Annotated in this window: 45 protein-coding genes (2 of these 45 cut by a window edge); 28 read left to right on the forward strand and 17 right to left on the reverse strand. The window is 69.4% G+C overall.

What is annotated here, in order from left to right; genetic code table 11:
• Both QHF85_RS14380 and QHF85_RS14385 read left to right on the forward strand, forming a co-directional pair.
• On the forward strand, positions 1-538 hold the 3' portion of the coding sequence (locus tag QHF85_RS14380; protein ID WP_281327733.1) for a hypothetical protein. Its footprint begins 494 nt before the window's first position; the window shows 538 of its 1,032 coding nt (coding positions 495-1,032); the start codon falls outside the window, past its left edge; the stop codon is at positions 536-538.
• 13 nt (positions 539-551) lie between these two features.
• Positions 552-1,760, forward strand: a complete 1,209-nt coding sequence (locus tag QHF85_RS14385) for an alanyl-tRNA editing protein (RefSeq protein WP_281327734.1) — start codon at positions 552-554, stop codon at positions 1,758-1,760.
• Between the two features lie 133 nt (positions 1,761-1,893).
• Here the strand turns inward: QHF85_RS14385 and QHF85_RS14390 are convergent, their stop codons facing one another.
• Positions 1,894-3,000 carry a hypothetical protein gene (locus tag QHF85_RS14390; RefSeq protein ID WP_281327735.1) on the reverse strand — a complete coding sequence of 369 codons (1,107 nt, stop codon included), beginning with the start codon at positions 2,998-3,000 and terminating at the stop codon, positions 1,894-1,896.
• Positions 3,001-3,185: 185 nt separating this feature from the next.
• Between QHF85_RS14390 and QHF85_RS14395 the strand changes: the two genes are divergently transcribed.
• The 3 genes from QHF85_RS14395 to QHF85_RS14405 all read left to right on the forward strand — a co-directional run bounded on the left by QHF85_RS14395 (position 3,186) and on the right by QHF85_RS14405 (position 8,764).
• Positions 3,186-4,355, forward strand: a complete 1,170-nt coding sequence (locus QHF85_RS14395; RefSeq protein ID WP_281327736.1) for a hypothetical protein — start codon at positions 3,186-3,188, stop codon at positions 4,353-4,355.
• Positions 4,356-4,543: 188 nt separating this feature from the next.
• Positions 4,544-7,171 (forward strand): DNA gyrase subunit A, encoded by a 2,628-nt coding sequence (gene gyrA, locus QHF85_RS14400; RefSeq protein WP_281327737.1) that lies wholly within the window; start codon positions 4,544-4,546, stop codon positions 7,169-7,171.
• Between the two features lie 222 nt (positions 7,172-7,393).
• Positions 7,394-8,764, forward strand: coding sequence for a TIGR03013 family XrtA/PEP-CTERM system glycosyltransferase (locus QHF85_RS14405; protein WP_281327738.1), 1,371 nt, complete (start codon positions 7,394-7,396; stop codon positions 8,762-8,764).
• Between the two features lie 69 nt (positions 8,765-8,833).
• Here the strand turns inward: QHF85_RS14405 and QHF85_RS14410 are convergent, their stop codons facing one another.
• Together QHF85_RS14410 and QHF85_RS14415 are read right to left on the reverse strand one after the other, a co-directional pair.
• On the reverse strand, positions 8,834-10,213 hold the full coding sequence (locus QHF85_RS14410) for a hypothetical protein (RefSeq protein WP_281327739.1): 1,380 nt from the start codon (positions 10,211-10,213) through the stop codon (positions 8,834-8,836).
• 32 nt (positions 10,214-10,245) lie between these two features.
• Positions 10,246-11,322: a glycosyltransferase family 2 protein gene (locus tag QHF85_RS14415; protein WP_281327740.1), complete on the reverse strand. Its 1,077-nt coding sequence runs from the start codon at positions 11,320-11,322 to the stop codon at positions 10,246-10,248.
• 264 nt (positions 11,323-11,586) lie between these two features.
• On the opposite strand from QHF85_RS14415, the gene QHF85_RS14420 reads away from it, so the two are divergent.
• The 4 genes from QHF85_RS14420 to QHF85_RS14435 are packed head-to-tail and all read left to right on the forward strand — an operon-like array spanning position 11,587 to position 16,358.
• Positions 11,587-12,756, forward strand: coding sequence for a glycosyltransferase (locus tag QHF85_RS14420; protein WP_281327741.1), 1,170 nt, complete (start codon positions 11,587-11,589; stop codon positions 12,754-12,756).
• Positions 12,753-14,642, forward strand: a complete 1,890-nt coding sequence (locus QHF85_RS14425) for a DUF4091 domain-containing protein (RefSeq protein ID WP_281327742.1) — start codon at positions 12,753-12,755, stop codon at positions 14,640-14,642. Before QHF85_RS14420 ends, QHF85_RS14425 begins: the two co-directional genes overlap by 4 nt.
• A gap of 39 nt (positions 14,643-14,681) precedes the next feature.
• Complete coding sequence (locus tag QHF85_RS14430) at positions 14,682-15,500, forward strand: ABC transporter permease (RefSeq protein ID WP_281327743.1); 819 nt, start codon at positions 14,682-14,684, stop codon at positions 15,498-15,500.
• Between the two features lie 6 nt (positions 15,501-15,506).
• Positions 15,507-16,358, forward strand: coding sequence for an ABC transporter permease (locus QHF85_RS14435; RefSeq protein WP_281327744.1), 852 nt, complete (start codon positions 15,507-15,509; stop codon positions 16,356-16,358).
• Positions 16,359-16,469: 111 nt separating this feature from the next.
• On the opposite strand, the gene QHF85_RS14440 is transcribed toward QHF85_RS14435, so the two are convergent.
• On the reverse strand, positions 16,470-17,210 hold the full coding sequence (locus tag QHF85_RS14440; protein WP_281327745.1) for an ATP-binding cassette domain-containing protein: 741 nt from the start codon (positions 17,208-17,210) through the stop codon (positions 16,470-16,472).
• 71 nt (positions 17,211-17,281) lie between these two features.
• Between QHF85_RS14440 and QHF85_RS14445 the strand changes: the two genes are divergently transcribed.
• Positions 17,282-18,307: an MlaD family protein gene (locus tag QHF85_RS14445; RefSeq protein WP_281327746.1), complete on the forward strand. Its 1,026-nt coding sequence runs from the start codon at positions 17,282-17,284 to the stop codon at positions 18,305-18,307.
• Positions 18,308-18,319: 12 nt separating this feature from the next.
• On the opposite strand, the gene QHF85_RS14450 is transcribed toward QHF85_RS14445, so the two are convergent.
• Positions 18,320-18,535: a biotin/lipoyl-binding carrier protein gene (locus tag QHF85_RS14450; RefSeq protein WP_281327747.1), complete on the reverse strand. Its 216-nt coding sequence runs from the start codon at positions 18,533-18,535 to the stop codon at positions 18,320-18,322.
• A gap of 371 nt (positions 18,536-18,906) precedes the next feature.
• Between QHF85_RS14450 and QHF85_RS14455 the strand changes: the two genes are divergently transcribed.
• The 4 genes from QHF85_RS14455 (at position 18,907) to QHF85_RS14470 (ending at position 22,744) form a co-directional block, all read left to right on the forward strand.
• Positions 18,907-19,659: a hypothetical protein gene (locus QHF85_RS14455; protein ID WP_281327748.1), complete on the forward strand. Its 753-nt coding sequence runs from the start codon at positions 18,907-18,909 to the stop codon at positions 19,657-19,659.
• 64 nt (positions 19,660-19,723) lie between these two features.
• On the forward strand, positions 19,724-20,530 hold the full coding sequence (gene pyrF / locus QHF85_RS14460; protein ID WP_281327749.1) for an orotidine-5'-phosphate decarboxylase: 807 nt from the start codon (positions 19,724-19,726) through the stop codon (positions 20,528-20,530).
• Positions 20,527-21,252 (forward strand): 23S rRNA (guanosine(2251)-2'-O)-methyltransferase RlmB, encoded by a 726-nt coding sequence (rlmB, locus tag QHF85_RS14465; protein WP_281327750.1) that lies wholly within the window; start codon positions 20,527-20,529, stop codon positions 21,250-21,252. The genes pyrF and rlmB overlap by 4 nt, the downstream gene beginning before the upstream one ends.
• A 316-nt stretch (positions 21,253-21,568) precedes the next feature.
• Complete coding sequence (locus QHF85_RS14470) at positions 21,569-22,744, forward strand: hypothetical protein (RefSeq protein ID WP_281327751.1); 1,176 nt, start codon at positions 21,569-21,571, stop codon at positions 22,742-22,744.
• Between the two features lie 332 nt (positions 22,745-23,076).
• On the opposite strand, the gene QHF85_RS14475 is transcribed toward QHF85_RS14470, so the two are convergent.
• Positions 23,077-24,246 carry a cysteine desulfurase family protein gene (locus QHF85_RS14475; protein WP_281327752.1) on the reverse strand — a complete coding sequence of 390 codons (1,170 nt, stop codon included), beginning with the start codon at positions 24,244-24,246 and terminating at the stop codon, positions 23,077-23,079.
• Complete coding sequence (locus QHF85_RS14480; protein ID WP_281327753.1) at positions 24,243-25,484, reverse strand: hybrid sensor histidine kinase/response regulator; 1,242 nt, start codon at positions 25,482-25,484, stop codon at positions 24,243-24,245. The genes QHF85_RS14475 and QHF85_RS14480 overlap by 4 nt, the downstream gene beginning before the upstream one ends.
• 90 nt (positions 25,485-25,574) lie before the next feature.
• Between QHF85_RS14480 and QHF85_RS14485 the strand changes: the two genes are divergently transcribed.
• Positions 25,575-26,105 (forward strand): peptidylprolyl isomerase, encoded by a 531-nt coding sequence (locus QHF85_RS14485; protein ID WP_281327754.1) that lies wholly within the window; start codon positions 25,575-25,577, stop codon positions 26,103-26,105.
• Between the two features lie 3 nt (positions 26,106-26,108).
• Entirely contained in the window at positions 26,109-27,821 is a 1,713-nt protein-coding gene (gene lnt, locus QHF85_RS14490; protein WP_281327755.1) for an apolipoprotein N-acyltransferase, read from the forward strand.
• A gap of 408 nt (positions 27,822-28,229) precedes the next feature.
• Here the strand turns inward: lnt and QHF85_RS14495 are convergent, their stop codons facing one another.
• Both QHF85_RS14495 and proS read right to left on the reverse strand, forming a co-directional pair.
• Complete coding sequence (locus QHF85_RS14495; RefSeq protein ID WP_281327756.1) at positions 28,230-28,880, reverse strand: hypothetical protein; 651 nt, start codon at positions 28,878-28,880, stop codon at positions 28,230-28,232.
• Positions 28,881-28,925: 45 nt separating this feature from the next.
• Positions 28,926-30,488 carry a proline--tRNA ligase gene (gene proS / locus QHF85_RS14500; RefSeq protein ID WP_281327757.1) on the reverse strand — a complete coding sequence of 521 codons (1,563 nt, stop codon included), beginning with the start codon at positions 30,486-30,488 and terminating at the stop codon, positions 28,926-28,928.
• 127 nt (positions 30,489-30,615) lie between these two features.
• Between proS and QHF85_RS14505 the strand changes: the two genes are divergently transcribed.
• The 4 genes from QHF85_RS14505 to QHF85_RS14520 are packed head-to-tail and all read left to right on the forward strand — an operon-like array spanning position 30,616 to position 35,945.
• The gene (locus tag QHF85_RS14505; protein ID WP_281327758.1) at positions 30,616-31,491 is read left to right on the forward strand and encodes a cyanophycinase; all 876 of its coding nucleotides are present in this window, start codon (positions 30,616-30,618) and stop codon (positions 31,489-31,491) included.
• Positions 31,488-34,157, forward strand: a complete 2,670-nt coding sequence (cphA, locus tag QHF85_RS14510; RefSeq protein ID WP_281327759.1) for a cyanophycin synthetase — start codon at positions 31,488-31,490, stop codon at positions 34,155-34,157. The genes QHF85_RS14505 and cphA overlap by 4 nt, the downstream gene beginning before the upstream one ends.
• 2 nt (positions 34,158-34,159) lie before the next feature.
• Positions 34,160-35,050 (forward strand): isoaspartyl peptidase/L-asparaginase, encoded by an 891-nt coding sequence (locus QHF85_RS14515; RefSeq protein WP_281327760.1) that lies wholly within the window; start codon positions 34,160-34,162, stop codon positions 35,048-35,050.
• A gap of 4 nt (positions 35,051-35,054) precedes the next feature.
• Positions 35,055-35,945 carry a hypothetical protein gene (locus tag QHF85_RS14520; protein ID WP_281327761.1) on the forward strand — a complete coding sequence of 297 codons (891 nt, stop codon included), beginning with the start codon at positions 35,055-35,057 and terminating at the stop codon, positions 35,943-35,945.
• 94 nt (positions 35,946-36,039) lie between these two features.
• On the opposite strand, the gene QHF85_RS14525 is transcribed toward QHF85_RS14520, so the two are convergent.
• Positions 36,040-36,243, reverse strand: coding sequence for a hypothetical protein (locus QHF85_RS14525; RefSeq protein WP_281327762.1), 204 nt, complete (start codon positions 36,241-36,243; stop codon positions 36,040-36,042).
• Positions 36,244-36,362: 119 nt separating this feature from the next.
• On the opposite strand from QHF85_RS14525, the gene QHF85_RS14530 reads away from it, so the two are divergent.
• The 3 genes from QHF85_RS14530 to QHF85_RS14540 all read left to right on the forward strand — a co-directional run bounded on the left by QHF85_RS14530 (position 36,363) and on the right by QHF85_RS14540 (position 38,414).
• On the forward strand, positions 36,363-37,097 hold the full coding sequence (locus QHF85_RS14530; RefSeq protein ID WP_281327763.1) for a hypothetical protein: 735 nt from the start codon (positions 36,363-36,365) through the stop codon (positions 37,095-37,097).
• 391 nt (positions 37,098-37,488) lie between these two features.
• The gene (locus QHF85_RS14535; RefSeq protein ID WP_281327764.1) at positions 37,489-37,908 is read left to right on the forward strand and encodes a hypothetical protein; all 420 of its coding nucleotides are present in this window, start codon (positions 37,489-37,491) and stop codon (positions 37,906-37,908) included.
• 62 nt (positions 37,909-37,970) lie between these two features.
• On the forward strand, positions 37,971-38,414 hold the full coding sequence (locus tag QHF85_RS14540) for a TfoX/Sxy family protein (protein ID WP_281327765.1): 444 nt from the start codon (positions 37,971-37,973) through the stop codon (positions 38,412-38,414).
• A 3-nt stretch (positions 38,415-38,417) separates the two neighbouring features.
• Here QHF85_RS14540 and QHF85_RS14545 read toward each other — a convergent pair whose 3' ends face one another.
• Together QHF85_RS14545 and QHF85_RS14550 are read right to left on the reverse strand one after the other, a co-directional pair.
• Positions 38,418-39,563, reverse strand: a complete 1,146-nt coding sequence (locus QHF85_RS14545; RefSeq protein ID WP_281327766.1) for a ferritin-like domain-containing protein — start codon at positions 39,561-39,563, stop codon at positions 38,418-38,420.
• 138 nt (positions 39,564-39,701) lie between these two features.
• Positions 39,702-41,003 (reverse strand): hypothetical protein, encoded by a 1,302-nt coding sequence (locus QHF85_RS14550; RefSeq protein ID WP_281327767.1) that lies wholly within the window; start codon positions 41,001-41,003, stop codon positions 39,702-39,704.
• Between the two features lie 172 nt (positions 41,004-41,175).
• Here QHF85_RS14550 and QHF85_RS14555 point away from each other — a divergent pair, with 172 nt between their 5' ends.
• Both QHF85_RS14555 and QHF85_RS14560 read left to right on the forward strand, forming a co-directional pair.
• The gene (locus QHF85_RS14555; RefSeq protein ID WP_281327768.1) at positions 41,176-42,648 is read left to right on the forward strand and encodes a VWA domain-containing protein; all 1,473 of its coding nucleotides are present in this window, start codon (positions 41,176-41,178) and stop codon (positions 42,646-42,648) included.
• Positions 42,645-42,908 (forward strand): hypothetical protein, encoded by a 264-nt coding sequence (locus tag QHF85_RS14560; RefSeq protein WP_281327769.1) that lies wholly within the window; start codon positions 42,645-42,647, stop codon positions 42,906-42,908. Before QHF85_RS14555 ends, QHF85_RS14560 begins: the two co-directional genes overlap by 4 nt.
• Before the next feature lies 1 nt (position 42,909).
• On the opposite strand, the gene QHF85_RS14565 is transcribed toward QHF85_RS14560, so the two are convergent.
• Positions 42,910-44,220 (reverse strand): MFS transporter, encoded by a 1,311-nt coding sequence (locus QHF85_RS14565; protein WP_281327770.1) that lies wholly within the window; start codon positions 44,218-44,220, stop codon positions 42,910-42,912.
• A gap of 91 nt (positions 44,221-44,311) precedes the next feature.
• Between QHF85_RS14565 and QHF85_RS14570 the strand changes: the two genes are divergently transcribed.
• Positions 44,312-45,820: an NAD(P)/FAD-dependent oxidoreductase gene (locus tag QHF85_RS14570; protein WP_281327771.1), complete on the forward strand. Its 1,509-nt coding sequence runs from the start codon at positions 44,312-44,314 to the stop codon at positions 45,818-45,820.
• Between the two features lie 439 nt (positions 45,821-46,259).
• On the opposite strand, the gene QHF85_RS14575 is transcribed toward QHF85_RS14570, so the two are convergent.
• From QHF85_RS14575 to QHF85_RS14590, 4 genes are all read right to left on the reverse strand, one after another.
• Entirely contained in the window at positions 46,260-47,312 is a 1,053-nt protein-coding gene (locus QHF85_RS14575; protein WP_281327772.1) for a hypothetical protein, read from the reverse strand.
• Entirely contained in the window at positions 47,281-48,534 is a 1,254-nt protein-coding gene (locus QHF85_RS14580; protein WP_281327773.1) for a protein phosphatase 2C domain-containing protein, read from the reverse strand. The genes QHF85_RS14575 and QHF85_RS14580 overlap by 32 nt, the downstream gene beginning before the upstream one ends.
• A 579-nt stretch (positions 48,535-49,113) precedes the next feature.
• Positions 49,114-53,190 (reverse strand): protein kinase, encoded by a 4,077-nt coding sequence (locus QHF85_RS14585; RefSeq protein WP_281327774.1) that lies wholly within the window; start codon positions 53,188-53,190, stop codon positions 49,114-49,116.
• A 95-nt stretch (positions 53,191-53,285) separates the two neighbouring features.
• Positions 53,286-54,116 carry a hypothetical protein gene (locus QHF85_RS14590; RefSeq protein WP_281327775.1) on the reverse strand — a complete coding sequence of 277 codons (831 nt, stop codon included), beginning with the start codon at positions 54,114-54,116 and terminating at the stop codon, positions 53,286-53,288.
• 352 nt (positions 54,117-54,468) lie between these two features.
• Between QHF85_RS14590 and QHF85_RS14595 the strand changes: the two genes are divergently transcribed.
• Both QHF85_RS14595 and QHF85_RS14600 read left to right on the forward strand, forming a co-directional pair.
• Positions 54,469-55,866, forward strand: a complete 1,398-nt coding sequence (locus QHF85_RS14595) for a protein kinase (RefSeq protein WP_281327776.1) — start codon at positions 54,469-54,471, stop codon at positions 55,864-55,866.
• A 682-nt stretch (positions 55,867-56,548) separates the two neighbouring features.
• Positions 56,549-57,671 carry the 5' portion of a metallophosphoesterase gene (locus tag QHF85_RS14600; protein ID WP_281327777.1) on the forward strand. Its footprint extends 3,881 nt past the window's final position, so 1,123 of the gene's 5,004 nt are visible here — the first part of the coding sequence; its start codon is at positions 56,549-56,551; its stop codon lies beyond the right edge, outside the window.

Here is a 57,671-nt window from a genome sequence, read left to right on the forward strand (position 1 = left end):
AGGCACGTTCGACGCGATGCTCTCGGCGATCAGCCGCGAAGTCGCGCTCGCCACGAAGAACCCCGCGGCCCGCCCGCGCAGCATCGTCCTGTCGTCGTGGAGCGCAGGCTACGGCGCGATCGCGCGGATCCTCGCCGGAGGCCGCGACGACGTCGACGCCGTCGTCCTGCTCGACTCGCTCTACGCGAGCTACGCGCCCGGCGGGAAGATGCCCGATCCCACGGAGCTCTTGCCCTTCACGTCCTTCGCGCGCGCCGCGGCGAACGGCGGGCCCCTGCTCTTCGTCACGCACACGGCCGTCCCCACGCCCGACTACGCCTCCACGCTGGAGACCGGGACGTACCTCCTGCGCGAGATCGGCGCCGACGTGCCGGCCACGCCGCCCGCGCAGGATCCATTCGGCCTCTCGCGCGCCCACGATCAGAACCACTTCTTCCTGCGCGGATACGCGGGCTCGGACGGCGACGCGCACTGCGGCCAGCTCCGGCTCCTGCCCGACATCCTGCGCGATCACGTCCTCTCCGCGTCACGCCCGTAGGAGCCCATCGGCCTTGGCCACACCTCGCTCTTCGCCGCTCTACCACGACGACCCGAAGCTCTTCTCGTTCCGCGGCGTCGTCGTCGCCCACGAGACCCACGCAGGCCGCCCGAGCGTGCGGCTCGATCAGACCGCGTTTTACCCCGAGTCCGGCGGGCAAATGGCCGATCGCGGCCGCCTCGGCGAGGTCGTCGTCGTCGACGTGCAGGTCGACGACGAAGGCCAGATCCACCACGTGCTCGAAGGCCCGCAGCCCGCCATCGGCGCCGAGGTCGAAGGCGCAATCGACAAGCCGCGCCGCCTCGTCCACATGGCGCAGCACACCGGCCAGCACATGCTCTCGCGCGCGCTCGCCGACGTCGCTCGCGCCGAGACCGTCTCCTCGCGCCTCGGCGAGAGCGCATGCACGATCGACCTCGACATCGCCACCCTCGACGAGCGCGCCGCAGCCGAGGCCGAGGCCCTCGTCAACGCCGTCATCGACGACGACGTCCCGATCCGCGCATTTTTCCCCTCGGAGGACGAGCTCCGCGCCCTGCCGCTGCGCAGGCAGCCGAAGGTGCACGAGAACGTGCGCGTCGTCGCGATCGGCGACTTCGACGTCTCGCCCTGCGGTGGCACGCACTGCACGAACACAGCGCAGGTCGGCTTCGTCCGCATCGACGGGCTCGAGCGATACAAGGGCAAGATGCGCGTCACCTTCTCGGCCGGCGTGCGGGCCCGGACGAAGCTCTCCCGCGAAGCGGACGTCGTACGCGCGCTCGCCCGCGAGCTCACCTGCGGCCCCGAGGACGTACCCGCGGGCATCGAGAAGCTGCGCCGCGAGCTCGACGAGGCGCGTCAGGCACTCGGGCGCGTGCGCGGGCGCGTAGCCGCAGCGATCGCCGAGGCACTCGTGAACGACGCGCGGGCGCGGGGCGAACGGGCGGTGATCGGCGTCCTCGACGACGCCTCCCTCGACCTCGTACGCGCAGTCGCCGGCCGCATCACGGCCGAGGGGGATCTCGTCGCACTGCTCGCAGGCGAGGCCGACGGCGGAACGATCGTGCTCGCAGCGCGCGGGCCGTCGAGCGACTTCGACTGCGGCGCATTCCTCAAGCGCGCAGCCAACGCGGCGGGCGGGCGCGGCGGCGGCAGGCCCGAGCGCGCCGAAGGTCGCCTGCCCGCAGGGATCGACTGGCGGGCGATCGCAGCCGCGACGATCGCCACGCCCGGGCGCTGAGCGCGTGGTCGTTGTGAGGGCGTAGCGCCGGGGTTTCACCCCGGACCCGACCAGGGGTTGTCCACCCCTGGACCCGGACCAGGGCCAGCCCTGGACCTCGGGTGCATCGACCGCGGTGCGGTCGATGCAGTTCTCAGAGGTTGCTGCAATCGTCGAGCGCGGGATCGGTCTCCGTCGGGCATCCGGCCGACGGCATGGGAGAAACCGTCACCGCCCCGAGCATGGCCGGGTCCGCCTCGAAGTTCATGCCGAACGAGAGCGCCTCGCAAGTCGCGTTCTTGTCGGTCGCGTCGCTCAGCAGCACGTCAGCCGCGCGGCAGAAGATCTTCCGCGTCGCCGGGTAAAGCGGCGCATCCTTGCAGAACGGGGCTCCCTTCGTGTCGCGGAAGCCCGCGAGCGTGGGGAAGAGCTCGGGCACCGGCAGCTTCGCGCCGATCCGGCCCTCGCGCAGCCGGTAGAGGCCGCTCGCGGTCCGATCGACGCGCGCCACGAGCACCAGGTTCGACAGCGCGGCCTGCAGCGACAGGAACGCGCCGTCCGAGAGCACGAGCGGCGCCGCGGGGAGCCGAGCCACGAGCTTGCCGCCCCTCACGTACGCCGCAGCGTCGACGAACATCGGCGCGTAGGGGTCGGCCTGGCCCTGCACGACGAACTCCTGCCGGATCGACCACGCATCCGCGCCTTGCCACGCCGGCGACGCCGGCAGCCCCAGGCTCCCGTACCAGCCGACCTCCACCTGATCGTCATCACTCGCGCCGTTATAGCCCTGGACGCGCAGCAGCACGGTCCAGTGACCGGACTCGGCCAGGTCGCGCAGGTAGCTCGACATGTCGCCCACGTCGAGGAGGTACGCGAGGCCGCCGAAGAACGCGAAGCTCGCAGCGTCGTGGCCGCTGTCGTCGTCGCAGAACCCTTTGTCGTCCGACGGATCGACCGACTCGCACCCGCGCTTGTCCTCGGTGCACGAGCAAAGCCCGTCGAGGTTCAACCCGGGGAGCGCGTCGTTCACGGCTTTTTCCATGTCGATCGTGCGCAGCGCCACGACGAACCCCTCGGCGCCGCCCGCGTCGTCCACCGGAGGCGGCGCGGGGACCTCGTCGCGCACACACATCGCCACCGCCGCGCCACCCGCCCCGCCGCCGAGCGAGAGCTCGTCCGGGATCCCCGACACGAGCTGGCAACCGGCCGCCCACGAAAGCCCGACGTAGAGCCCTCTCGTTGCGCTCGTCCGAACCGCCATCGCTCCTCCTGAAAGGCAAGCGCCCGCGCGACGAATTCAGCGCGCGGGACCGCGATCGAGCAGATCACGATCGGGGCGGGCCGTCCACCCGCACCCCGAACGCCTCGCCGGACGCCCGGGGCGCGCGCGCGAGGGCGCGTGTGTTTTGCCTGGCATCGAGCCGGGCCATCGGCTACGCCGGCCCCATGCGCCGCCGGACCCTCGCACTCGTGCCGCTCGTCGCCCTCGCCCTCGCGAGCACGGCGTGCGACGAGACGTCCGACACCGACACCGAAACCGACACCGACGCCACGGCGACCGTGACCAGCATCCTGGTCGAGCCGAGCCTCTTCATGGGCGACGTGCCTTGCTCTGCCGCGAGCGGCGCCATGCAGAGTTACGTGGCCACCGTCCTCGACGTCACCGACCCGTCCGCGCCCTTCCCGCTCCCCTCGTCGCCGCCCGTCACCTGCACGGCGAGCGTCATCTTCCGGCAGATCCTCGTCAGCCACGTCTACCGCGTCCACATCGACGGCTACGACGTCCCCGCCGCCGAGCTCACGCCCGTCGGCGGCACCTCCTCCGGCAGCCGCAGCATGGTCCGCCGCGCCGCGCCTGCCGCGGGCAACGTCACGCCGCTCTGGTCCACCTTCTGCGAGGACGTCACCGCGCTGCAGAGCATCCGCGTGGCGCCGAAGACGTGCGAAGAGCTCGCGCCGCTCCCGACCGAGACCGGCGTGCTCATCGATCCTCGCGCCACGCTCGCCGGCACGAGCGCCATCCCCGGCCTCGAGCTCGCTTGCACGCGGAGCACGGTCGATCCGCAGGGCAACCCCGTGGTCACGGGGGACGTCGCGAGCTTCGACGTACGCCCGACCGATCCGGCGCTGGCCCCGCTCGTGAACCTCCCCTGCGAGAGCCCCGCGCCCGCGCCGTACACGCAGAACATCAAGCCCGACCAGTCCTACACGTTCCGTATCGAGGCGCGCGCCGCGGCCGGCGGGCCCGTCACGTGGGGCGCCTCCTGCACGGCGCTCGCCGTGGAGGGCCTCGTGGTCCATGCGCTCTGCGATCCGCTGAGCAAGGACGGCGCGCTCGACCTCTCCCTCGCGGACGTCCTCGCGGCCGCGGGCACCTCGTGCGCGAAGGAGAACGTCGCGACGTACGACGCCCTGCTCGGCGCGCCCGGCAACCTCGAGGCCGACGCCGTCGCTTGCGGCAAGCCCATCCGCTTCGCGCCGCTCGAGCCCGCCTCCTACGCGCAGATCAAGCTCGTCGGCCGCGACGCGGCCGGCGCGGCCGTCGTGACGGCCAGCTGCATCGCTGAAATCGCCCCTGGCGCGGTCAGCACGGCCACCTGCGTGCTCGGGCCTTGAGCCTCTCCGCGGACGGCCCAGACGGACCGACCGAGCCAGCGCCGCGACGCACACAAACCTGCGTACAAAACCCTCGAACCTGATTGCAGGTTCACGGGTCGTATACTACCTGAGAGCGTCCTTTGGCCGGCGTGGACGAGGCTTTTTCCGGGCCTCCTCGCGCCAAAGGCCCAGGCCCGAGCGGCGGTATGGAAGATACCTCGAACATCCAGCAGAAGATCCCCGTCAGCATCCAGGACGAGCTCAGGAACAGCTACCTCGATTACGCGATGAGCGTGATCATCGGTCGCGCCATCCCCGACGTGCGCGACGGGCTCAAGCCGGTGCACCGCCGGATCCTCTACTCGATGCACGAGCAGAAGATCGGCCCGAGCGGGTCGCACAAGAAATGCGCGCGCGTCGTCGGCGACGTGCTCGGCAAGTATCACCCGCACGGGGATACGGCCGTGTACGACGCGCTCGTCCGCATGGCACAGCCGTTCAGCCTCCGCTACCCGCTCATCGACGGACAGGGCAACTTCGGCTCCATCGACGGCGACTCGGCCGCGGCCATGCGTTACACGGAGTCGCGCCTTGCCCGCGTCGCGACCGAGCTGCTCACCGACATCGAAAAAGAGACCGTCGATTTCGCCCCGAACTACGACGACTCCGAGCTCGAGCCCACGGTCCTGCCGGCGAAGTTCCCGCAGCTGCTCGTCAATGGCTCCGGCGGCATCGCCGTCGGCATGGCGACGAACATCCCGCCGCACAACCTCGGCGAGATCATCGACGCGACGATCCTGCTCATCCGGAGCCCCGACGCGACCATCGACGACCTGATGCAGCACGTCAACGGCCCCGATTTCCCCACGGGCGGCCTCATCTACGGCAAGAGCGGCATCGATCAGGCGTACCGCACGGGCCGCGGCACCATCGTCATGCGCGGCAGGTGCATCGTCGAGAAGACCTTGAAGGGCGATCGCGAGCAGATCGTGATCACCGAGATCCCCTACCAGGTCAACAAGGCCAAGCTCGTCGCCAAGATCGCCGAGTGCATCAAGGAAAAGCGCATCGAGGGCATCTCCGAGGTCCGCGACGAGAGCGACCGCGAGGGCATGCGCGTCGTCGTCGAGCTCAAGAAGGACGTCTTCCCCCAGGTCGTCCAGAACCAGCTCTACCGGCTCACGGACCTGCAATCGACGTTCGGCATCATCAACCTCTCGATCGCGAACGGCCGCCCCGCCGTCCTGAGCCTCAAGGAGACGCTCGCGCACTTCATCGAGCATCGCCGTGAGGTCGTCACGCGGCGCACGCGCTACGAGCTCCGCCAGGCCGAAGCGCAGCGCGAGCTCGTCGAGGGCCTCGGCATGGCGACGACCGACGTCGACGTCATCGTCTCCACGATCCGCTCCTCGCAGGATCCCGAAGAGGCGCGTGATCGCCTGCAGAAGCTCCCCCTCCGCGGCTTCGGCGACTTCCTGCGCCGCGCCGGCCGCCCCGAGCCCGAGTGCGTCGAGGGTGACACGCGCGGCGACTACTTCCTCTCCGAGCGCCAGGCCAAGGCCATCCTCGAGATGCGCCTCTCGCGCCTGACGGGCCTCGAGCGCGAAAAACTCGCCCGTGAGTATGGCGAGCTCGCCGAGGAGATCACCCGCCTCACGGGCATCCTCGCGGACGAGCACAAGCTCATGGACGTCATCGTGGGCGAGCTCGAGGACGTCAAGAGCCGCTACAACGACGTGCGCCGCACCGAGATCGTCCCGACCGAGGCCGAGATCCAGGTCGAGGACCTCATCCAGGAGGAGGACATGGTCGTCACCATTTCCCACCTGGGGTACGTCAAGCGCACGCCTGTCACGACGTACCGGGCCCAGCGCCGCGGCGGCAAGGGCATGGTCGGCATGGAGGCGCGGGACGAGGACTGGGTGAGCCAGCTCTTCGTCGCCTCCACGCACAGCTACGTCTTCTTCTTCAGCGACAAGGGCAAGGTCTACGTCAAGAAGGTCTACGAGATCCCGAGCGCGGCGCGAAACGCGAAGGGCCGGGCGATCGTGAACTTCGTCGGGATGGAGCAGGGCGAGAAGATCGCCGCCATCACCCCGGTCCCGCGCATCGAGACCGGCTGGTTCGTCGTCACGCTCACGCGGCGCGGCCAGATCAAGAAGACCGCGCTCGAGGAGTACGAGAACTTCCGCGACAAGGGCATCATCGGCGTGCGCATCGAGGAGGACGATCAGCTCCTCTCCGCGGCGATCACCGACGGCAGCCGCGAGTTCCTCATCGCCACGCACAAGGGCATGTCGATCCGCTTCGCCGAGGAGGAGGTCCGCCCCACGGGCCGCGCCACCATGGGCGTGAAGGGCGTCGAGCTCAACGAGGGCGATTTCGTCGTCGGTCTGTGCGTCACGGACGGCGGGCGAGATCGTGTCCTCGCGGTCTGCGAGCGCGGGTATGGCAAGCGCACGCCGCTCGACGAGTTCCGCCTCCAGAGCCGCGGCGGCAAGGGCGTCATCCTCATCGACGCGAGCGAGCGCAACGGCCCGGTCGTCGGCGTCGCCATGGTGTCGCCGGCGGATCAGATCATGCTCGTGACGGATCGCGGACAAACCCTGCGCACCAAGGCCAGCGAGATCCGCGAGACCGGCCGCAACGCGCAGGGCGTGCGCCTCATGAACGTCGACGGGGACGAGCGAATCGTCGCGATCGAGGCGTTCGCCGAGGCCGAGGAAGGCACGGTCCCGCCCCCGCCGCTCGAGACGAACGGCACGGATGGCACGAACGGCACGGATGGCACGAACGGCGCGAGTCACGACGGGACGAACGGCGTCGCCGAGTGACCCCCCTCCCCTGGCACCTCGCGTGACCAGGAGCTAACGTAAGCTCTGTCACACAGCATCGCCGGGGAGGATCCCGGGAGTATGGAGGCCTCGTTCGGCGTGTCCGGGCGTGGCCTCCATGCATCAGCGGGGGTTTGGGGGCGTAGCCCCCAAGCGTCGACGGGGGGGCGCGACGCGCAGGCGTCGGATGCGTGTGCGCCCTGCCGTTGCTGGGGGGGCAGCATGCTCGAGCTATTTCGGTCGCGTCGTCGTGCCATTGTATGGTTCGTCGAGGCTGGCCTGCTCGTATCGCTCGTCTGCGCGGGGGCGGCGGCGATCGAGGGGTATCGCGGCGTCGTCACGCTCTCGCGCGTGCTCGACGCCGCGGCGATCACGCTCGTGGCGCAGGCGTCGCTTTATTATCACGGCCTTTACGGACCTTCGCCCGTTCGCGACCTCGGCCCCCTGACCTGGAAAGTCGCGCGTGCCCTCAGCGTCGCGGCGCTCCTGCTCTGGCTGCTCTTCCAGGGTTTTTCGGTCGACGCGGACGAGCGCTTCGGCGCCGTCGCCCTTGGGCTTGTGGCCGGCGGGCTCGTCTTGCCCGTCTTTCGCACCGGACTCGCGCGGGTCGCGGCGAGTGATCGCCTCTGCAAGCGGACGCTGGTCCTCGGCTCCGGGCCGCTCGCCGACGCCGTGATCACCGGCGCCCGGACCCACGACACCGGCGGCATGCGTTTCGTCGGCCGCCTCGTGCAGGAGGGCGATCCGGGCCGCGCCGCCCCCGACGTGCTCGGCACCTACGACGAATTGCCGCGCATCACCGCGGAGCACGGCGTCCGGCACATCATCGTCTGCGCCGCGGATCGCCGGGGCAAATTGCCCATCGATGCCCTGCTCGAGCTCAAATTCCGGGGCGTCGAGGTCGAGGAAGGCGTGGAGTTTTACGAGCGCATCACGGGCAAAATCTTCGTCCGTGAGCTGCGCCCGAGCCAGCTCGTCTTCGCGCACGGCTTCCACGTCGCGAAGCGCACGCTCGTCGGAAAACGCCTGCTCGACGTCGTCTGCGCCTCCATCGGCCTCGTGCTCGCGGCGCCGCTGATGCTGCTCACGGCGATCGCGATCAAGCTCGATTCTGCGGGCCCGATCCTTTATTCGCAGGTGCGGAGCGGCGTGTTCGGCCAGCCCTTCACCATTTACAAGTTTCGCTCGATGCGCACGGACGCGGAGGCCGACGGAAAGGCGCGCTGGGCGTCGGAGGACGACCCGCGCGTGACGCGCGTGGGCCGCTTCATTCGCAGGAGCCGGCTCGACGAGCTCCCGCAGCTCTGGAACGTGCTCGCCGGCGACATGAGCCTCGTCGGCCCGCGCCCCGAGCGCCCGAGCTTCACCGAGGAGCTCGAAAAGGCGATTCCCTTCTTCCGGCAGCGCCTCTTCGTCAAGCCCGGCCTCACCGGATACGCGCAGGTCCGCTACCATTACGGCGCCACGACCGAGGACCAGCTCGAAAAGCTCCAGCACGACCTCTTCTACATCAAGACGCTCTCCGTCTGGTTCGACCTGTCGATCCTGCTCGACACGATCAAGGTCGTGCTGCTCCGGATTGGATCGCGCTGATTTCACAAAAACGAACGGGGAGGCGGGCACCTCGCCCCGCCTCCCCGGTTTCACTTGCGAAGACGCTCGTCAATCCTCGTAAAAGCTATCCTCGTCCTCCTCCTTCGTCGCCTTTTGCCCCGCCGCGCGCGCCTCTTCGTCGTCGAGGACCGCGGGCCGCGCGTCCTGGTCCTGCAGATCCGGATCGCGCGGCACCCGACGCATCGGATCCGTCGAGCCGATCGCCGAGACCGCCACGGTCACCATCGTCCGGAACGTCGGCGCCGACGCGCCCGTCGGGTCCGGCTCGAAGCGCATCGAAATGAGCTCCAGATCGACCCCGCCCGTCAGCAGAATCCCCGTCGCGAGCGGCAATCCGAGCGATCCGCCCGCGGCCACCGCCGTCGTCACGAACTTTCCCGTGGGCAGCGGCGTCCCTGCCGGCAACCCGAGCCGCGGCTGCGTCGCGAGCGGCGCTTCTCCGTGGCGAAAACGCAGGATCCCGCGGGCGATCACGCTCCGAAAATCCCGCCCCCCGCGCGGCCGGGTCCAGAGCTCGAGCCCCGCGCCGTGTTGCGCCCCGAACCCGATCCGCGGGCCGAGCGACGAGTACGAAAAACTGTACGTCCCGACAACCCCGTATCCACGCCCGGCATAACGAGCGTCGATCCGCGCGTCCGGCGCGATCACCCCGGACGACTCGTCCTTCAGGAACGTCGGCGGGCTCGCAACGGTCATTCCGAACGCCGCAGAGCCGCGGATCTGCCTGGAAATCTCGAATGTCGCGGAGGCGAGGCCCGAGACGGTGGAGATGTCCGCGGGCCCCCGCGTGAGGTCGACGTCGAGCAGCGCGTGCTCGAAATGGGTGTAGCTCCCACGCACGATGGGCCCGAGACGGAAGCGACGGCCCGCGAGCCACGAAAACGTCGCGCTCCCCTGCACCGCGTGGCTATCGAGACCCACCGCGTCGGGGTGATCCGCGGCGACGGCGCCCGCTTGCGTGTATCCGGCCTCGAAACGCGCAGACGACCGCGGCGACAGGGTCGCGGAAAACCCGAGACGGCTGCCGATCGTGTAAATGACCCTCCCCTGGAGAAAAGGATCCCGCGCCGTCAGATCGTTCGTGGCGCGGAGCCCGAGCCGCGAGGCGAGGAGCCCGTCCGCGGAGAACGAGAATGCCGTGCGGGGTGAAATCACGAAATCGAGCCGCGTCACGGCCGTACCCGCGATGTCCTCGGGGGACATCGCGCCCTCCGTCGCCGCGAGCGCTCGCCCGTAACGCCCGGAAAGATCGAGCAAAAACCCCGAGCGTGCGGCACGGGAGACGACACGCACGGCCCCGTCCACGCTCGTCAGCGCGAGGCCATATCCGCCGCCGGGCGTGATGCCCGTGACCGCGCTTTGCTCGACCGTGACCGCCGCCGTCGTGTCGGTGACGGCGAGCCCTCCCGCGGGGAAAACGCCCAGCATGCGCCTCCTCTTTTTTCGGGCCGTACGACGCTTTATCGGGCCGTCAGCCGCTCCGGATCCGCGTCCCGCAGCGGCGACTGCGCATGTCGCGCGAGGCCGACCGCGAAGCCGAGCCCGTGCGCGAGGTGCATCACGGGAAACATCGCCGCCACGAGAAACACCGGTCGCCCCTCCACGCGACGCGACGCCCACGCCGCCGCGGCGAGAAGGGCCAGCGCATACACGGACGCGGCCGCGCCGAGCGCGGGCTTCGCCGGCGGATAAAACGTCGTGAGGACCGCGAGCACGGTGAACGTGACCAGCGTCGTGAAGGGGATCAGGGGCCGGACCGAAGGCGGCATCCCTCGCCGCAAGATCGTCCGCGCGCGCCCCATGCCGTAATTGAAATATTGCTGGAACAAGCCGCGGAACGTCGAGCGGGGATAATAATGCCCCACGATGTCGCGCGATTGATAAATGCGCCCGCCGCGCTCGAGGATCCGCTGGTTCAGCTCCGCGTCCTCGTTCGTCCGCGCGTCCGGGTCGAAGAGGCCCGCGAGCTCGAAGGCCTCGCGGCGGAAGGCCCCGCACCACACGCTCTCCACGTATCCCTCGCGCTCGGGATCACGCGACGCCGATCCGCCCACGCCGAGCGGGCTCCGGAGCGCCGCGCAGAGCGCCTTCTGAAACCTGGTTTTTCCTCGGGGCCGCATGGCGCCGCCCACGTTGAGCGCCCCCGTCCGCCGGAGCGCCACGACGGACGCGGCGACGTATCCGGGATCGTAATCGGCGTGGGCGTCCATGCGGACGATCACGTCCCCGCGCGACCGCTTGATCGCCATGTTCAGGGCCGCGGCCTGGAGGCGCTGGGGGTTGTCGAGCAGGATGATCCGGGGATCCTCGGCCGCGAGCGCGAGCACGATTTCGCGCGTCCGATCGAGGGAGCGACCGTCGACGACGAAGATCTCCAGGCGATCGGCCGGATATCGTTGTTCCGCCGCCGCCCGTACGACCCGCTCGACGTGCTCCTCTTCATTGTAACAAGGAATCACGATCGAACAGAAGGGACGTTCGGCGAGCGTCCGAAGGATCACGCCGCCGCGCCCCGACTCGGGTCCCCAATCATCCATCCAAAGCCCCCGAAAAGCCACGGGACGCCCGCCTCGCCGAGCGTCCGCCCCAGACCACGACGCGGCCAGCATCCCACATCGCGACCCTTTTTCAATCGGGCGAAATCCGAGTCCGATTGCAGGGTGCCCCGGGCGGGCCCATGCAGCGAATCCGTGTTCACGAACATGCGCGTTGCGAACCCGAATGAGCATGCAATGCTGGGTGCGTTGCTCCCGACAACCCATTTTTCTTCCGTTGGAGGCGAGCGACTGCGTGTCCTCGCCGTGACGCGGATCTTCCCGAATCGGGTGGAGCCGCTCGCGTGCCCCTTCCAGCGCAGGCAGCTCGCCGCGCTCGCGCGCCTCGCGGACGTCGAGGTGCTCGGCGTCGTGCCGTGGGTGCCGGGCGCCTCGCTCCTCGGCGAGCGCGCCCGGGTCGGAAGGCTCTGCCGCGTGCCCACGGAGGACACGATCGACGGCCTCCCCGTGGTGCACCCGCGCGCGCCGTACCTGCCGCTCGCCGGTCCATGGCTCTCCGCCGTGAACGGCCCGCTCTACCTCGCGGGCCTCGTGCCGCACCTCGCCGCGCTGCGACGCCGCTTCGACGTCGTGCTCGGCGCGTTCCTCTTCCCCGACGCGTGGGCCGCGCAGCACCTCGCCCGCGCCCTCGACCTGCCGTACGCCGTGAAGGCGCACGGCACCGACGTGGACGTGATCGCGCGCTGGCCCTCGGTACGCGCCCTCGTGCACGGGACGCTGCGCCGCGCGGGCGCGGTGATCGGCGTGAGCCGCCCGATGCTTGGCGCCCTCGAAGAGCTCGGCGCGCCGCGCGATCGCGTGACGTTCGTACCGAACGGCGTCGATCGCGCGCTCTTCCAGCCGCGGAGCCGCGCCGAGGCGCGCGCCGCGCTCGGGCTCGATGCGCGTTCGAAGGTGCTCGTCTACGTCGGGAGGCTCGAACCGGAGAAGGGACTGCACGAGCTCTGCGACGCGCTCGCGTCGCTCGAAGCGCGCGCGCCGGGTCGGTTCACCGTCACGCTCGTCGGGGATGGCTCGCTTCGCAAGACGCTCGAAGAGAAGCGCGACGCGGGCTTGCCGCTCCTCGTCGCCGGCGCGTGTCCCGCGGAGCTCGTTGCGCGTCATCTCGCCGCCTCCGACGCGCTCGTGCTCCCGAGCTTTCACGAGGGCACGCCCAACGTGGTGCTCGAAGCGCTCGCCGCGGGACGCCCTGTCGTCGCGACGCGCGTGGGCGGCATCCCGGACGTCGTCGCGCACGAGCGCACGGGCTTGCTCGTGCCTGCGCGCGACGCGGCTGCGCTCGCGGCGGCGATCGAGCGCGCGACGAGCCGCGCGTGGGACGAGGACGAGCTCACGCGCGCGGCACCGCCGGGCTGGGATCGAAGCGCCGAGGCCCTGCTCGCGGCGCTCGTGCGCGCGAGGTCGGTGCACGCATGAAGCGCGCGAGCACGCTGGGCGCTGCGTCGGCCTTCGCGCTCCTGCTCCTCGCGGACGTGGCGGCGGCCGAAGGACCACGCGTCGTCGTGGTGGACGACGGCGCGCGCGTGCGGCGCGAAGGTCCCGATCTCGATCGAGCGATCACGCGGGGACATGCGCTCGGCGGCGGGGATCGCGCGATCGAGCTCGCGGCGCTTCGCGGCGAGGTGATCGCGCTCCAGGTGATCCTCGAGGCCGGCGACGCGCCGCTCGACGGCGTCACCGTGGACATCGCGCCGCCGCGCGCGCCGATCCGTGTCGATCGTTTCGTCGAGTCCTACGTCGAGATCACCGCGCGATCGCGCAACGATCGACAAGCGGGCGAGTCGCTCGGCTGGACCCCTTCGTCACGACCTCCGGACGAGGACGTGCTCGGCGCCGTGCCCGACGCCCTCGTCCCCGTGGAGCGCGCGCCATCGTGGCTCCCCTACCCGCTGCGGATCCAGCCCCGATCGCGCGGCGCGATCTGGATCGACGTCGAGGTCCCCACGAGCACACCGCCCGGCCGCGTCACGACCGAGATCGTCATCGCGCATGCGGGCGGCGCGCTCTCGCGTTTGCCCGTGGTCCTCGACGTCGCCAGCGCCGAGCTCCCCTACCGCGCCACGAGCTTCCTCGCGTTCTACGATGTGAAAAACCTCGTCGAGCGCATCGGCGCCCTCGAACCTGCCGAGGAGCAGCTCTTCCAGCTCCTCCACCGGCACCACGTCGACGCGCTCGGCTCGATCCGCAGCGAGGCCGACCTCGAGCGCCTCCGCCCCGCGCTCACGGGTGCTTGGTACACAAAAGAACATGGCTACGAGGGCCCCGGAGAAGGTGTCCCGCAGGCCGCGGTCACCCTCGGCGCCTACGGCACGCTCGGGGATCCGCACCCCGACAAACTCCGCGCGATCGAGGCGATCGTCCCGAAGATCCCGGAGGCGGTCGAGGACGTCTTCCTCTACGCGATCGACGAGCAGTGCGAGAGCCCGCGTGGCCCCACGTGGCGCTCGCTCCTCGCGCGATCGCCCGTGCAGAAGCGGCTCCGCGTGGCGCACTCCTGCGGCGAGGATCCGCGCCATCAGAACGTCGACCTCGTCCTTCAGCCTTCGCAGACCTTCCAGCAAGACGCCGCGCGCGGCGCCCGAGATCGAGGCCGCGACGTGTGGGTCTACAACGGAAGGCTCCCGCACTCGGGCCCGCTCATGCTCGACGCGCCGGCCACGAGCTTGCTCGTGGACGCCTGGATCGCGGCCACGCGGCCCACGGGCCGCTGGTTCCTCTGGGAGACGACGTTCTGGAACGACGGCAATCGCGGCGGCCGTGGCCCGATCGATCCCTTCGTCGTCGCCGAGACCTTCCACAACGACGACGGCGACAGCGCGCTCGGCGACGGCGTCCTCGTCTACCCGGGCAAACAGACCCGCCGCTTCACGCACCACTCGGCTGGCTTCGACGGCGTCTTCCCCTCGATCCGGCTGAAGCTCCTCCGCCGCGGCATCCAGGACGCGGGCTACCTTGCGCTCGCGCGGAGCGCACATCCGGCCGAGGCCGACGCGATCACCGCGCGCCTCCTGCCCCGCGCGCTCGACGAGGTCGACCTCGATGAAGCCACGCCGTTTCCCACGGACGCGGCTGCGTACACGGCCGCGCGCGAGGCCCTCCGCGCGCTCCTACCGGAGGGCGGGCGCCTCGATCCTCGCCAGACCGCGGTCGTCCTCGACGCGGGTCGCGCAGCGCGTCAAACGTCGCGATGTCCCATGTTTCGCGGCAAAAACGGCCTCCTCGTGGCCATCGCCACCCTGCTCGTCGTCGCCGCGCCCCTCGCCGGGTGGCTCGTCGGGCGCGCGCGACGCCGTGCTTCGTGATCCGCAGCCGTGCGGCCTGGGGTAAGCTCGCCCTCGCGAATGCCCCCGAAGAAACCACCGTCCGCGACTGCGCCTCCGCCTTCCGACGTGGGGCTCCTCGAGGAGATCGGCGGCGGTTTTCTCGGCGCGGCGGCCACCGTCGGCGGCATGGGCCTGCTCGGCTACCAGATCCTGCGGAGGATCGTCACCTTCCGCATCGATCGCGCCGAGACCCTCCGGAACCTCTACCGGATGGGCGTGAAATCGATCCCCATCGTGATCGTCACGGCGCTCTTCACGGGCGCGATCATGGTCATCCAGGCAGCTCCGCTCGTCGTGCGCCTCGGCGCGCAGGGCCTGCTCGGCTGGGGCGCGGGCTTCGGCATCCTGCGCGAGATCGCGCCGCTGCTCACGGCGCTCATGATCAACGGCCGCGTCGGCGCGAACAACACCGCCGAGCTCGGCACCATGGTCGTCACCGAGCAGATCGACGCCCTGCGCGTGCTCGCGATCGATCCCATCGCGTTCCTGATCGCGCCGCGCTTCATCGCGATGGTGACCACGCTCTTCCTGTCCACGATCTTCGCCGACACGCTCGCGCTGCTCGGCGCCGCGTACGGGGGCCTCGGCCTGCTCGGCGTCGATCCGAAGACGTTTTACAACGGCCTCACGAGCGGCCTGCTCGGCCTGAGCGACGTCACGAGTGGTCTCGTGAAAAGCATCGTCTTCGGCGTCGTGATCGCGCTGTCGAGCTGCCAGTACGGGCTCGGCGTGAAGGGCGGCGCGCCGGGCGTCGGCCGGGCCGTGAACGCGACCGTCGTGGCCTCGGCCGCGGGCATCTTCGTCCTCGACTACTTCGTCTCCTTCACGCTGGACTGAGGGCACGTGAGCGCGGCGAACACCCAGGACGAGCCCGCGCCGCCGAGTGGCATCGATCAGGCCGCGGAGGCGCCGGACACGTCGATCGCCGCCGTGATCGGCGCGCAGGCGATCCACTTCGTGGGCATGGGCCTCGAGATCGCCTCGGTGTTCATCCGGACGCTCTACTACTGCGTCCGCGGCCGTCCGGACTTCGGCGCGGTCGTGCGGCAGATGTTCGAGATCGGCAACCGCTCGGTCGTCTTCTTGACCGTGGTGATGGGCTTCATCGGGATGATCCTGGTCCTCCAGGGTGGCCTTCAGGTGAAGCGCATCCTGCCCGAGTTCAGCATGGTCGGCGCCTCGTACCTGGAGCTGCTCGTCCGTGATCTCGCGGCCACGATCAGCGCGCTCATGCTCGCCACGCGCGTCGGCGCGGGCATCGCGGCCGAGATCGGCTCGATGGTCGTCACCGAGCAGGTCGACGCGCTGCGCATGTGCGCGGCCGACCCGATCGACTACCTCATCAAACCGCGGTTCCTCGCGAGCCTCGCCATGACGATCTGCCTCGTCATCTGGGCGGCGGGCGTCGCGATGCTGACGGGCATGCTCACCGCGTACATGATGTTCGATGTCAACCCGCGGACGTTCTTCAACCTGCACCTCGTCGACACGGGCGACCTCGTGGTGGGCCTGGCGAAGTGCCTGGCCTACGGCGCCGCGATCCCGGTCGTCGCGGGCCACTCGGGGCTCACCACGCACGGCGGCAGCGAGGGCGTCGGCTGGGCGACCACGCGTGCCGTCGTGAACGCCTCGCTCGCGGTGATCGTGCTCGATCTGATCCTCTCCGCGGCTGGCTACGTGCTCCTGGGTCCCTAGCTCGCGCTGTCAGAACAAGCCAGCAGCCCAGACGCCGGGTAGGTCCGAACGAAGCAACGCGGAGTGAGGGCCGTAGGGGGAGCCCCATCGAGGGCTCCCCCTGCCCTAAAATCATTCTATGGGGCCCTCGGCGCGGCCGTTGATGAACTGCTGGATGATCGCGTCGCTCGAGGCCTTGAAGTCGTCCGGGCTTCCGATGAGACGGACAAACCCCTTGTAGAGCATCACGATCCGATCGGCGATCGAGAAGATGCTCACGAGGTCGTGGCTCACGACGATGCTCGTCACGCCGAGCGTGTCGCTGAGCTCGCGGATGAGTTTGTCCACGCGCCGCGCGCTCACGGGATCGAGGCTCGTCGTCGGCTCGTCGAAGAGCACGTAGCGCGGGTCGAGCGTGAGCGCGCGTGCGATGGCCACGCGCTTGCGCATGCCGTCGCCGAGTTCGGGAGGGAAGCGATCGGCGAACTCGCGCATGTGCACCTGATCGAGCCGCTCTCGCGCCTCGGCGAGCGCTTCCTTTGGCTTCAAACCTTTGTGCTTGCGCAGCGGCAGCGCGACGTTCTCGGCGCAGGTCATCGAGTCGAAGAGCGTCGAGTGCTGGAAGACCATCGCGCACTTCATGCGCACGGGGTACATCTGCTCCTCGTCGAAGCGGCTGATCTCCTCGCCGTCGAGCCAGATCTCGCCCGCGTCCGGGTAGAGCAGGCCCACGAGGTGCTTGATGAGCACGCTCTTGCCGACGCCCGATTGACCGATGATGAAAAAAACTTCCCCGTCTTGAACGTCGAAGCTGACGTCCTCGATGACCTTCTTCGTCCCGAAGGACTTGGCGAGGTGGCGGAAGGAAATCATGACGCAGTGGGCCGCGTGCGCGATGCTACGCGGGTCTGGGTTTGCCGCTGGACATCGTGCATAGTGGACACATGGCGAGCCCGCGATCGATCGAAGTCAAGGTCGGCATCCTGATCCTGACGGCCACCGTTCTCCTCGCGGTGTTCATCCTCGTCATGGGCGGCATCAACTTCCAGCCCACGTATGCCCTCTTCGTCGACTTCGACAACCCCGGCGGCCTGCAGGGTGGCGCTCCTGTAAAGATCGCTGGGGTCAAGGTTGGAAAAATTACCGAAATACAGTTCCGCGGTGGAGAGGCGCCGGGCGGGGCGGGCAAACGCGATCCGCTCGTGCGTGTGAAGGTCGAGGTCGAGAAGCGGTATCAGCCGAGCGTACGTGACAACGCGGTCTTTTACGTGACGTCGTCGAGCGTGCTCGGGGAGCAGTTCCTCGCGCTCGATCCGGGGTCCGGGGATCGGCCGGTGCTCGCGGAGAATGCGATCGTGCGGGGCCTCGATCCGCCGCGGCTCGACATGCTGATCGCCAAGGCCTACGACCTGCTCGACACGACGGTGAACGCGCTCTCGGGCAACAAGGACGAGATCGGCACTGCGCTGAACGGCCTGTCGCGCACGCTGAAGGGCACCGGGGATTTCTTCGACAAGAACGGCGAACGGCTCGATCGCATCGCGGCGAACGTCGAGCAGATCACGGTGGACACGCAGGACACCGTGCGCGAGGCCAAGCAGAAGTACGTCGAGAACCCGCAGATCGATCGCATCCTCGCGAACGTGGACAAGACGACGGGCGCGCTCGCGCAGGACGCGCCGCCCTTGCTCGCGGACGCGAAGGTCACGCTCGCCAACGTCAAGCGCGTGAGCGAGACCGTGGGCGGCGAGGGCGAGCAGGCGAAGATCCGGCAGGCGATCGGCGACCTCGCCGAGATCGCCCGGAACACGAAGGGCATCACCCAGGACGCGCAGGCGATCGCCTCGAGCGTGCGGCGTGGCAAGGGCACGGTGGGCGCGCTCGTGATGGACGAGCAGCTCTACGACGATCTCCAGGAGCTCGTGCGCGACCTCAAGCACAACCCCTGGAAGTTCTTCTGGCGCGAGTAACCTCGCGCTTCCTCACTCGAACTCGAAGAGCGGCTCGCCTTCCTTCACGGCCTGGCCCTCCGCCGCGAGGACCTTCGTGATGACGCCTTCGTCCTCGGCCTCGACGGGCATCTCCATCTTCATCGACTCGAGGATCGCGACGGTGGTGCCTTCTTCGACCGCGTCGCCGACCTTGACCTCGATCTTCCAGACGTTGCCCGTGATGTGCGCCTTGATGACCTTTGCCATGGGGCGGCGACGCTAGCGGAGGTCCGTCGCGATGGGAAGCGAGGACGAACCGGTCCTCGCGTGCGCCCCACGCGCGGGGCCGCGGCTGATCCCAAAAACGGCGCGGCCGTCAAGCGGGAAAACGCAGATTGGGGCCCTCCGGCACGGAGTTCACCCGTCTTCCGGGACGAAATTCCGGGGCGGGACGGGCCCTGCGGAAAAGAATCGACTCCACCCAATTGACAGGCATCTTGAGGAGTTGATACCGACAGGCGCCGCGGTACTCTCACATTGGCGGGTGTCCTCGGAAAGGTGCGGTCGTGCTGTGGAAGCGCGGCGGTCCTCCCCCGGGGCGAACGGCGAGCGCGCTGCTTTCGAAGGAGCCACGACGCATGTCCGAACAGAAGGAAAGCTCGGTCCTGTTCTCCCTCAAGGAGCTCATGAACCTCGAGGAGGACCGTATCAAGCAGGAGGAGGATGCGAAGGCCGCCGCTGCGGCCGCCGCAGAACGAGCCCGGCTCGACGACGAGCGCCGGAAGCGCGAGGAAGAAGAAGCGCGCATCCGGGCCGAGGACGAGCGCAGGGCCCTGGAAGAGCGCAAGGCCCGCGAAGAGGCCGCGCGTCTCGAAGCGATCCGCCAGGCCGAGGTCGAGAAGGCCCGCGTCGAGGCCGAGCAGAAGGCGCGCCTCGAGGCGATGAACGCGCAGCAGCAGCACGAGCGCAAGCTCGCCGAGCTGCAGCACGACGAGTCGAAGAAGAAGCTGCGCAAGACGCTCTACGGCGTGGTCGCGGCGGTCGTCGTGATCGGCGGCGCCACGGCCGGCATCATCATCAACCAGAGCCAGAAGGCCGAGCAGGAGCGCCAGGCCCTCGCCGATCAAGCGCGGCAGGCCGAGGAAGAGCGCAAGAAGGCCGAGCAGCAGGCGAAAGAGCAGCAGCAGAAGATCGACAGCCTGCTCAGCCAGCTGACGAGCGCGAAGGACGAGGCGACGCGCCTCGCCCTGCAGAAGCAGCTCGAGGAAGAAAAGGCGAAGCAGGACGCGGCCAAGAAGCCCGGCGGCGGCGGTGGTCGTCCGGCGGCGGGCGGCGGCGCAGCCAAGCCCTGCAACTGCGCGCCCGGCGATCCGCTCTGCAGCTGCCTCTGAGAAAGGCGAGCGGCCCGCGCGATCCCGACGCGGGCCGCCGTTTGCATCGCAAAGGTGCAAACGCATGAAGCACACGGCTCCCGAGACGGCCCCGGACCCTTCGCCCAGCGCCGAGGCCCCCTCCCCTCATGACACCGACGAACCGACGATGAACGACGCGACGAGGCGGCTCGTCTTCCCGCTCGACTACGGCTCGCTCGACGAAGCCCGGGCCGGCGCACGCGTCGTCGCTCCGTCCGTCGGCGTGCTCAAGGTAGGCCTCGAGCTCTTCGTGCGCGAAGGGCCCGCCGCGATCGCAGCCTGCCATGATCTCGGCCGGGACGTTTTTCTCGATCTGAAGCTGCACGACATCCCAGAGACCGTGGGCCGCGCCGTGCAAAGCGCAGCCTCGCTCGGCGTCCGGTACCTGACGGTGCACGCGCACGGCGGCCGCGCGATGCTCGAACGCGCAGCCGAAGAGGCCGCGCGGGCAAGCGCGCCCCTCACGATCCTCGCGGTGACGGTGTTGACCTCGCTCGACGCCGCGGATCTCGAAGCGCTCGGTTTGTCCGCAACGCCCGCAGCGCAAGCAGAGCGGGTCGCGCGGCTCGCATGGGACGCGGGCGTGCGAGGTTTCGTCGCATCGGCCTCGGAGGCGCAAGCGCTCCGGAGCGCGCTCGGCCCAGAGGCGCTGCTCGTCACCCCAGGAATCCGGCCGGCAGGCAGCGCGGCCGGGGATCAAAAGCGGATCACGACGCCCGCGCAGGCGATCGCAGCCGGGGCGGACCTGCTCGTGGTCGGGCGACCGATCCGCGACGCGGCAAGCCCGCTCGACGCTGCACGCGTGGTCGTGGCCGAGATCGACGGCGCGCTCGCCGCGAGGAATGTATGACCCGACTCGTGTATGGTCTCCAGCCCGTCCGCGAAGCCGTGCGCGTGCACGGCGACGCCCTCGAACGCGTCGTCGTGGAGCAAGGCGGGAGCCCCAAGATCCAGGCCGTCGGCCGCTTCGCCGAAGGCCGCGGCATCCGCGTCGAGACCGCGCCCCGCGCCGAGCTCGATCGTCGCACCGGCGGCGGCAGGCACCAAGGCGTGGTCGCCGTCGCACCAGACCTCAGGATCCGCGGCGTGGATCAGCTCGCGATCGAGCCGACGTCCATCGTCGTCGCGCTCGACGGGATCATGGACCCACAGAACTTCGGGGCGATCGTGCGCAGCGCCGTCGCGCTCGGAGCCACAGGGATCGTCTGGCCCGAGCACAGCTCCGCGCCGCTCTCGCCCGCCATGTTCCGCGCCTCCGCAGGCGCCATCGAGCACGCCACGCTCTGCCGTGTTTCGTCCTTGCCGGAGGCACTGCGCTCCCTCGCAGATCGCGGCGTCACGGTGATCGCGCTCGACGCGCAGGGACCCACGACGCTCGGCGCGATCGATCTGCGGGGCCCCGTGGCGATCGTGATCGGCGCCGAGGACAAAGGCGCACGCAAGCCCGTGCTCCGCGCATGCCAGCACATCGCGCGCTTGCCGATGGCAGGGCCGATCGGCTCGCTCAACGCCTCGGTCGCAGGCGCACTCGCCCTCTACGAGGTCCTCCGCCAGCGGCAGGTGCAAGCCTGAGCAGGATGCGCGTGCGCGGGGCTTTGCCCCGCACCCCAGCAGGGGGCTGTCCGCCCCCTGCACCCCGGACCAAGCGCGGCCTGGACCGGGGGTCGATGAACTGCGCTCCGCGCAGTTCATCGAACGGGCCTGTGGCAAGACCTGCGACGGGCTCGCCAGCTGAGACCGCGGCGCTGCCGTACCTGCTGGCGACATCTTCCCTGTCGACAGCGCGCATCGCGCGCTGTCGCCCCGCGTCCAGGGCTTGCCCTGGTCCGGGTCCAGGGGTGGACAACCCCTGGTCGGGTCCGGGGTGAAACCCCGGCGCTACGCTGCCGTGAAAGCGACCTGGGCGCTCATCGTCCTCGCGGCCGTGCCGCTTCGGCTCGCGCTTGCGCTTGGGACGGATCTTTCCCCGGATGAGGCGTATTACCTCGCGGCGGCGCGTGCGCCGGGCTTCGTGCCTCCGCTCGTCGACCACCCGCCGCTCGTCCCGGTCTTGCTCCGGCTTGTCGATCGGCTCACGGGCTGGCCCGTCGAGCTTCGGGTACGGCTCGTTCCGTTCGTGTTTTCGCTTGGGCTCTCGATCGCCACGGTGGCGCTCGCGCGCCGTCGGGGCGCGGATGCTTCGGGGCAGAGCCTCGCGGCCTTGCTGTCGAGCTTCGCGCTCCTCCCGGTCGCGGGTGGCTTCGTGGCCACGCCGGATGGACCGGCTCTGCTCGCCCTCGTGCTGGCCTTGCTCTGGGCCGAGCCTGCGCCCGACGTGGATGCTGCGCCCCTCCCACGCCGGCTCGCCGTTGCGCTCGGCGTTGGGCTCGTGGGGGCCGCGGGGGCGCTCGCCAAGGTGGTCGTCCTGCCCCTCTTCCCGCTCATCGTCGTCCTGGCTGCGCGACGCCGCCTTGGGGAGCGCCTCCTCGCCCTCGCGCCCCTCGCCTTTGCTGCTCCGCTCCTCGCGCCGAGCCTTGGCTTCCAGCTCCGGCACGCCTACGCCCAGCAGGCGCCCTCGTTCACGCTCCTCGGCGCCCTTGGGGCCCTCGCTGCGGCTGCGCTCGCTCAGGCGCTCCTGTGGACGCCCTGGACCCTCTTCCATGGCGCCCGCGCCCTCCGCACGGCGCCGCTGGCCGACCGCGCCGTCGTCCTGCTCATGACGGCCCTCGTCGCGGCCTCGGCCCTCGCGCGGGCTGTGCCTCCCGAGCCGAACTGGTATGCGCCTTCTGCTTTGATCCTCGTCGTCGCGTGCGCTCGAACCGGTAAGGATTTGGCCCGGCGCGCGCGACTTGCCATGCTGCTCGCCATCCTCGTGCCCACGGCGATTGCGGCCGCGCACACGATCAGGCCTTTTCTCCCGCTGCCGCTCCGAGCCGACCCCACCGCCCGCCTCCACGGCTGGCGGAGCGGGGACGGGCCTGTCGACGCGCCGGGCGTGGGCCCTTATGGCGCCGCCGCGGAGCGATGTGTGTACCAGTTTACGTGTTCAGAAATAAACGAGTACTTCCGATCACTTAGCGAGTAACCTTCAAAGCACTACTTCACCACCGAATTTAACTGAACGAGCGGCCAGGAAAGCGGGTTCGTCGTTCGTTTCAAGCGAATGACCCTCGCGCGCCGGAAGATCGCCGAATTGTTGATCAAATTCGCGCACTTGGACATGTCGCTCGGAGAAACTTCTCTCATTTCGCCGAGATAGTTCAGGCGATACACGAAGGAAGGTCTGCCGGCCGCCAAGCGCGCGATATCGATCCGGTTCTTCCGGGAACCAGCTCGAAGAGAGGTCGCGTACATCGGGTTTGGGAGGACGAACCCGTACAGCACACGCGAATGTGCGCCGGTCGGCAGGACGAACGTTCAGGTGGCGGGGCGGGTGCGTCCGAGGACGCGGGCGAAGCGCGCGAGGGCCTCGTCGACGTCGTCCGCGGTGGTCTCCTCGCCGAGCGAGACCCGCACCGCCGCGAGCGCGCGCGCCTCGCCCACCATCGCCGCGAGCACCGGCGAAGGCTCGGCCGTGCCCGCGCTGCAAGCCGACCCGCTGGAGACGGCCACCCGCTCGAGGTCGAGCGCCGCGCAGAGCTCCTCGCCCCGCCAGTTCGGAAACGAGAGGTTCGTCACGTGGGGCGCGCGCTCGGCCACGCCGTTGGGCAGAGGCTCGGCCCCCGCCTCGTGGCCCAGCCGGACGAGCTCGGCCTGGAGACGATCCCGGAGCGGCGCGAGCTCGGCGTACCGGGAAGGCGTGCGTCGCGCCCGCTCGGCCGCCACGGCGAACCCCGCGGCCGCGACTGGATCCTGCGTGCCCGGCCTGAGCCCGCGTTCCTGAGAGCCGCCGTACAGAAGTCGGGAGAGGCGCACCGACGGCGCCGTGAGCAGCGCGCCGATGCCCTTCGGTCCCCGGATCTTGTGCGAGGCCACGCTGACGAGGTCCGCGCCCTCGAAGGTCGAGCGCGGCAGCTTGCCCACGGCCTGCACCGCGTCGACGTGAAGGAGCGCCCCGCGCGATCGACAGAGCGCCGCGACGGCCGCGACGGGCTGGATCACGCCGGTCTCGTGGTTGACGGCCTGGAGCGCGACGAGCCGCACGGAGGCCCCGGCCTGCGCAGCGCGATCCATCGCCTCGGCGACGGCCTCGGGCGCGATCCGCCCCGAGGGCTCGGGATCCACCCACGCGACGAGGACCCCACGCGCGGCGAGGTGCTCGGCGAACCGAACGACGCTCGGATGCTCGATGCGGCCCACGACGAGCGCCGGCGGAGGCGATCCGCCGCCCGCCCCGACGAACGCATGGTGCAGCGCGAGGTTGTTCGCCTCGGTGCCGCCCGACGTGAGCACGGCGTCACGCGGGTCGAGCCCCACGAGCGCGGCGACCGCCTCGCGCGCGTCCTCGACGCGCGACCGTGCCCGCCGGCCCGGCCCGTGCACGCTCGCCGGGTTGCCCCACGCCGAGGTCGCCGCCTCGACCATCGCGGCAACGACGTCCGGATGCGGCGGCGTCGTCGCGTTCCAGTCGAGGTAGACGACCCTCACCGATCCTTCTCCGCATCCGGCGACGGCAGCTCGCCCGGCGCGCGTTGCGCGACCGTCAGGGAAAACGCCGCGCCACCGAGGCGAACGCCCTCGATGATCTCGTTGCACGGCGAAGCGAGCTTGAGCTCGCCGCCGAGGCCGCGGGCCGTACGCCGCGCGATCGCGAGCCCCACGCCCACGCCCCCGTGCTCGCGCGTGACCGATCCGTCGACCTGGTAGAACGGATCGAAGATGCGCTGCTGCTGATCGGGCGGGATGCCCGGCCCGGTGTCTGCCACGCAAAGCTCGTAGTGCCCCGACGCGAGGCGCGCCACGCGCACGCCCACGGTGCCGCCGGACGGCGTGAACTTCGCGGCGTTCTCCAGGAGATGCACCATCGCGCGCTGAAGCCTCCCCGCGTCGCCCCAGCCGGGGAGCGGGCCGCGCGGAAGATCTTCCACGAGGTGGATCCGTGTATCCGCGAGGTTGTCCGCGACCTGCGCGACGGCGCGCCGCGTCGTGTCGAGGAAGTCGTAGTCGACGTGGATGAAGCGCATGCGCCCCGTCTCGAGCCCCGTCACGTCGAGCAGGTTGTCCATGAGCGATCGCAGCCGCCGGACGCAGTCGTCCATCGCCCGCAGCGCCTTGCCCTGCGCCCGCGTCAGCGGCCCGAGCTCCTCGTCGAGCAGGAGTTTTACGTAACCGACGATCGGGGTCATCGGCGTGGCAAGCTCGTGCGAGATGTTCCGGTAGAACTCGGTGCGGGCGGCGTCGGCCTCACGTAGGCGCGCGTTCGCCCGGCTGAGCTCGGCGACCTTCTCTTCGAGGTGCTGCACGATCCGCTGGCTCTGCTGGCGCAGGCGAACGGCGCCGGCCGAGACGGGCATGTTCTCGCGCGTGCCTTGCTGGATGTAGCGCTCGATCACGCTCGGAAACGAGCGGGCGTCGATGGGCTTCTGCAGGAAGCCGTCGCAGCCGACGGCGAGGCTCGTCTCGCGGTCGCCCTCGGCCGTGATGGCCACGATGGGCACGCCCGCGAGCCGAGGCTCGCCGCGCAGCCGCAAGGTCACCTCGAACCCGTCGAGGCCCGGGATGTTGAGGTCGACCAGGATGAGGTCGGGCGGCATGCCGCTGACCGCCAGCCGGACGCCCTCGAGCCCGTCGGCAGCGTCGATCACCTCGTGGCCTGCCTTCTGAAGAAGCTTGCGCACGAGCAGGCGGTTCGCGGGATCGTCCTCGATGTGCAGGATTCGGGGCATTCTCTGGGTCATCGTACCAAGGCCTCGGCGACCTTTCGCAGCAAACGCGCAGGTTGACGGCCGGCCGGACGTCGGCAATACGTGCCGGCCATGCGCCTGCGTCTCCTCCCGAACATCGTGCTCCTCTTCGTGGCCACCGCTTGCTGCAACGCCAGCTCCGATCCGAGCCAGAACGCAGCACCGATCGGCAGCGCCGCCGCCCCCTCGCCCTCGGCCGTAACATCCCTCGGGCCCCTCGCGGCCCTCGCGCCCTCCGCCGCCGAGGCGCCCGCGCCAGCGCCCACGGCGGAACGGCAGATCGCAGGGGCCGCGCACATCCTCGTCGCCTGGAAGGGCGCCGAGCGCGCGCCGAAGACGGTGACGCGCACGAAGGACGACGCGAAAAAGCGCGCCCAGGAAGTGCACAAGCTCGTGAAGGACGGCAAGCAGACGTTCGAGGAGCTCGTCACGAAGTACACCGACGACGAGATCTCGAAGGCCGCGAACGGCGCCATCGGCAACTTCGAACGCAACGCGATGCCGCCCGCGTTCGCAGACGCGACCTTCGCCATGGAGGTCGGCGCGATCTCGGACGTCGTCGAGACGGCCCAGGGCTACCACATCATCAAGCGGACCAGGTGACCCATGTCTGAAGGGGAGGCGACGCAAGACCCGATCGCGGAGGACGTCGCGAAGGGCGCCGAGGCCAACGAGGCAAGCGCGCCCGAAGGCGAAGCCAAGGGCACAGCCACGAAGGCGAAGCGCAAAGCGAAGGCGACATCGAAGGGCGACGCCAAGGCGTGGAGCCCCGTGGGCGCGCTTCCGGCGCGGCAGGCGTACGCGCTCGCGATGCTGAGCGGCGTGCTCTACTTCCTCGGCTTTCCGGGCATGGACATCTGGCCGATCTCGCTCGTCGCGCTCGTGCCGCTGATCGTGGCGCTGCGCGGCCAGCCCGTGCGGCGCGCCGCAGGCCTCGGGTGGATGGCCGGCTTCACGATGACGATGACCGGCTTCTACTGGCTCATGGAGATGCTGAAGGTCTTCAGCGGTTTCCCGGTGCCGCTGTGCATGCTCTTCATGGCGATCCTCTGCGCCTACCAGGGCGGTCGCATCGCGCTCGCCGGCTGGCTCTACGGCCGCGCCGAGGCGCGCGGATGGCCGGCGCCGCTCGTCTTCGCGCTCGCCTTCGCCGCGAGCGAGCTCGTCTTCCCGCTGCTCTTCCCCTGGTACTTCGGCGCGTCGGTGCACAACGCGCCCCTGCTCCTGCAGATCGCCGATCTCGGCGGACCGATCCTCGTCGGCCTCGTGCTCGTCTGCGCGAACCTCGGCCTCGCCGAGATCATCCTCGCCTGGCGCAGGAAGGAGAAGGCGGATAGCCGCGTCGTCGCGATCGGCATCGCCGTCCCGCTGCTCGCGGCCGGCTACGGAGTCCAACGGGTCCGTACGATCGGCCAGACGATGGCCGAGGCGAAGAAGGTGCGCATCGGGATCGTGCAGGGGAACATGGGCCTCTTCGATCGGAAGAACGCCTACCAGGTCTACGTGAACCGCACGAAGGACCTCGCGAAGTCGAAGGAAGTCGACCTCGTGGTGTGGAGCGAAGGCGCCGTCCCCGCCCCGCGCGCAGTCACCGAAGCGAGCTACAAGGACGACGTCCAGAAGAGCCTCACGAAGCAGCTCGGCATCCCGACGATCGTGGGCTCGGTGCTGCGCACGCCGCCAAGCACGCCGGGCGGCCGGATGACGTACTTCAACACAGCGCTCATGGCCGGCGACGAAGGCAAGATCCTCGGCCGCTACGACAAGCAGTACCTGCTCGCCTTCGGCGAGTACCTGCCCTTCGGCGACCTGTTCCCTGTGCTCTACAAGTGGTCGCCAAACTCGGGCCACTTCACCCCGGGCACGTCCCTCGACGCACTCCCCTGGGGCGAGCACAAGATCGGCGCACTCATCTGCTACGAGGACATCCTGCCCTCCTTCGTGCAGAAACTCGTGAAGCACGGCGATCCCGATCTGCTCGTCAACCTCACGAACGACGCATGGTTCGGCGACTCGACCGAGCCCTGGATCCACCTCGCCCTCGCAAAGCTACGCGCCGTCGAGCACCGTCGCTTCCTCGTGCGCGCAACGAACAGCGGCGTGAGCGCCATCGTCGACGCAACCGGCCGCGTCGTCGCCCACGGAGGCACCTTCCGCGAGGAGACGATCATCGGCGAAGGCCGCTTCATGCGAGCATGGACGCTCTACGGCGCGATCGGCGACGTGCCGTGGTACCTCGCAACCGCAGCGATCGCAGCGATGGGCATCTGGAGCCGGCCAAAGCGGGCCGTGCCTTCAGGGAAGAACGTCGCCGCGTAGGGCTGCGTTTCGCTGGGGCTTTGCCCCAGGCCCCACCAGGAGCTGTCCGCTCCTGGACCTGGACCAGCGCAAGCGCTGGACTCGTGGTCGATGAACTGCGCTCCGCGCAGTTCATCGAACGGGCCGATTCAAGACCACGAGCGACCCTGCCAACCGAGACAGCCGCGCTGATGCTTCAACTGCCGACGCGGTACAGCGACGGCCTGTGGGAAGAACTGCGCATCGCGCAGTTCTTCCCCCTGAGGTCCAGGGCTTGCCCTGCAGAGAGGGGGCGGACAGCTTGAAAAACTTTCCCCGCATCGACTGCGCTTCGCGCAGTCGATGCCCAGAGGTCCAGGGCTTGCCCTGGTTCGGGTCGAGGGGCGAACAGCCCCCGCGGGGCCCGGGGCAGCGCCCCGGCGCGACGCCTCATGCCTTTGGCTTGCGCTGCGGCCTCCCGGGCGCGGGCTCGGGGGGCGGCGTGGCTGGGCTGCTTCGGTAGGGCAGCGTCGTTCGCAGCACCTCGCGCGGGATGTGCGGCTCGGGCACGTGGGGCCCTGACCTCGCCATTTCCTTCTCGATCGCCTGGATGGTCTCGGAGCCGAGCCTTCGCGCGGGTTCGACGGCGATTTCTGGTGAGGTGTCTCGGCCTCGCCGCGACCTCTTGTGCGATGTGGATGGCGTCAGCTCGCCGGCGTGCGCGACCTTCTCGGCTGCGCGGTTGATCATTGGCTCGATGGCGCGGAGGCCGATCCGTAGTGCGTTCGTGACGCGCCGTGCGTCTGTGCCGCCTCGCACCACCAGACAGAGCACGGCGCGGTTTGCTGCGACGCCGACGTGACAGTCGAGGGAGAGCGTCCCGGCTCGCGGCACGAGCTCGCCGTGGGCGAGCCGGACCAGGACCACTCGATCGGTCCCTGCGACGACGTCTGCGGCTGCTGTGAGCGTCTTGCGCGCCCCTTCGGGGACCTCGCGTGGCCCTCCCTTCGTGACGAGCTCGCCACGACGGGAGAGCACGAACGCATAGATCGCGTCCGCGTCGACCCGGACACGCTCCACGACGTCATCGAGTTGAGACATGGCCCCTGAGTCTATCAGGGGCTGGCGCTGCCGCGGCGGACAACCTCAGTACGACTTTGCGAACACCACCCGCTGCCGGCTCGGCTTGCCCGAGACGATGCATCGGCCCTCTTCCTGCAGGTCCTTCGCGTCGGCGACGCCGTCGATGCCCGAGAGCGGGATGCAGCGGATCGTCACCTTGAACTTGTCCTTCAGGTGCGCCTCGACCTCGGGCTCGCCCGACCAGTGCGCGAGTGCGAATCCGCCGTGGATCTCGGGCTTCTCCTCGTTCTTCGCGGTGAAGAACTTTTCGAAGTCCTTCATGTCGTCGATGCGCTTCGTGTTCGCGGCGCGGTGCTGCTTGGCCTTCGCGAGCAGGCCGCCCTGGATGTCGGCGAGGATCTCGGGGATCTTCGTGACGAGCTCGGCGCGCCCGAGCGTCGCCTTGTCCTTCGTCCCGCGATCGCGGCGTGCCACCATCACCACGTTGCCGTCGACGTCGCGCGGACCGATCTCGATGCGGATCGGCGCGCCCTTCTTGATCCACTCCCACTGCTTGTCGCCGCCGCGGATGTCGCGCTTGTCGACCTCCACCTCGATCGGCCGGCCTGCGTAGCTCGTCGCGCGCAGCTCTGCTGCGACTGCGTCGACGTACTCCATCACCTTTGCCTTCGTGTCGTCGCCGCGCAGCACGGGCAGGATCACCACGTGCGCGGGCGCGAGCCGCGGCGGCAGGATGAGCCCGTCGTCATCCGCGTGCGTCATCAGCAGACCACCGATGAGCCGCGTCGACACGCCCCACGACGTCGTCCACGCGTACTCCTCCGTCTCCTTCGCCGTCTGGAACTTGATGCCGCTCGCCTTGGCGAAGTTTTGCCCGAGGAAGTGCGACGTCCCGGCTTGCAGCGCCTTGCGGTCCTGCATCATCGCCTCGATCGCGAACGTGTCGACTGCGCCGGGGAACCGCTCGCTCGCCGTCTTCGGCCCCTTGATCACGGGCATCGCCATGAACTCCTCGGCGAACGTCGTGTACACGTCGAGCATCTGCATCGTCTCGGCGCGCGCCTCCTCCTCGGTCGCGTGCGCCGTGTGCCCCTCTTGCCAGAGGAACTCCGTCGTCCGCAGGAAGAGCCTCGTCCGGAGCTCCCAGCGCACCACGTTCGCCCACTGGTTGATGAGCAGCGGCAGATCCCGGTAGCTCTGCACCCAGCTCGCGAATGCGGCTCCGATGATCGTCTCCGACGTCGGCCGCACGATGAGCGGCTCTTCGAGCTTCGCCTCGGGGTCCGGCACGAGCCCGCCCTCGGGCCCGGCGACGAGGCGGTGGTGCGTCACGATCGCGCACTCCTTCGCGAACCCTTCGACGTGCTCGGCCTCTTTTTCGAGGAACGACTTCGGGATGAAGAGCGGGAAGTACGCGTTCTTGTGGCCCGTGGCCTTGAACATCCGGTCGAGCTCGCGCTGGATGTTCTCCCAGAGCGCGTAGCCCCACGGCTTGATCACCATGCAGCCGCGCACGGGCGAGCTCTCGGCGAGATCGGCGGCGCGCACGACCTGCTGGTACCACTCGGCGTAGTCCTCGGCGCGGGTCGGGCTGATGGCAGTCTTGGGGGCGTCGTTCTTGGCCACGGTCTTTCCTCCGCGGCCGCCTCTATCACTTTTCCGGCGAGAGGGCGAACAAGCGAACGCGGGCCGCCCCCGATCTCCTGCGATCCCCCTCCGCGAAAAACAGGAACCGTGATAACCGTGGCGCGCCTTGGCCCACGACAAGCCCGAAGCGAGCGCGCCCGACGCGCGCGGATTAGATGGCCATCTCCAGCGCGGTCCCCTCATCGCCATCGGCGGCGCGGAGGACAAAGTCGGCGCGCGGAACGTCCTGCGTGAAGTCGTCCGTCACGCGGGTGGCCCGAAACAAGCCCGGATCGCCGTCTTTCCCACGGCCTCCAGCATCCCCACCGAGCTCGCGGGGACGTACGAGGCGATCTTCCGCGAGCTCGGCGCCGACGTGCACGTCGTCCGGATCGAGACGCGCGCCGACGGCGAGGATCCGCGCACGCTCGCCCTCATCCGGGAGATGACCGGCATCTTCTTCACGGGCGGCGATCAGGGCCGCATCGTGACGATGCTCGGCGGCACCGAGCTCGCGCGCACCATCCGCCGCGCGCACCGGAGCGGCTGCGTCGTCGCGGGCACGTCTGCGGGCGCGAGCGTCCTCTGCGACCACATGATCGCGCAGGGCCGGAAGGGGTATGCGCCGCGCCGCGAGCTCGTCATGCTCGCGCCGGGCCTCGGCCTCACGCGCAAGCTCGTCATCGACCAGCACTTCGCGCAGCGCCACCGCATCGGCCGGCTCTTCTCTGCGGTCGCGATGAACCCGTTTTTGATCGGCGTCGGCATCGACGAGGACACGGCGATCGTCCTGCGCTCCGACAAGAAGATGGACGTCATTGGCCGCGGCACGGTCACGGTCATCGACGGCTCGAAGATCCAGCACACCGACATCCACGAGGTCCCGCGCAACTCGTCCGCGGCGCTCCTCGGTTTGTCTGTCCACGTCCTCACGCAGGGCTGCGGCTACGACATCGACGGCCGCCAGCCCTCGTGGCCATCTCGCAGCAAAGAGGCAACGTGAAACTGCTCGAAACGCGCGTCTACCGCGGCCCCAACCTCTACGGCTACCGCCCCGTCATTCGCCTGACCCTCGACCTCGAGGAGCTCGAGCAGTACCCGAGCAACAAGATCCCTGGCTTCGTCGATCGGCTGCTCACGGACGTGCCCACGCTCCACGAGCACGGCTGCTCGTACGGCGAGCCCGGAGGCTTCATCCGCAGGCTCCACGACGGCACGTGGTTCGGCCACATCACCGAGCACATCGCGCTCGAGCTCCAGTGCCTCGCCGGCACGCCCGTCACGTACGGCAAGACGCGCACGGCGCACCGCGAGGGCGTCTACCACGTCGTCTACAGCTTCGAAGAAGAGTCGGTCGGCCGAAAGGCGGGCGAGCTCGCGCTGCGTTACTTGCAGGGCCTCCTGCCGGATCACTTCCCCGATCGTCTGCCTCCCCTCGCCGACCTCAACGCCGAGATCGAGGACCTCGCGCGGCTCGCGGAGCGCATGGCGCTCGGCCCCTCGACGCGCAGCCTCGTCGACGAGGCCAAGCGCCGTGGCATCCCGACGATGCGCCTCAACAAGCACAGCCTCGTGCAGTTCGGCTGGGGCACGCACCAGAAGCGCATCCAGGCCACGGTCACGAGCGAGACGCGACACATCGCCGTCGAGATCGCGCAGGACAAGGAGCTCACGAACTCGCTGCTCGAACGCGCGGGCCTGCCCGTGCCGCAGCAGGAGCGCGTCTACTCCGCGGACGAGGCCGTCGAGGCCGCCGAGCGCATCGGCTACCCCGTCGTCGTCAAGCCCATGGATCTCTCGCACGGCCGCGGCGTCGCGCTGAACCTCACGACGCCCGAGGCCGTGCGCGACGCGTACACGAAGGCGTACGACCTCTCGAGCTACGTCCTCGTCGAGACCTACCAGCCCGGCAAGGATCACCGCGTGCTCGTGGTGAACGGCGAGGTCGTCGCCGTCTCCGAGCGCGTGCCGGGCCATGTCGTCGGCGACGGCAAGAGCACGATCAAGGAGCTCGTCGACGTCGTGAACAGCGACCCGCGACGCGGCGTCGGCCACGAAAAGGTCCTCACGCGGATCGAGATCGACGATCAGGCAAACCGCCTCATGGGCCAGGCCGGCGTCACGCAGGAGACCGTGCTCCCCGCGGGCCAGGTCTTCGCGCTCCGCTCGACGGGCAACCTCTCCACGGGCGGCACCGCGATCGATCGCACCGACGTGATCCACCCGGACAACATCGACGTCAGCGTGCGCGCCGCGAAGGTCGTCGGCCTCGACGTCACGGGCATCGACCTCATCTGCCCCGACATCTCGAAGAGCGTGCGCGAGCACGGCGGCGTCATCGTCGAGGTCAACGCCGCGCCTGGCTTCCGCATGCACGTCTCGCCGACCGTGGGCACGCCGCGCAACGTCGCGTCGCCCGTGCTCGACATGCTCTTCCCGAACGGCGCGCCGGCGCGCATCCCGCTCGCGGCGATCACCGGCACGAACGGCAAGACCACGACGAGCCGCATGGTCGCGCACATCCTCAAGATGAGCGGCAAGCGCACGGGCCTCACCACGACGGACGGCATCTACATCGACGGCGAGCGCATCCTGAAGGGCGACATGACGGGCCCGTGGAGCGCGCGCGTCGTGCTCACGGATCCGACCGTCGAGGCCGCGGTGCTGGAGACGGCGCGCGGCGGCATCCTTCGCGAGGGGCTCGGCTGGGATCGGTGCGACGTCGGCGCGGTGCTCAACGTCTCGGCCGATCACCTCGGCCTCGCGGGCGTCGAGACCGTCGAGGATCTCGCGTTCGTGAAGCGGCTCGTCGTGGAGGTCGTGCGCGACTCGGGCACGAGCGTGCTCAACGCCGACGACGAGCTCGTGCGCGAGATGGCGGACAAGGCGGGCGGCCGCATCATGTGGTTCTCGCGCTCGCCTTCGAACGAGACCGTGCGCAAGCACGTGCGCGCGGGTGGCCGCGCGGTCGTGCTCGAGCAGGGCGTCAACGGCGACATGATCACGATCTACGACGGCGATCGGCACGTCCCGGTCACGTGGACGCACCTCGTCCCGGCGACGTTCGAGGGCAAGGCGAAGTTCAACGTCGAGAACGCGCTCGCGGCTGCGGCGATCGCCTTCTCGATGGGCATCTCGCTCGAGCACATCCGCCAGGGCCTTCGCACGTTCACGACCTCGTTCTTCCAGGCGCCTGGCCGCTGCAACGTCTTCGACGAGCACCCGTTCCGCGTGATCGTCGACTACGGGCACAACGCGGCGGCGATGTCGAAGATGGCCGAGCTCGTCCTCGGCCTGCGCCGTGAGCGCTCGATCGGCGTGCTCATGGCAGCGGGTGATCGGCGCGACGACGACATCCGCGCGATCGGCCGCGAGGCGGCGCGTGCGTTCGACGTGGTCATCGCGAAGGAGGACGCGTCGCGCAGGGGTCGCAAGCCTGGCGAGATCGCGTCGCTGCTCGCGGAGGGCGCGCGGGAGGCGGGCAAGAGCGAGGAGCAGATCCTGAAGAAGCTCGACGAGAAGGAGGCCGTGGACACGGCGCTCTCGATGGCGCGGCCCGGCGATCTCGTGGTCGTGTTCGCGGATGACGTCACGTCCTGCTGGAAGCAGGTCATCTACTGGGGCAAGGAGCGCACGTCGCACCTGCCCTCCCTGCCGCACGAGGGCTGAACATGAAATACGCCATTCTGACGCACGGGGGCGCGGCCTCGCCGCATGCACACTCGGACGGCTGCGTGAAGGCGGCGGAGTCGGCGCGCTCGGTGCTGGAGCGCGGCGGGGACGCGCTCGAAGCGGCGCTCGCGGCGACGGTGATCCTGGAGGACGATCCGCGCTTCAATGCGGGGACGGGCTCGAACCTTCGTTTCGACGGAAGGACCATCGAAATGGACGCGTCCGTGATGACGAGCGACGCGAGGTTTGGCGCGGTCTCTTGCATCCAGCGCGTGAAGAATCCCATTCTGGTGGCGGCGAAGGTCATGGAAACGCCCCATTTGCTGCTCGTGGGAGATGGGGCCACGCAGTTCGCCCGCGCGCATCGGTTCCCCGATTACGATCCGCTCACGGAGAAGGCGCAGGGCAAGCATGCGCGGGCGATGGCGGAGCTCCGGGGCCAGGGCGACGGCGATTACGCGGCGGACGCGGCGCCGTGGCTCACGATCGACTGGAAATCGCTGTGGAATTTCGGCGAGGCGCCCTTCCAGGACACCGTGGGCGCGGTCGTGCGGGACAGCCAGGGCCGATTTGCGGCGACCGCGTCGACGGGCGGGACGGTGTACATGCTGAAGGGCCGCGTGGGCGACTCGCCGCTCATGGGCTGCGGCGTGTATGCGGGCCCGGCGGGCGCGGTGGCGGCGACGGGCGTGGGCGAGGAGATCGTGCGGCGGTTCCTGTCGAAGACGGTCTACGATTGGCTGGAGGAAGGTATCCCGGCGGCGCGGGCGGCGCAGCGGGGCATTGCGAAGTTCCCCGAGATCGTGGACGTGGGCCTGCTCGTGGCGTCGCGCGACGGGCAAGCCATTGCGTCGAACCGGAACATGGCGAGCGCGCTGCTCGTGGGATAGTCTGATGCGCAATCAGCCGCCGTTCTCCTGTCCGCAATGTGGCGATACGGGCCTCGGCGGGGACAAATGCCTCCGCTGCAAGATCGAGCTCGTGGACAAGGCCGGCGTCCCGGCCCTCTCCCCGCCCGCGGTGTTCCTGGGGCACCCGACGTTCATGGGCTTCATCGACCCGTGGGCGCGGTGGGTCGCGACCATCGCGTTCGTGCTGACGCTCATCACGTCGTTCCAATACTCGCCCGGCATCGTCGAGCTCTTCGTGCTCGTGCTCGGCGTGCAGGCCGTGCTCTGGGGCGGGATTTACCAGGTCTATCGATTCTTCATCGGCGGCCGCATCAAGCGCCTTCGCGAGCGCCTCCGCGCCTTGCAAGCGCGCATCGCGTCGGCGCCCGCCGTGACCCCGATCGGGGCGGCGAGCGGGGTTTGCCGGGTGCGCGGCCGGGTGCGCGTGCTCACGCCGGTGAAGGGCCCGCTCGGCCAACCGGTGGCGGCGTTCCTGGAGCGCCGCAAGCGGCAGACGGTTGGGCTCGTCTCGGCAAAGCGCGGGACGCAGGTCGAAGCAGTGACGGCCGTGACCGTGGAGGAAATGAGCGCGGCGGGCGTGTTCCTGGTGGAGGACGAGTCCGGCGCGGCGCTCGTGGACGACGATGCATTCGTGGTCGCGCAGCTCGGCGGCGCGAGCAAGGACTGGAACGAGCCGTTGTCCATCGTGGTGAACGAAGGCGACGAGATCGAGGTCTTCGGGCCGGCCGAGCGGAAGTCGGGGGCGGTGATGCTGTCGGAGCACGCGAAGCAGGGCGGGTATCGCGACGCGGGGAGCGTGCTCGTGTTCGATGGGAAGCCAGCGGAGCGGGTGATGATCCTGGCGAAGAGTGCGGCGGTGGTTTTGAATGGGTGATTGATCGCTGAACAGGGGCGCGGCGTTCTGGAGAGTCACGCGCGAGACTGCAAGGGATACAGCTTCGTGCGTGCCAGCGGTGACGCGGGTGAGGTCATCGCAGCCGTCCGTGCGATTCGTGCAGGGTGAAGTCGAGGAGCTCCGTGCCGCCCTGATCCAGCACGTGCTGGATCGCGGGCATGCACCGATCCTCGGTGAGGAGCTTACGCGCCGTTTGCGCGTCCTCACGGTCGAGCGCCGAAAGCGTCGTCCAGAGCTTGGTCTCCTTCCAGTCCTGCTTGTGCGTCGGTCGGTCCACCCTCGTCTCCTCGCGCCCGTGTACGTCCCTTAACATGCACGGGACCTGAACAGAAGGAAGCTTGCGAGCACGCCGACACCCTTGCACCGCTCCCAACGCCTCCCGTAACCTCCCACCCCATGGAAAAACTCGCTCGCTCCGCCTCCGGCGCCCGCCACGTTCGCTGGGCCCGAGAGCTCCTCGCGTCCCTCCACGCGCATCACGCGGTCAACGAACGCCTCTCGGAGGATCAGAAGAAGGCCCTCGCGGCTGAAATCGGGCGCCTTGCGCCGCGCGTCCAGTCTCTCGGCGAGAGCGTTGGCCTGTATCGCTCGTTCATCGACCACGCGCACGTCGACATCCGCGCTCGCCAGCGCGTCGCCAATTTCCTTTGCGATGAAGCCCAGCGCGGCGCCGATGGTGCTCTGCGCCCGCACCGCAAGGAGATCGACCACATCCTCCCCGGCGGCTACGCCACGATTCTTTCGAAGGTGAGCCTCTCCCGCGTCCTGCGCGCAGGCAACGAGAAGACCGTCACGTTCGCCGAGCGCGCCGCCGGGGCGATTCGGTCGTTGCCCGCCAAGATCCCGGGAACGGCGCCCCTCGCGGATGCCCTCGACCAGGCCGCAGAGCTCCTGCGCAGCTTCAACAAGCAATCCGACGCGCTCGAGGACCAGCGGCAGCCGCTCCGGTCATCCGTGCAGAAAAACATCTTCGAGATTCGCGAGGAGCTGGATCAAATGGATGGCCGCCTTCGCTCTCACTTCTCCCAGGACTTCATCGATAGCCTGTACCCGGAGCTCACGAAGAAGGGCTCCGCAGTCGCCGACGAGGACGACGAGGACGACGATACCTCCGGCCCCCCCGAGTCCTGACCGACGCCTGGCCTCGCGTACCGCTCGTCAGACCTGACGGGTGCCCTGCGGACTCCCACAATCCCTCCGTCAGCCCTGACGGATGCCCTGTGGCTTCCCGCAACCCGTCCGTCAGACCTGACGGGTGCACCGCGGCTTCCCGCAACCCGTCCGTCAGACCTGACGGGTGCACCGCGGCTTCCCGCAACCCGTCCGTCAGACTTGACGGGTGCCCTGCGGCTTCCCGCGGCCTGTCCGTCAGACCTGACGGGTCCCTTGCGGCTTCCCGCAGCCCGTCCGTCAGCCCTGACGGGCGCCTCGCCGACGCGCACAAGCGCCATGGTCAGCTTTACCGGTCGATACCCTGCTCTCCGCCCGCAACGCGCAGACCGCCCGCGTACAGTTCTCGTGCATGGGCTCCACGGACGACGACGCGAGCGAGAGGCGGAGCATCGGCCCGCACCTCGCCTGGCCCGAGCCGCCCGACGTGCTTCACACCCGCGTCGACGGAGACATCACCCCCGCGCACGTCAGGGAGCTCCTCGACGCGCTCGACACCTTCCCGCGGGCCCTGCGCATCTACATCCTCCGCGACGCCCGGCGGAGCGGGCTCCCCACGCGCGAGGCACGCGAGGCCCTCGTCAAGGACCTCCCCCTCGATCGGATCGCCGCCATCGTCAGCTACGGCGCCTCGTTCCAGGCCCGCACGCTCCTCACGATGCTCGACCACGCCATGCGCGTCCTCCGGCCCCGTAAAACGCGTTTCGTGTTCTTCGAGACCGAAATCGAGGCGCGGACCTTCATCGAGAACGACCGCGCGCGCCGCGCGTGACCCCAGGCCGCCGCCCAAGAGCGTTGCGGATCCACGCGGACTCCGCGATGATGCGTGGCGCCATGCCCGTATCCAACGATTATATCGATTATGTTCTCGAACAGCTCCGCCCATTTGGCCCTGTGACCCCGAAGCGCATGTTCGGCGGGGCCGGCCTCTACCGCGATGGCCTGTGCTTCGCGCTCATCGACAACGATGCCCTCTATTTCAAGGTCGACGAGCAAAACCGAGCCGACTACGTCGGTCGGGGTCGGGGGCCCTTCCGGCCATACCCGGACAAACCGGAGTACGAGATGGGGTATTACGATGTGCCGGGCGACGTGCTCGACGCGCCGGAGGAGCTCGCGCGCTGGGCCGAAAAAGCGCTCGCCGTCGCGGCGGCCAAGAAGAAGGCACCGGCCAAGAAAGCACCGGCCAAAAAGGCGGCGGCAAAGGCAGCCCCGGCGGAGAAGGCACCGGCGAAGAAGGCCAAGGCGCCCGCGAAGAAGACGAAATCGCCGGCCTGAATCTCAGGCCGAGAGCGACGCCGCCGCCGCCACGCCCTCCCCTCGCGCCGACAGCAACATGCCCGCCGCGGGCCGCACCACCTCCTCCATCGCCCGCGCCGCCGCCTCCGAGAGCGCCGCGCCCGCGAGCCGCCCATGCCGCGCGAGCCGCGGATCCCCTGCGCCGCCTGCATCCAGCACCGCGCCGTGCCCGAGGCCTGCGAAGACCTCTTCCACGGCCGCCCGTACCCGCTCGCCGCCCACGCGGATCGCCCACGCCACCGTGCGCCACGCGAGCTCCGCGTGCTGCGCCTCGTCTGCCGCGATGCCGGCGAGCACCTCGGCGACTGCGGGGTCCTCCGCTTTCGCGCATTGCTCCGCGGCGATCACTGCCGCGATCGTCTCGCCGATGCACCCCTCTTTTGCGGTGCGCGCTGCGATCGATGCGAGGTCCGCCACGACCTCCGTCGCGCCTTCGAAGGGGAACGCCCCCGGCCGGACGGGTTCGCCTGCATATGCGCTCGCCAATGCAAAGCAGAGGCGCGCGTGCCGCACCTCGTCGAGCGCCGCTCGGTGCGCCTCTTCGACCAGCTCGGCGGGCGCGCCCGCGGCGAGCAGCTCCAGCGCGAAGCGCCCGAACGAGGCCACGGACGCGTGCTCGAAGAGCGCGTCGCGCGTCCATTCCGCTGCGAGCGCCGCTCGGAGATCGGGCGCGATCGCCGAGACGTCCGGCCCGCCCGAGGCCTTGGCGCCCCACCCGCCGTCTCCGCGCCCGTGGAGCGCAGGCGCCGTGCGGGCCCTTTCGTCGACGAGGTACGGCCGCCCCTCGCAATAGGGGATGAATTCGGTGGCATAGCAGCACTGGCCGTTCTTCAGCGTCCCGTCACTCTTGACCGTGTGCGCCGCAAAGAACTGATCATTGAGCCGGACCGCCGCATCCTGCCGCGACGGGCATACGAGCGGATCGACGCTCCCGCCGCCGCTACCACCTGCGCCCGTGTCCTCCGGCGGCCAGGTGAAGCATCGTTCGGCGGCGATGGGCTCGTCGTCCGTTTCGGGACAACTCGAGCTGAAGAAGCATCCGGAGACGACGGCGCCCGCGGCCGGGAGCGCGAGCAGGACGAAAAGACGTTGGGCGAGCGAGCGACGAAAAACATGCGCAGGATTCATCGAGGCCTCCGTGGGGGGTTTCCCGGTGGTGCGAGGGCCGAAGGCACGTCACGTGCCCTCGGCATTCGACCATGAATTCACGGCGCCGTCGCCTGCGGACCCCTGACAATCACGTCACGGCGTGACTCACGTCCCGCGTCACCCAGAGGCCCGAAGCATCCCCTCGGCCGTGTTCCGCGCCAAACCCAGGTTCTGCTCCCACGCCGCGTCGATATCGTGCTGCCCGATCCTTCCGTATCCCCGCCACGCCGAAGCCTCCGCCTCTGGCGCCTCTTCCCTCGCCGGCCCCTCCGGCGACGCCGCCACGGCCTCGCCCAGCGCCTCCCGCACCGGCCTCCCTCCCTCGGACAGGCACCATTCCACGACCCGCCACCCGAGCTCCGCGTGCCGCGCCTCGTCGCTCGCAATCGCGCCGAGCGCCGCGCCGATGCCCGGCTCCTTCGCTCCCCTCGCCTGCCTCCGCGCGCGCTCGGCCGCGGCGCCCTCGCCGAGGCAGCCGTCTTCCCAGGACTCGATGCAGAGGCGCGAGAGCTCGCGCGTTCGATCGAGCCCCGAGCGGCGCGGCGGCGGGAGCAGGTCCGGCGCGAACGTCATCGACGCGAGATCTCCCGCGATCGACGCGCAAAGCTCCGTGTGCCGCACCTCGTCGGCCGCCGACGCGAGCGCCCGGTCCACGAGGTCCCGCGGGGCGCCCACCGCCGCGAGATCCCGCGCCAGCGCGAGGAACGCCGGAATCGAAGCGCATTCCCCCCGCGCGTCGCCTTGCCAGGCCGAGACGAGGGCGGCCCGCGTCGCCTCGTCGATCTTCCCGCTGCGCGCGCGCCCGCGGCGCGGCGCACCCGCGACGCCCGGCAAAACAAATCGGCCGTTCATGCGCAAGCGCCGCCCGATGTCGCATATGCCGGGCTCGCCGTACATGGGCGGGAAATGGGCGCCCACGGCGACCGTGAACTCCGGCTTTCTCCCGTCGTCGCCCAGCAAGGGAATCGTGCCGCGGAAAAACACGTCGACGATCTGGCCCCCGATGCCGCCGATGCCCGCGTGGATCCCGTGGCCGCCGGGGTGAAACTCGGAGAGCGCCGTGCGATACGTCCAGCCGACCTCTCCGTTCACGCCGAACCCGCCCCGCTCGATCTCGCCTCCGCCGTGAATGCCCGCGGCGAAACGGCCCGCGGCCGAGAAGTTGAGCCAGGAGGCCTGCGCGAAGGCTCCGATGGCGCGGCGTTCGCTGGAGAAGCAGTTCGTCTCCCCTGCGAACAGGAGCGAATACCGGGCGTCCAGGCCGAGGCCGAAGTTGATCTTGTCGCCGAAGCTCAGCGACAAGATGAGCCCCGGCGAGAACCAGTGGATGTCGTCATCGGCCGCGCGCGCCTCGCCAGGCGCCAAGAGAATGGCGGCCGCGCCGAGCGCGCAAAGCGTGGGACCAAGACGAGAAGACAAGGAAACCATGAGCACCTCCGAGGGACCATGGTAACCGAGGCCGCTTACGTTTCCCAGTCGGCCGCGCGCCGCGCGCTTGACGCCGCCGCCCGCGCGCGATTCCATGGGAAGGATCGATGCCGGGGGTGGAATGCCCCTGCGTCGGGAAACCCTTGCTTGGATTGGAATCGACATGCAACGACGAACTCTCACGGGAAAGATCCCTCTCTCGCTTCGTCCCCTCGCCTTCATGCTCGCGCTCGCGCCCATCGGGTGCGGCGGCGGGTATTCGGCCGGAGGTGATTTCCTCGGGGCCACGCCCGGGGGCGCCCAGGACATCGGGCTCGCGCGCGAGATCATCGCATCCGGCGGCGTGCCGACGCTCGACGATTTCACGCCCGAGGGCCTCTACTCCGAGCACGACCTCGCCCTCGCCGCCCCCGCGCCCTGCGCAAAACCGCTCTGCATCGACACGGCCTCCGGCCTCGACACGGGCCTCGACGACGACAAGCGCGACATCTTCGTCCAGCTCGGCATGCAATCGAACATTGCGGAGGATGAATTCGTCCGCAAGCCCTTGAACCTCGGCATCGTGATCGACACGAGCGGCTCGATGGAGGGAAACCTCCCGGACGTGCGGGAGGCGCTGCACACGCTCGTCGATCACCTCCGGCCCGACGATCGCGTGGCCATCGTGGAGTTCGCTTCGAGCGCGAACACGATCCAGGAATCGACGCCCGTCTCCGACAAGGCGTCGCTGCACGAGGCGATCGACGAGATCACGACCGGCGGCACGACCTCGATGGAGGAGGGCATGATGCTCGGGTATGCCGTCATCGACGAGCACGTGCAGAGCAGCACGCTCTCGCGGCTGATGGTGTTCACCGACGCGATGCCGAACGTCGGCGCGACCGACGCTGCGAGCTTCAAGGCGATGGTCACGGCGGCCTCGGCCCTCGACATCGGCTTCACGTTCTTCGGCTTCGGCGGGGACTTCGACGCCTCGTTCGTCGACCAGATCGGCCACCTGCGCGGCGGAAACTATCGATTCGTCGGCGCCGAGGACGTGAAGCCGATCTTCGAGGAGGAGCTCGACTTCCTGGTGACGCCCATTGCGTACGACCTCAAGGTCTCCACGGCGGCCGCCGAGGGGACGGCGGTCTCCACGGTGTACGGCGTGCCGCAGATCGGCGAGCACGGCAGCGGCGAGCTCTTCGACGTGACCACGGTGTTCCTGAGCAAACGCAAAGGTGGAATCGTCCTCCGGCTCGATGGCTCGAACCTCGAGCCGCTCGTCTCCGGCGCGGCGATCGAGGCGGGCTCGGTGACGATCGAATACGAGACGCCCGAGGGCGTCGTCGAAAAGGACACGCTTTCGATGCGCTTGCCCTTCGAGACGCTGCCGGGGCCGACGGACGCGCTCTTGCCGACCCCGCAGATCGCGCGCACGCTCGCCGTGACGAACGAATACCTCGTGATGAAGCGGCTCTGCGGGAATTTTCACGACGGCACCCTCGACCTCGTGGACGGGGCCGCGAGGCTCGAACAGGCCATCGCGCGGCTCACGAGCGCCGACGCGGCCCTGTCGGACGAGAACCTGAAGCGGGAGATCGCCATGCTCCAGAAGCTCGGTCAGAACCTCGGGCTCGCCGTGGAGACGCCATGAAGAGGCATCTTTTGAAGGGGTTCTTCGGCGCGCTCGTGTTCGCGTGTCTGGCGGCGGCAGGCTGCTCGGACGAGGGGCAGAGGTCCTGCCCGAGCGATTTTACGTGCGCGGATCTCGTGACGAACACGTGCGGCGAGAGCGGCGCGTGCGCGAGCGCGCAGAGCTGCGTGGCCGCGAAGAAGCTGGAGCAAGAGGGCGTTCAGTCCTCCTGCGAGGCCGCCTGGTGCGCGCTCGGCGAGTCGTACAAGGAATGCGAGTGAATCACGCCGTCCGCGTGCGGAACGTCGGAATCAAGGCCACCGCCGAGAAGATCGCGAGCCCGAAGAAGACGTAAAACAGTGCGTCCCACCCATAGCACTCGCTCACGCCACGCGTGACGTACTCCTGAAGAATCGCCCCGATCGAGCCGATTCCATTCACGACGCCCGCCGCGGTCGCGGCTGCGTACTTCCCGCCCGCGTCCTGCGCCGCGGCGCCGCTGATGAGCGCGTCGGGCCCGAAGAGCAGCGCGCCGACGAGGGCCATGACCAGGAAATTCGTCACCATCCCGCTGGCACCGATGCGCGCATACAGGAAGATCGCGCCCGCGAGGAGCACGAGCCACGCCGCGGCGAAAATCGAACGCGGGACGTCTCGGTATCGATTCGAGAGAGCGCCTATCCCTATCGCGCCGATCACCCCGCCGAACGCGAACGAGCTCGACATGTACCCCGCGGTCGTCGACGAATAATGGAGCACCGTCTTGAGGTAAAACGCCAGCCAGAACAGGATGCTGTACCGGATGAGCTTCATTCCGAAGTAAGAGGCGCCGTAAAACCACACCGTCGGGCTCCGGAGCACGCGGCTCCGCTCCGCACGCTGGGTCTCTGCCACCGCCGCCATTTCCGCCGCTGTGACCGCTCCCGCGCCCGCGCTCGCGACCCCCACCGCCCCCGGGCCCGGCCTCAGGAACAGGAGCACGAGCACGCCGACGAGCGCGACGACGACGGCCGGGGCCCAGAAGCTCGCGCGCCAGCCGAAGAGGCCCAGCATGAACGTGGCAAACCAGGTCGCGACGATGCCGCCGACCTGATAACACGTCGCCCACACGCCCATGACGCGGCCGCGGTTCTCGGACGTGGTCCACTCGGCCATCGCCTTCACGTTGCCCGGCCAGCCCGACGACTGCGCGAAGCCATTCACCAGCCACGCGGCGAGGAACGCGACGCCCACGCTCGACGCCCCGAACGCGAAGCACGCGCCCGCCGAGACCAGCATCCCCACGCCCACGAGCCAGCGCGCGCCCACGCGATCGCCGAGGGAGCCGTTCACGTACTGCCCGACCGCGTAGGCCGTCAGGTACGCCGTCTCGACGTGGCGCAGGACGTCCTTGCCGAGGCCCTCCATGATCGGCGCCTTCGCGACGCTGAGCCCCATGCGCGCGAGGTAATACGTCGCATACGAGAGCCACGTGAGTCCCCACGCGGTCCACTGTCCGCGACGCGCGGCTGCGTCCTCGACGCGCGGAGCGGAAGGCAGGACTCGCTCGGTCGCGACAGGCGGCGCGTAGGGCTCGACAGGGCCTTGGCTCATCGTTTGCCCAGGGTACGCGCGGCGGCGCCTCGTCCGCTACGGGATCACGACCGGACGATCCGGTTGTTCTCACCATGCTACAGAAATCTCCATGATCACCCCCGACGCGATCGTGATCGGCGCAGGTCCAAACGGGCTCGTCGCCGCCAACTACCTCGCCCAGGCCGGGTGGTCCGTGCTCGTGCTGGAAGCCCAAAACCGGCCCGGCGGCGCCGTCTGGACCGCAGAGAGCACGCTCCCCGGCTTCCACCACGACCTCGGCGCCGCCTTCTTCCCCTTCGGCCCCACGAGCCCCGCCCTGCTGCCGCTCGACCTCGACGAAGCCGGCCTCGTCTGGCGCCACGCGCCCCTCGACAGCGCCCACCCCGCCAAGGACGGCACATGCGCGGCGATCGGGCGCGACCTCGAAGCAAGCAAGCAAAGCCTCGGCGAGGACGGACCCGCATGGGAACACCTCGCGCGCTGGCACGCGCGGACGCGGGACGAGCTGCTCTCTGCGCTGCTCTCCACGCTGCCAGCCGTCGGGCCCATGCTCCGCTTCGGCCCGACGAACCTGCTGCGGCTCGCAGCCGTGGCAGCATCGAGCGGCCGCGGCTACGCAGAGCGGACGTTCCGGACCGAACCCGCGCGCCGCATCATCCCCGCGCTCGCGCTGCATACCGACGTCGGCCCGGACGATCCCTGCGGCGCCATCGTGGGCTTCATGCTGGCGATGCTCGCGTCGAGCGGCGGATTCGCGATCCCCGAAGGCGGCGCAGCCTCGATCACGCGAGCCTTGCTGAAGCGACTCGCCGACCTCGGCGGCGTGGTGCGAACGAGCACGCGCGTGAAGCGCATCGTGGTGCGCGAAGGCCGCGCCGCAGCCGTCGTGACCGAACAAGGCGAGGAGATCGAAGCCGATCGCGCGATCATCGCCGACACCTCGGCACCCGCACTCTATCTGCGCCTGCTCGCTCCCGACCTCGTGCCCACGCCCCTCGCAGAGTCGATGCGTCGCTTCAAGCACGGCTTCGGCACATTCAAGATGGACTGGGCGCTCTCGGGCCCGGTGCCATGGTCGAGCGAGGACGCAGCACGCTCCGCCGTCGTGCACACAGGCGACAGCCTCGACGATCTCGCGCGCTTCACAGCCGAAGTGCGCCGCGGCGATCTGCCCCAGGATCCATACCTCGTCATCGGTCAGCAAACCCTCGCCGATCCCACACGCGCGCCCGCCGGCAAACACACGCTCTGGGCCTATTCGCGCGTGCCTTCCACGTTGCCGGGCGGCTGGGAGCGCGTGAAGCAATCCTTCGCCGATCGAATCGAGTCGCGCATCGAGGAGCTCGCACCAGGCTTCAAGCAGCGCATCCTCGCGCGCGCGATCGTCACGCCGCCAGACCTCGAAGCGATGGACGAGAACCTCATCGGAGGCGATCTCGGCGGCGGCTCGGCACAGATCCAGCACCAGCTCTTCTTCCGCCCCACGTTCCCGCACTTCCGCTATCGCACGCCGATCCGCGCGCTCTACCTCGGCTCCTCGTACACGCACCCAGGCGCAGGCGTGCACGGCGCCTGCGGCAAAAACGCAGCGGAAGCGGCGCTTCGAGACGAGGGGTGAAACGCAACGGGGAGGCGCTGCGCTGGGGCTTTGCCCCAGGCCCCAGCAGGGGCTGTCCGCCCCTGCACCCGGACCAGCGCAAGCGCTGGACTCGGGGTCGATGAACTGCGCGATGCGCAGTTCATCGAACAGCCAGGTCAAGACCAGCGATGACCTTGCCAGCCAAGACAGCAGCGCTGACGGTTCAACGGGCAACGCAGTACCACCAACGGCCTGTGGGAAGAACTGCGCGTTGCGCAGTTCTTCCCCAAAGGGTCCAGGGCTGGCCCTGCAAAGAGGGGGGGCGGACAGCTTAAAAAACCTTCCCCGCATCGACTGCGCTTCGCGCAGTCGATGCCCAGAGGTCCAGGGCTGGCCCTGGTTCGGGTCGAGGGGCGAACAGCCCCCGCGGGGCCCGGGGCGGCGCCCCGGCGCGGCGCCTCCCAGCTGAGACCCATGCTCACGGGCCAGCGGCGCCACGCTTCCAGTACGCGACGAGCGCTGGCAGCACGGTCGACGACATCTGCGCGAGGTGCGCGATGTGGTCGTCCTCTTTGAAGCCGCGATAGCCTGCGATGTGTAGATCTCCTCGCTGGGCCTTGCTGCGTTGCTCGAGCCAGCGTTCGGTTGACATGACGGTGCGCGCCAGGGGGAAGCTTGGGCGATCGGGCCAGTCGATCGTACGGGATCGTTCGATCCCGAGGGCGCGGAGGATCGCGTTCGAGGTCTCGGTCGTGGTTGCGTAGCGGAACTCGCCGACTTCCGAGTGCGTCATCACGAAGAGCTTCTCGCCGGCGGCGGCTTTCTGCGCGAAATGCACGAACGGCGCGATGCGATCCATGTCGACCTCGCGGCTGCCTTTGTCCACGAAGTTCGAGTGGAGTGCGTCGCAGAGCAGCACGGCTGACACCCGCGAGACGGCTTCGTCGCGCGCGAGGATTCGGCCGATCGCTCCGTATCCCGCGCTCCATGCTGCGAGGGCGAGTCGCCCGAGCCGTGCTCCGCGCAGGCCGCGCGCGGCTGCGGTCTCGACGACCCGCGCCACGTCGAAATCGAGCATCCCGGGCGGCCCATAACGCGTGTCGTATGCGCCCGAGCCCACGCCGACGTTCACCACGAGCACGAGCGCGGACAGACCTGCTGCGGCCACGCTCTCGGCGACGAGCTCGGCGTTGCCGTGGAAATGAATCAGCAGGTCGAACGTGCCGTCGGCGGATGCGAACGACGACGGGACGAAAAGTGCGCCTGCGGAGACGAGCGTATAGCCGTCCCGCGAGAGATCGCGATCGGCGCGCGCTTGGGGCTCCACGCGCGCCTCTGGCGTGGGGTTTGGCGGCTCCGGGGGTCGGGCGGAGGGGAACGCGGGCAGGTGCGCGGCGCCCTTCAGCGCGGGTTCGCTGAAATCACCCACGGCCACGAGCGTCGTCGCTCCGATGGAGAGCGCGCCGAACACGGCGAGCGCCCATCGGGCGACGATCGACTCAGTTTGCTTGCTCGGCCGCCGGAGCTTCACGCAGCGATCGAATGTACTCCGCGGGCGACTTCACGCAGACCAGGATCGCCGTGATGTTGTCGTGCCCGCCCTTCTCGTTGGCGCGGGCGATCAGCTTGTCGATGGCCTGCTGCGGGTGCTTGGTTTCGACCAGGATCTGCCGCAGTTCCTCGTCGGGCACCATCTTCGAAAGGCCGTCGGAGCAGAGCAGGTAGGTATCGTCGGGGCGCGGGCGTCCGATGATGAGATCGATCTCCACGGACGGCTGCGTGCCCACCGCGCGGTTCAGGCGATGTGCAAAAGCGGGGCCGGTGAAGCCGAGCGCGGCCATCGTGTGATCTGTGGTGATCTGCTCGAGCTTCCCCTCGCGCAGCCGATAGCAGCGGCTGTCACCCACGTGCCCAAGATAGAGGCGCTGCTTGTTCAGTGAGAAGCGCGCGGCCACCACCGTCGTGCCCATGCCCTTCAGCATCGGGTCACCGGCGGCCTTCTCGAAGACGGACTTGTTCGCCATCTGGATGCTGCGCGCGAGCTCGCTGCCCCGCCGCGGCACGTTGTCGTAGGCCGGGCCCTCGAACTTCTGCGTCTTGAACGCCTTCTCGATCACCTCGACCGTGAGCGCGCTGGCGATCTCGCCGCCCGCGTACCCGCCCATGCCGTCGGCCACCACGAACAGGCCGTGCTCGTCGACGACGACGTAGCTGTCCTCGTTGTTCTTGCGCTTCTGCCCCTTGTCCGTCTGCCCCGCGGCGCTCACGAGGATGAAGGGCGAAGCGCGCGTCGGCTCGTCCGCGGCCGCGTCGTCGTCCACGACGATGGCCTTCGCCGGCGCATCCGGGTGCTCCTCTTCCTCGCGCTCGTCGTCGTTCGAGATGTCCGAGAGCCGCGGCATTTTCGGGCTCAACGTGATGACGGTCAGCTCGCTGTCGTCCTCGTCCTCGTTCGGCTCCGCGAGCTTCGGCAGGAGTTTGTCCGAGGACGTCCGCTCGGGCGCAGGCCTGCTCGCGCGCTCAGACGCAGGCTTGCTCGTGCGCTCCGGCGCAGGCTTGCTCGCGCGCTCCGGCACAGGCTTGCTCGCACGGGCGCTCGCGGGCACGTCGGGCGCGTCGTCGGCCTTGCCCCCGTCCCCTTTCCCTTCGCCCTTGCCCCCCGAGGGCAAGGCTTTGGGCCGCGTGAGCTGGAAACCTGCGGCTCCGACGAGGACGACACCGAGGGCGAGTGCGATCGCGGTCCAAAGCTGCATGGGCGGAGATCCCCGGGCGGCGCGACGTACTGGACGCCCCCTCGGTTTTTCTACTACGAACCGCCCAGAGGTTGGGTGGAAAAACCAGCCCCCGCGGAGCGAGCGCGCCCCGTGCTGTTGCTCGATGGCGCGCCTCGCTGGGGCGTTGCCCCAGGCCCCACCAGGAGCTGTCCGCTCCTGGACCTGGACCAGCGCAAGCGCTGGACTCGGGGTCGATGAACTGCGCGATGCGCAGTTCATCGAACAGCCGGGTCAAGACCACGGGCGACCCTGCCAACCAAGACAGCAGCGCCGACGGTTCAGCTGGCGACGTTGTACCAACGGCCTGTGGGAAGAACTGCGCGTCGCGCAGTTCTTCCCCCTGAGGTCCAGGGCTGGCCCTGCAAAGAGGGGGCGGACAGCGTTATCCCCCTGAGATCCAGGGCTGGCCCTGCAAAGAGGGGGCGGACAGCTTTAAAAATTTCCCCGCATCGACTGCGCTTCGCGCAGTCGATGCCCAGAGGTCCAGGGCTGGCCCTGGTCCGGGTCGAGGGGCGGATAGCCCCCGCGGGGCCCGGGGCAGAGCCCCGGCGCGGCGCCTCAATCGTCGCGGATCGCGTCAGCGAGGTGCCGCGCCAACCGTTTGCCGATCACGTTTGGGATCTGCCGTGACAGGGCGAGTGCGCGTTCGAGGTGACGTGCTGCTTCGCGCCGCCTTCCTCGCCGGAGGGCTGACAGGCCGCGCGTCTCGACGACTTCGATGCGTTCCTGGCCGATCGAGTATCGCTCCGAGCGGGCTTCCAGCGCTTCCCATGCCTCTTCGGTCGCGTCCTCGGCTGCGAGCTCGATCATCGAGCAAAGTACGTCGTCGGACGGAACTGTGAGCGGCGTGGATGTCCCGCCGCGGGCTCGCGCGGCGAGGGCGCGTGCGTTCTCGATGTCGCCTCGGTAGAGCAGCATTCGCGCTTGGAGGAGGATGCTTGCTGGGCGGGGCTCGCCGCCCGTGTGCCGCTCGTCGATGGCGCGCGCTTGGGCCACGTGGGGCTCGGCGGCTTCGAGCTCGGCCATCAGGTACAGGCACTCGCCCAGGTTGAAGTGGCCGGTCCACTCGATGTAGTCCTGCCCTAGCTCGCGGCCGAGCGAGATGACTCGCTCGAGGTCCGAGATCATTCGCTGCCGATCTCCCTGGAAGCCGCGCAGGACGCCGCGCGTGTTGATCGACGCCGCGAGGTGGAGCGCGTCGCCGTGGGCGTCGCACAATGTCACGGCTCGATCGAGCGCGCGCTCTGCCTCCGCGTGCCGGCCGATGCCCTGCTCCAGGTAGCCCAGCATGAGCAGGGCGATCACTTGCGTCTCGTAGCCTTCCTCGCCGAGGGATGCTGCCTCGGATGCCGCGCGCGTGAGGGCGCCGAGCGCCTCTTCCTTGAGCGAGAAGCGATAATGGGAGCGCCCGATTCCGAGCAGGATCCGCGCCGAGAGCAGCGGCGTTGCTCGGCCTGCGACGAGCGCCTGCGCCTCGTGCACCTTGTCGCGGGAGGCTGCGTTTTCGCCCATCCAGTCGAGCGCTGTTGCCTCGTCGAGCAGGATCTCGACGATCTCCATCTCGTCGCTCGCCGCGCTCGCTGCTGCGCGGGACTCGGCGAAGTCTGCGAGTGCGTCGTGGTAGCGGCCCACGCGGTAGCGCATGAGCCCGCGGCCCCGGTACGCCCCGCCGCGCCGCGCCCCCGTGCTTGCCTGCTGCTCCAGCGCCAGCGTGTAGAAGCGTTCGGCGTCGACGTACGCGTGCCTCGCACGCGCCGCCTCGGCGAGGGCCATGTAGGCCGCCTCCGCCACGTCGAAGAGCCCTGCGCAGGCCGCGTGGTAGGCGAGCTGCGGCAGCCTTTGCTCCTCGGGCGGGCCCTCCGGCGGCCCCGGTGCGTCGCGGTAGTACTCGGCGCACGTCAGGTGGATCTTGCGGCGCAGCGCTTCGGGGACGCCTCGGGCGATCGTCTCGCGGACGAGCGCGTGCCGGAAGCCGACGCGGCCGTGGCGTTGCCTGCGAAGGACGCCTGTGTTGAGCAGCCGCTCGATGCCGATCCGCGCGTCGAGCGGGAACTCGCTCGACTCGCCGCTCTGATCGAGACGGCGCAGGATCCCGCGCAGGATGCCTGAAATCTCCTCCGGCGTGACTTCGGCTCCGACGGTCGCCACGAGCCTGGCGTGGGCCCGCTCCGCTGGCGAGAGCGCGTCGATCTCGCGGTGCGCGAGCCACTCGATGAGCGGCAGATCCGGCACTCGATCGAGCTCGTCCGTCGCCACGTAAAACCCGCGGCCGCCCTCGTGCCGGCGCACGATCCCGGCGCCCTTGAGCCCGCGCACGAGCTCGACGAGCAAGAGCGGGATCCCCTGCGTCCGCTCCACGAGCCGGCGCACCGCGAGCTCCGGCACGTTCTCCGCCGGCGCGAGCAAGGCGCGCACCAGCGAGGCTGCGCTCTGCGGATCGAGCGGCCCGAGATCGAGGACGTCCCGGTGCGCGGCGCGCTCGGCCCAGGACGGGTGGTTTTCCTTGAACACGGGGCGGCCGAGGGCGCACACGAAGATCGGCGCCCGCGCCTCGGCGAGCGTCGCGTGCTCCAGGATGCCGAGCGTCGCCTCGTCGGCGAACTGCGCGTCGTCGAGCACCACGCAGAGCGGCGTCCGCTCCGCGCGCCTCCGCAGGGCCTCGCCGCCGGCCACGCGCAGGGTCGCGCCGAGCGCGAAGGGCGCGGCTTCGAGGGCGCGCAGGCCCGGGAAATCCGTGGTCTCGTCGCCGCGCGGCGGCCCCACCCAGCCGAGGGCGAGCGCGAGCGCCGCCTCCGCCTCGGGGCTCGACGCTGGGCCGAGCCGCTCCCGCAGCGCGGCCTTGCGCCCCTCCGCGGGCATCGACGCGGGCAGACCGAGCGTCGCGGAGAGCAGGTCGCGCACGCTGTCGCCGCCGCCGACGATCGGCTCGGGTGCGCGGAGGTCCACCACCGCCCCGAGCGGCACGAGCGTCCGCAGCCGGTCGACCAGGAGCCTGCGCAGGTGGCTCTTGCCGTGCCCCGGCTCCCCGACGATCACCGCGACCGACGGCACGCCCTCGCGGACCGAGCGCAGCGCCGAGAGCGCGAGCGTCTCCAGGAGATCGTCCCGACCGACGAGCGGCGGCCCCACGTGCCCGAGCCGCGTCGTCGGATCCTCCGCGCCCGAGAGCTCGCTCTCCTCGACGGCCTTCGTCCCGAACAGCGAGAGCAGCTCCGAGAGATCGGCCTCCGTCAGCACGCCGCGCGCCGCCGGCGAGAGCAGGATCGGCGCCGTCGACACGGGCAGCGGCGCTTGCCCAATCCGGGCGAGGTGCGGCGCGAGCAGGCGCTTCGAGCCGTCGGGCCGCGTCGTCACGAGCACGTTCGCGAGATCGATCCACACCCGCTCGCAGATCCCGCGCGCGACGAGATCCTGCGCCGCGCGGATCGCCAGGCGCACCGGGTTTTCGTCCGCCTCGTGCCCGAACGCCACCACGTACCGGCCGCTCGCTGCGCGCATCACGTGCCCGCCGATCGGCTCGATGCGTCCCTGCAGCGCGATGGGATCGAGCTGCGACGTGAAGTGCAGCAACGCCACCGTGCGCCGCTCGGTCGCCGTCGTGTCGGTCGACCTCGATCGCGCGTCGGCCGACGCGCCCCGATCCGCGACCTGGGGTTTTCCCATCCCGTTCGTCGCGGGGTCCCCGGCGAGCCCGGGGGAGCTCCGCACCTCGGGCTCCGTCCCGAAAGCGATCTTCGCGAGCGCCTCGTCGAGCTCCGTCGCGTTCGCGTATCGCGCGGCCGGATCCTTTTCCAGGCAACGGAGCACGATGTCCTCGAGCGCCCCCGGGATCGGCGCCCCGGCTGCGCGTTCGAGCCGCGCGGGCCTGCGGGAGAGGTGCCCCTCGCGCACCGCCGCGGGCGGCCCCCAGAATGGCGGGGGGCCGGCGAGCATCTCGTACAGGATCACGCCCACTGCATACACGTCGGCGCGCGCGTCGAGCTCGGCGCGCCCCTCGCACTGCTCGGGGGCCATGTATTCGATCGTGCCGACCATCGCGCCCTCCTCGGGTGGGGTCGTGCCCGCCGGCATCACCCCTTGGCGCCGGGCGAGGCCCAGGTCGAGCACGGTCGCGCGGCCGGGCGGCTCCGTGACGAGGACGTTTTCGGGCTTGATGTCGCGGTGGACCAGGCCCTCGTCGTGCACGGCGCGCAGCGACGCGAGCAGGGCGCGGGTGATCGCGCAGGCCTCCGCCGGGGGCAGGGCCCCGCCGCGCTCGACGAGGATCTCCGCGAGCGTCCTCGCCTCGATGAGCTCCATCACGATGTAGCGGGAGCCCGAGACGAGCATGCCTGCGTCGAGCACCGCGGGCACGTGGGGCGGGCCCACGAGGCGCAGCGCCACGAGCTCGTGGGCGAGCCGTTTCGCGGCGCCGGCCCGATCGTCTCGGGCCAGCTTGATCGCCACGCGTCGCCCGGCGTTTGGCGGCGCCGTGGCCACGGCCGCATAGACCATGCCAAACCCGCCGCGGCCGAGCATGCGTTCGGTGCGGTATCCGTGGAACGCCGGCAGCGGCGCCTCGGGCTCGGACGCGAGCTCGGGCGCCGTATCTTCTTCCGGTGAACGACCGTGCTCCGGGCACCCGGAGATCCCCACCCGCCTCCCGCACGAAGCGCAACGCGATCCCTTCCGTCCTTGGCGGATGGCTGCGTCGGGCTCCGGCGGTGGCGGCGGTGGTGTCGTCGTCATCTCTACGGGAGGAAAACCGTGATCACATACTCTGTTTTCCCCGCGGAAGGAACCCCAGATTCGGGTGCGGCGCAGCCTGGATGGAACAGGTCCGCGCCGAGCGGCTCGCATTGGTCCGCGCAGGGCCCCATGATCTCCATGATACCGCAGCCCTCGTCGCCCTGGCCGCGCAGGCCTGCCGCGCAATCACGCATCGCCGCCACGGCCCGCTCCACGTTCTTCGGCTCGTAACAGGTGCGCAGATAGGGCTGCGCGAGGAAGAGGTTGCCCCAGAACGCCCCCTCCTCGTACGTGAATCGATGGAGCTCGGCGTCATCCCGCACCGCAAGCGCCTCCTCCGATCCACGCATCGAGATCATCACTTGCTGCTTGTACCGATTCGTGCGCGCGCCGATGCACGCCGACACCCACTGCTGACCCACCTCGTCGAGCGGCGCCTCGCGCCACGACGGGGCGAGCCCCACGTCGCCCGGAAACACTTCGTCGTGGACGGCGCCGTCGAGGCCCGTCCAGGAGAACGCGACCTCCTGCCCACGCCCGAGCGCGCACCCCACGGCATACTGGAGGAAGAGCCGCGCGAGCCTCCCCTGCTCCGAGGCCCCCTCGATAGCCGCGCGCGCCCCCGGCAGCATCGCGTCGACCGAGAGCGGCGCCTTGGCGAAGTCCCCACCCGCCGTCAGCGCCGCCGGATCGAGCGAGTTTAGAATGTTTATTGGTTGGGCCGCGTGGCCCACGTCCCCCTCTTCATCTCCCGGCGCCCCCACGCAACCGATGAGCGGAACGATCGTCACGAGCACGAACGGAAAAAATGCGACCATTGATTTCCGAGACATGTACCCCCCCCGTCTCAGAGATTCCCCTCACGATAGCGCGAAACACGGAGCCGGCACAGGACACGACGAACTTGGAGTACGGGCGTCCCGCGAACGGGAACCCCTCGACGAGGCCGTCGGGAATCGCCCTGATGGCGGTCTAGGGTCCGCGGATCGGGGGCGGCCCCATCGGGCCCGTGCGTACCCTGATTCGATCACGCGTCGCGGCGATCATTCGGCCTTCCGGAGAGCACGGATAGCGCGGAAATCGGTTGCCGAAACGGCGCATTTCGGGTCATACCCGTGGCGTGGGATCGCGATCCCACCGGGGGAGGGCATGATGGGGCGAGCAGGGCTTCTTGGGGGAAGCGCGATGAACGGCGACGAGGATCACGGCGTCCCCCTTGCCGTCGGGACGTCCGTGGGGGGATACGTCATCGACCGGCTCGTCGCGCGTGGCGGGTGTGGCTCGGTGTACCGCGCGCATCCGGCGGGGCGCGCCGAGCCCGTGGCGATCAAGGTCCTGCATCCGACGCTCGCGCCGCTGCCGAAGATGATCGAGCGGTTTGTCCGGGAGGTGGAGCTCTTGCGGCGCATCCGCCACCCGAACATCGTCGAGATCAAGGAAGTCGGCGCGCTCTCCTGCGGAACGCCGTTCTTCGTGATGGAGTATCTGCCTGGCGTCACGCTCGACGTCTTGCTCTCGATGCGCGGCCGGCTCGGCCCCGAAGAGGCGCTCGAGATCCTCGAGCCCGTGTGCGCGGCGCTCGGAGCGGCGCACGCGGCGGGCATCGTTCATCGCGACGTCAAGGCGAGCAACGTGATGGCGACGGGCGGTCTCGGCGGCGTGAAGCTCCTCGATTTCGGCATCGCGAAGCTCGTGGATCCGGGCACGTCGAACGCGGGCCTGACGTCGGTGAACCGGCAGATCGGCACGCTCACGATCATGGCGCCCGAGCAGCTGCTCTGTGCGCCGGTCGACGCGCGCACGGACGTCTATGCGCTCGGCGCGCTCCTGTATCGCCTGCTCACGGGCCGTTTGCCGTTCGAGTCCTCGTTCCCCGGCGAGCTCGTGCGCAAGCACCTGGAAGAGCCCGCGCCGCGTCCGAGCGAGCGTGTCCCCGTCTCGCGCGAGATCGACGCGGTGGTGCTGAAGTGCCTCGAAAAGCGGCCCGAGCGCCGTTACGAATCGGTGCACGCGCTCGTGCGGGCGCTGCGCCACGCGACCTCGGCGGGCACGCTGCGCTCGTCGTCGCACCAGCTGCCGCGCTTCGCGGTGGGCATCTTCATCGAGATACGGCTTCGCGCGGACGCCGAGGACGCGCCGGATCTTTTCGCGGCCGAGATCGAACGGATCCTGGCGAGCGCCGAGGATCGGATGCGCAGCGCGGGCTACACGCTCTGCACGAGCACGAGCGCGGAGGTGCTCGGCTTGCGGCTGCTCCAGCGGGATCCTGCGCGGTGGCAAGACGAGCGGCAGGCGGCGCTCGATTTCGCGCTCGATTTGCATGCGGCGCTCGCGTCGCGTTCGGGCTCGGATCCGCGGGTGCACGTGAATGTCTCGGCGCATGCGGGCGAGGTCGTGGTGCGGGAGCGAATCGACGCGGATCCGGAAATCGTCGGCGGCCCGCTCGCGCGCACGGGTGATTGGGCCTCGGCGGAGGAGACGCTGAATCTATGCGCGACGTGGGAGCTGCTCGACGGCCTCGGCGGCTTCGAAGCGGCGCCCGGCCCGGATCCGCTCGTCCTCGTCAGCCGCAGCGCGGCCTGAAACGCGATAGCGAGGGGCGCCTTGCTCCTCGTTGATTCGATTTTCCCCGCACAATTCAACTCCTCTCATCGCGACCATTGCAGCGTCACCCGGCGCGATGGCCGCGCATTCCGTTTTACACAACCACAAAGCTTAACCATGACAAACCAAACCGCCATGCGTTTATTGTTTTACAGGAAACACGTTTTACATGCCAACCATATTTTATGATTTACAAACACAATGCGCACCAACGCGGCGCGTCATTTTGGCGACGATTCATGACGCGCCCGTGAACAAAAACCGGCCAAAAAGACCCGAAAGACCGGAAAACGCCCCGGATGACCTCCGAACCCCCGCGCAGGCCCCTCGCGGATAAGGAAAAAACGGCCCCAAAGTACTGGTAGCAAGGTGTTAGAGTGACAACAGTCAACAAATTCCGCTGTCAATACAATTGCACAGCACAAAAAGTGACCCGTACTTCAGTTTATCTGGACAAACCAGTCATCGAAAGACTGGTAGCGCCGTGTGTTTAAATTAACTTTTTCTTTACATGGTACTATGACCAACAATTATTATATGATGCGTTTTACGTTTCAGTTCATCTAGACAAACCCACCCTAGCACCCCCCGCCGCCGTTGCCGGACGCGAGCGCCGGGGGATACGATGGGCGCCGGTCGACACCCCCCGGGAGCCCCCCACATGGCCGGACTCGGCTGGCTGCACCTCACGGATCTGCACGTCCGATCCCACCTCAGCCTCTGGCAAAGGCCCCGCTTTCGCGAGGAGATCGAGCGGGACCTCGTCCGGCTCCACGACCGGGTGGGCTCCCTCGATCTCATCCTCGTCACCGGCGACCTCGCCGCGAGCGGCGCGGAGAGGGAGTACGCCGTGGTCACGGAGGGCCTCGCCTCGCTCCAGGACTTCCTCGCCCGGCTCGGCCTGCGGCCGGCCCTGCTCGCGGTCCCCGGCAACCACGACCTCGTCCGCATCGCCAGGACCGCCGCCCCGGACCTGGCAAACTGGGAAACGGAGCAGGCGAGGCGAGAGGCGTTCTTCCACGACGACGAGCACCCGCTGCGGCACGCCGTGGAGGCCGCGTTCGCCCCGTTCATGCAATGGATGGCGTCCTGGCACCGCGAGCACCCCAGCGACATCGATCTCGACCTCCGCCCAGGCCTCCTCCCTGGCGATTTTGCAGCCACGGTCACCAAAGACGGTCGCCGTTATGGTGTCGCGGGCCTGAACACGGCCTTCCTCGAGCTCTCGGGACAGGATGCTTATGGCGCTCTCGACGTCGATCCACGCCAGATCGAGGCTGCGGTAGGAGATCTCCATGTCTGGGCCGGGCGCCACGACGCTTGCATTCTCCTCACGCACCACCCGCCTTCCGGGCTCTCGCCCCGCGCTCACAAGCGACTCGAAATCATCGCCCCGCCCGGTCGCTTCGCCGCGCACCTCACCGGAAGCAGCCGTGGAAAAGCCCCCTTGGTGGAAGAACCCCACGCGCCGCTTCTCACGGTTCCTTTCTTCGGTGGCTCGATCGCCCCCGATTCCACGCATGGTTATGCCGTCGGTCTGATCACGCTCGCAGACGCGGCTCTGGAGGGGAGCCTCGCCCTGTGGCCTCGGGCCCTCGCGTTCTCGCACCAGAACGAGCCCATGTTCGTCCCCCTCCCCACGCTGCTGCCCCTCGAACGAGACGAATCCATCCGGCGGACGTTCGCCCTCGGACGCAAAACGCTTTCCGCCGAGGAGGACGATTTCGCGGCGGACGAAGCGATCGAATTGCCAATCGTCGCGGAATGTGCTCCGGAGCCCGAAG

This window comes from Polyangium sp. 6x1 (genome assembly GCF_029946515.1).
In the GTDB taxonomy this organism is placed as follows: Bacteria; Myxococcota_A; Polyangia; order Polyangiales; family Polyangiaceae; genus Polyangium.

Bases quoted from the DNA above. Each gene is read 5' to 3' on its own strand.
- QHF85_RS14390 (WP_281327735.1), bottom strand. From the start codon at position 3,000: ATGGCGGTTCGGACGAGCGCAACGAGAGGGCTCTACGTCGGGCTTTCG.
- QHF85_RS14570 (WP_281327771.1), top strand. From the start codon at position 44,312: ATGATCACCCCCGACGCGATCGTGATCGGCGCAGGTCCAAACGGGCTC.
- QHF85_RS14540 (WP_281327765.1), top strand. From the start codon at position 37,971: ATGCCCGTATCCAACGATTATATCGATTATGTTCTCGAACAGCTCCGC.
- QHF85_RS14515 (WP_281327760.1), top strand. From the start codon at position 34,160: ATGAAATACGCCATTCTGACGCACGGGGGCGCGGCCTCGCCGCATGCA.
- QHF85_RS14415 (WP_281327740.1), bottom strand. From the start codon at position 11,322: ATGGATGATTGGGGACCCGAGTCGGGGCGCGGCGGCGTGATCCTTCGG.
- rlmB (WP_281327750.1), top strand. From the start codon at position 20,527: ATGACCCGACTCGTGTATGGTCTCCAGCCCGTCCGCGAAGCCGTGCGC.
- gyrA (WP_281327737.1), top strand. From the start codon at position 4,544: ATGGAAGATACCTCGAACATCCAGCAGAAGATCCCCGTCAGCATCCAG.
- QHF85_RS14535 (WP_281327764.1), top strand. From the start codon at position 37,489: ATGGGCTCCACGGACGACGACGCGAGCGAGAGGCGGAGCATCGGCCCG.
- QHF85_RS14555 (WP_281327768.1), top strand. From the start codon at position 41,176: ATGCAACGACGAACTCTCACGGGAAAGATCCCTCTCTCGCTTCGTCCC.
- QHF85_RS14495 (WP_281327756.1), bottom strand. From the start codon at position 28,880: ATGTCTCAACTCGATGACGTCGTGGAGCGTGTCCGGGTCGACGCGGAC.
- QHF85_RS14590 (WP_281327775.1), bottom strand. From the start codon at position 54,116: ATGTCTCGGAAATCAATGGTCGCATTTTTTCCGTTCGTGCTCGTGACG.
- QHF85_RS14595 (WP_281327776.1), top strand. From the start codon at position 54,469: ATGAACGGCGACGAGGATCACGGCGTCCCCCTTGCCGTCGGGACGTCC.
- QHF85_RS14410 (WP_281327739.1), bottom strand. From the start codon at position 10,213: ATGCTGGGCGTTTTCCCCGCGGGAGGGCTCGCCGTCACCGACACGACG.
- QHF85_RS14450 (WP_281327747.1), bottom strand. From the start codon at position 18,535: ATGGCAAAGGTCATCAAGGCGCACATCACGGGCAACGTCTGGAAGATC.
- QHF85_RS14580 (WP_281327773.1), bottom strand. From the start codon at position 48,534: ATGCAGCTTTGGACCGCGATCGCACTCGCCCTCGGTGTCGTCCTCGTC.
- pyrF (WP_281327749.1), top strand. From the start codon at position 19,724: ATGAAGCACACGGCTCCCGAGACGGCCCCGGACCCTTCGCCCAGCGCC.
- QHF85_RS14440 (WP_281327745.1), bottom strand. From the start codon at position 17,210: ATGATTTCCTTCCGCCACCTCGCCAAGTCCTTCGGGACGAAGAAGGTC.
- lnt (WP_281327755.1), top strand. From the start codon at position 26,109: ATGTCTGAAGGGGAGGCGACGCAAGACCCGATCGCGGAGGACGTCGCG.
- QHF85_RS14405 (WP_281327738.1), top strand. From the start codon at position 7,394: ATGCTCGAGCTATTTCGGTCGCGTCGTCGTGCCATTGTATGGTTCGTC.
- QHF85_RS14560 (WP_281327769.1), top strand. From the start codon at position 42,645: ATGAAGAGGCATCTTTTGAAGGGGTTCTTCGGCGCGCTCGTGTTCGCG.
- QHF85_RS14485 (WP_281327754.1), top strand. From the start codon at position 25,575: ATGCGCCTGCGTCTCCTCCCGAACATCGTGCTCCTCTTCGTGGCCACC.
- QHF85_RS14565 (WP_281327770.1), bottom strand. From the start codon at position 44,220: ATGAGCCAAGGCCCTGTCGAGCCCTACGCGCCGCCTGTCGCGACCGAG.
- QHF85_RS14530 (WP_281327763.1), top strand. From the start codon at position 36,363: ATGGAAAAACTCGCTCGCTCCGCCTCCGGCGCCCGCCACGTTCGCTGG.
- QHF85_RS14455 (WP_281327748.1), top strand. From the start codon at position 18,907: ATGTCCGAACAGAAGGAAAGCTCGGTCCTGTTCTCCCTCAAGGAGCTC.
- QHF85_RS14395 (WP_281327736.1), top strand. From the start codon at position 3,186: ATGCGCCGCCGGACCCTCGCACTCGTGCCGCTCGTCGCCCTCGCCCTC.
- QHF85_RS14545 (WP_281327766.1), bottom strand. From the start codon at position 39,563: ATGAATCCTGCGCATGTTTTTCGTCGCTCGCTCGCCCAACGTCTTTTC.
- QHF85_RS14425 (WP_281327742.1), top strand. From the start codon at position 12,753: ATGAAGCGCGCGAGCACGCTGGGCGCTGCGTCGGCCTTCGCGCTCCTG.
- QHF85_RS14445 (WP_281327746.1), top strand. From the start codon at position 17,282: ATGGCGAGCCCGCGATCGATCGAAGTCAAGGTCGGCATCCTGATCCTG.
- QHF85_RS14520 (WP_281327761.1), top strand. From the start codon at position 35,055: ATGCGCAATCAGCCGCCGTTCTCCTGTCCGCAATGTGGCGATACGGGC.
- QHF85_RS14430 (WP_281327743.1), top strand. From the start codon at position 14,682: ATGCCCCCGAAGAAACCACCGTCCGCGACTGCGCCTCCGCCTTCCGAC.
- QHF85_RS14480 (WP_281327753.1), bottom strand. From the start codon at position 25,484: ATGCCCCGAATCCTGCACATCGAGGACGATCCCGCGAACCGCCTGCTC.